Source organism: Mycolicibacterium sp. CBM1 (assembly GCF_054073305.1).
The window spans coordinates 264,537-321,385 of sequence record NZ_JBSXPP010000006.1; the positions used below are offsets into that span (position 1 = coordinate 264,537).

The window sequence follows — 56,849 nt, forward strand, 5'->3', positions numbered from 1 at the left end:
ATGACCGGGCGATTCCGTTGGTAGCCCCGATGGGATTCGAACCCACGCTACCGCCGTGAGAGGGCGGCGTCCTAGGCCGCTAGACGACGGGGCCAGAACCAAACTGTGGCGCGTCTCGCGACGCACCGGTTTGCCAGCATAGCTCAGAGCGCTGCACCGACGAAATTGCGCTCCGTACCGACAAAGTGCTGGGGTACCAGGACTCGAACCTAGAATGGCTGAACCAGAATCAGCTGTGTTGCCAATTACACCATACCCCATTGGCTGCCTATAACCGCTGGTCAGAGGCTTTCATCCCAGTGAAGCGAGGGACTCTGCGCGCTCTGGCCGTGGGTTGCGGGCCGACGAGCACACTACCAAAGATTTCCGGTGGTCTATTCCGCCACCCCGGCCTGCTCGCGCGCGGCACGCAGCCGGTGCAGGCTGCGCTCCCGTCCGAGCAGCTCCAGAGACTCGAACAACGGCGGGCTGATGGTGGCACCGGTCGCCGCGACCCGGATCGGGCCGAAGGCTTTGCGCGGCTTGAGCTCGAGACCCTCGAGCAACGCGGCCTTGAGCGCCTCCTCGATGCCGGACACTGTCCACTCGGCCCCCTCCAGGGCGGCGATCGCCGCCTCGAGTACCGGTGCGGAGTCCGGACCGAGTTCCTTGGCGGCCGCCTTGGGGTCCAGCTCGTAGGCGTCGTCGTCGAAGAACTTCAGCAGCCCCCAGGCGTCGGAGAGCACCACGATGCGCGTCTGCACCAGCTGGGCGGCGACGGCAAAGCCGGCGTCGTCGAGACCGGTGTCGTGGCCGTGGGCGCGGAAGTAGTCCGCGAGCCGCGTGGTGAATTCGGCCTCGTCGAGGCGGCGGATGTGTTCGGCGTTGATCGCGTCGGCCTTCTTCTGGTCGAATCGCGCCGGGTTGGAGTTGACGTCGACGACGTCGAAGGCGGCGACCATCTCATCGAGGTTGAAGATGTCGCGGTCCTCGGCAATCCCCCAGCCGAGCAGCGCCAGATAGTTCAGCAGGCCCTCGGGCAGGAAGCCGCGCTCGCGGTGCAGGAAAAGGTTGGATTCCGGGTCACGCTTGGACAACTTCTTGGTGCCTTCACCCAAAACGGGTGGCAGATGGGCGAATTCGGGCACCCGGTCGGCCACGCCAATACGCATCAGCGCCTGGTACAGCGCGATCTGACGCGGGGTCGACGGCAGCAGGTCCTCCCCGCGCAGCACGTGGGTGATCTTCATCAGCGCGTCGTCGACCGGATTGACCAAGGTGTACAACGGCTCTCCGGTGGCACGGGTCAGCGCGAAATCCGGCACCGTCCCGGCAGCGAACGTCGTCGTACCGCGAACCAGGTCGTGCCAGCTGATGTCCTCGTCGGGCATCCGCAGCCGCAGCACCGCTTTGCGGCCCTCGGCGGCGTAGGCAGCGCGCTGCTCGTCGGTCAGGTCGCGATCGTAATTGTCGTACCCCAATTTGGGATTGCGCCCCGCGGCGAGGTGACGCGCCTCGACCTCCTCCGGGGTGGAGTAGGCAGGGTAGGCCTCCCCCGCCGCCACCAGTCGGTCCACCACGTCGCGGTAGATGTCGGTGCGCTGAGACTGCCGGTAAGGCCCGTGCGGCCCACCGACTTCGGGGCCCTCGTCCCAGTCCAGCCCCAGCCAGCGCAGCGCCTCGAGCAGAGCGGCGTAGCTCTCCTCGGAATCACGCTGGGCATCGGTGTCCTCAATCCGGAAGACGAAGGTGCCGCCGGTGTGGCGCGCGTAGGCCCAGTTGAACAGCGCCGTGCGCACCATGCCGACATGCGGGATACCGGTCGGCGACGGGCAGAAGCGCACCCGCACCGAGTCGCTGGCCGCGGTCATCAGTTGCCCTTCCGGATGACGGGGTTGGTCAGCGTCCCGATGCCCTCGACGCTGACGCTGACGGTGTCACCGTGCTCGATGGGTCCGACGCCTTCGGGGGTGCCGGTGAGGATGAGATCGCCAGGCAGCAGCGTCATCACCGCCGAGATCCACTCGATGATGGCGCCGATGTCGTGGATCATCAACGAGGTTCGGCTGAGCTGGCGCACCTCGCCGTTGACCTCGGTGCGGATTTCCAGATCCGACGGGTCGAGGTCGGTGACGATCCAGGGGCCGACCGGACAGAAGGTGTCGTGACCCTTGGCGCGCATCCACTGCCCGTCGGCCTTCTGCTGATCACGCGCTGAGACGTCGTTGGCGATCGTGTAACCCAGGATGTTCTCGGCGGCCCGGGCGGCAGGCACGTCCTTGCACGGGCGGCCGATCACCACCGCCAGCTCCCCTTCGTGGTGGACCGGCGAGGCGTTGGCCGGCAACTGGATCGTCGCCCCCGGCCCGATGATCGCGGTGTTGGGCTTGAGGAAGATGACCGGGTCCTCGGGAGCTTCGCCGCCCATCTCATCGATGTGAGCCTGGTAATTCTTGCCCATGCAGACGACCTTGCTGGCCAGGATTGGGGCCAGCAGCCGGACGTCGGCCAGCGGCCAGCTGCGGCCGGTGAAGGTCGGGGAGCCGAAGGGGTGCTCGGCGATCTCGCGGACGATCTCGCTTCCGGAATCCCCCTCGATGCTGACAAAAGCGACCCCATCGGGGCTGGCGATTCGACCCAGGCGCATTCGTCACAGCCTAATATCCGCGGGCCGGTGGGCCGGCAGCGCCCGCCGCTCTCACAATGTGGGATCACAATTCAGCATCCTGGGATGGCGTGGAATCATCGGGGAATGGCCGTCGATACGCTGAGCACCGTGCGGCGCTGGTCGATGCTCGCCATCGGCTTGTTCGCGACGTTGTCCGCCAACGTCTTCATCAACGGTGCCGCCTTCCTCATCCCCACTCTGCACACCACGATGGGCCTGGATCTCGCCAAAGCCGCTCTGGTGTCGGCGATGCCGAGCTTCGGCATGGTGGTGACGTTGATCGCCTGGGGTTACGTGGTGGACCGCGTCGGCGAGCGCCTCGTACTGGCCCTCGGCTCGGCGTTGACCGCTGCGGCAGCGTTCGCCGCTGCGGCGATGCATTCACTGATCCTGGTCGGTGTTTTCCTCCTGATCGGCGGAATGGCCGCCGCCAGCAGCAATTCCGCCAGCGGGCGCTTGGTCGTCGGCTGGTTTCCCCCGCACCAGCGTGGGCTGGTGATGGGGATTCGCCAGACCGCCCAGCCGTTGGGCGTCGCCGTCGGCGCCCTGGTCATCCCCCGCCTGGCTCAGGCACACGGCGTGGGGTCCGCGCTGTTGTTCCCGGCGATCACGTGCGTGGTGGCCGCACTGGTGTGCGCCGTCGGGGTGATCGATCCGCCCCGGCCCCCGCGCGCCGACGCGCCGGCCGAACACCTGGCCAACCCCTACCGCGGCTCACCCGTGCTGTGGCGCATCCATGCGGTTTCGGTGCTGCTGGTGGTGCCCCAATGTGTGGTGTGGACCTTCACGCTGGTGTGGCTGATCGCCGACCGCGGCTGGTCGGCGCAGTCGGCCGGCGTGCTGGTCATGAGCGCCCAGGTACTCGGGGCGCTGGGCCGCATCGCGGCCGGGCGGTGGTCGGATTGGATGGGCTCGCGGTTGCGGCCGATCCGCCTGATCGCCGTCGCCGCCGCGGCGTCCATGGCGGCGCTGGCGGCACTGGATGCGTTGCACTCCCCGCTGTCCATCGCGGTGATCATCGCGGCGTCGGTGATCACCGTCAGCGACAACGGTCTGGCGTTCACCGCCATCGCCGAGATCGCCGGACCGTTTTGGAGCGGGCGCGCACTCGGCGCGCAGAACACCAGCCAGCTACTCACCGCGGGGCTGACCCCACCGCTGTTCGGAGCGCTGATCGGGGTGCTGGGCTACCCGGTGGCTTTCGCCGTGTGCGCGCTGTTCCCGCTCATCGCACTGCCACTGGTGCCGGTCGAGCCGTCGGCAGCCACCGAGCCGAGCCGAGGCTAGAGCGCGGCGCGGATCCGGTCGCCGACCTCGCGGGTCGACAGCGTCGCGTCGCCACGGGTGGCCAGGTGCTGGGCCACCGCCTTGTCGACCCTGCCGGCTGCGGCGTCCTCGCCCAGATGACCGAGCAGCAGCGCCACCGACATCACCGCCGCCGTCGGATCGGCGATCCCCTGCCCGGCGATATCGGGCGCGCTGCCGTGAACCGGTTCGAACATCGACGGATTGGTGCGCGTCGCGTCGATGTTCCCACTGGCAGCCAGGCCGATGCCACCGCAGACCGCGGCGGACAGGTCGGTGATGATGTCGCCGAACAGGTTGTCGGTGACGATGACGTCGAAACGTCCGGGATCGGTGACCATGTGGATGGTCGCGGCGTCGATGTGCTGATAGGCGACCTCGACATCGGGGAACTCCGTCCCGACCTCGGCCACCACCCGTGACCACAGGCTGCCCGCGAAGGTCAGCACGTTGGTTTTGTGCACCAGCGTCAGGTGTTTGCGCCGCGACTGCGCGCGGGTAAACGCATCGCGCACCACCCGCTCGACACCGAACGCGGTGTTGACGCTGACCTCGGTCGCCACCTCGTGGGGTGTGCCGACGCGCAGCGCGCCGCCGTTACCGGTGTAGGGGCCCTCGGTGCCTTCGCGCACGACGACGAAGTCGATGCCGGTGACCCCGGACAGCGGGCTGTCGACGCCCGGATAGAGCCGTCCCGGACGCAGGTTGACGTGGTGGTCGAGGGCAAATCGCAGCTTGAGCAGTAGGCCGCGTTCCAGGATGCCGCTGGGCACCGATGGATCGCCGATCGCACCGAGCAGGATCGCGTCGTAGCCCCGGAGTTCCTCGATGGTCTCCGCAGTGAGTAGCTCACCGGTGGCGTGGTAGCGGCGGGCGCCAAGGTCGTACTCGGTCTTGTCCACCCCGGGCAGCACCACGTCGAGCACCTGCAGCGCTTCGCCGATCACTTCCGGGCCGATGCCGTCGCCCGCGATCACCGCCAATTTCACGACAGGTCCACCACTTCCAGCGTCGTCGCCTCTACGGCCGCACCGATCGCGGCGCGGACGTCCTCGGGTACATCACGATCCAGCCGAAGCATGACCGTCGCGGCCTCTCCGCTGGTGTCCTGACTGAGCTGGGCGGCCAGGATGTTGACGCCGGCGTTGCCCAGCAGGGTACCGATCTTGCCCAGGGCGCCGGGCTGATCGGTGTAGTGCAGCACCAGATTCACGCCGCGGGCCCGCAGATCGAAGTTGCGGCCGTTGATCTGGACGATCTTCTCGACCTGCGCAGGCCCGGACAGGGTGCCCGAGACGTTGGTCGCCGAGCCGTCGGGCCCGACGACGCGGACGTCGACAAGGCTGCGGTGGTTGGGGCTTTCGGTGGCCGTGCTCAGTTCGCTGTTCAGCCCCCGCTCGGCGGCCAGGTTGGGTGCGTTGACGAACGTCACCTGCTGGTCGGTGACCGTGGAGAAGAAGCCGCGCAACGCCGAAAGTTTCAGCACCTCAACGTCTTCGGAGGCAAGCTCACCGCATACCCGCACCGAGAGACTGGTTGCCGCACCGGTCGAGAGCATCCCGACCAGCAGACCCAGCTTGCGGGCCAGGTCCAGCCACGGTGCCACCTCCTCGCTGACCGCACCGGCACCGACGTTGACCGCGTCCGGGACGAATTCGCCGGCCAGGGCCAGCTTGACGCTCGCCGCGACGTCGGTGCCCGCCCGGTCCTGCGCCTCGGTGGTGGAGGCGCCTAGGTGCGGGGTGACGACCACCTGCGGCAGTTCGAAGAGCGGGCTGTCGGTGCATGGTTCGGTCGAGAACACGTCGAGCCCGGCGCCGCGAACGTGCCCGCTGGTGATCGCGTCGGCTAGCGCCTGCTCGTCGATCAACCCGCCGCGTGCGGCGTTGACGATGATCACGCCGGGCTTGGTCTTGGCCAGCGCCTCCTTGCCCAGCAGGCCCGCGGTCTCCGGGGTCTTGGGCAGGTGCACCGAGATGAAGTCGGCGCGGGGCAGCAATTCGTCGAGCGGCAGCAGTTCGATCCCGAGCTGGGCGGCCCTGGCCGCCGGGACATAGGGGTCGTAGGCGATGACATGGGTGCCGAACGCGGCCAGCCGCTGGGCCACGAGCTGTCCGATGCGGCCGAGGCCGACGACGCCGACGGTCTTGCCGAAGATCTCGGTGCCGTTGAACGACGAGCGCTTCCAGGTATGTGCGCGCAGGGTGGCGTCGGCGGCCGGGATCTGCCGGGCCGCGGCCAGCATGAGGGCCAGCGCATGCTCGGCGGCGCTGTGGATGTTGGACGTGGGGGCGTTGACGACGAGCACCCCGGCGGCGGTGGCCGCGTCGACGTCGACGTTGTCCAGGCCGACACCGGCGCGGGCGACGATCTTCAGTTTCGGCGCGGCGGCGATCACCTCGGCGTCGACGGTGGTGGCCGAGCGCACCAGCAGGGCGTCGGCGCCGGCGACGGCGGCCAGCAGCTTGGGCCGGTCCGGTCCGTCGACCCAACGCACCTCGACCTGGTCGCCCAGCGCGGCGACGGTCGATTCGGCAAGTTTGTCTGCAATCAACACAACAGGCAGATTCACGCCGGTCAGCCTAATGTGTGCCGCCCGCCGCACGACCGGCGGCTGCTATGCGGTCTACTGGACGGGTGGACGTCACCGTCGTCGGCAGCGGTCCCAACGGCCTCGCGGCGGCCGTCATCTGCGCACGCGCGGGGCTGGCGGTCCAAGTGGTGGAGGGTCAGCCGACGTTCGGCGGCGGGGCCCGCACTGCCGCCGATCCCGAATACCCCGACATCCGCCACGACGTCTGCTCGGCCGTGCATCCACTGGCGTTGGCCTCGCCGTTCTTCGCCGAGTTCGACCTGCGGGCCCGCGGCGTGCAGTTCGCGATCCCGGAGATTTCCTACGCCAACCCGCTGCCCGGCCGGCCCGCCGCGATCGCCTACCGCTCGCTGGAGCGCACCTGCGCCGAACTGTCCCACGGCAGATCATGGCGGCGGCTGTTCGGCCCGCTGGCCGAACACCCCGACGGCGTCCTCGGGTTCTTCCTCGGCGACAAGCGATCCGTACCGCCGGATCTGCCGACCACCGTGCGCTCCGGCCTGCGGGTGCTGGCGCAGGGCAGCCCAGCGTGGGGAATGTTGCAAGGCGAGGATGCCCGCGCGTTGTTCACCGGCGTTGGGACGCATGCCATTTCGACGATGCCGTCCCCGGTGAACAGCGGGGCCGGAATCATGCTGGGCACCGTGGCGCACACCGCGGGCTGGCCGGTGCCGATCGGCGGCAGCCAGGTCATCGTCGACGCGCTGCTGGCCGACCTGCAGGCGCACGGCGGCGAACTCGTGGTCGGTGAGCCGGTCCAGGAACCGCCCGCAGGGGTGGTGCTCTACGACACCGCACCGACTGCGCTGTTGGACATCTACGGGCCTCGGGTGCCGGACCGGTACGCCGCGGCGCTGCGCCGCTACCGTTACGGCGCGGGAGTCTGCAAGGTCGACTTCGTGCTCTCCGGTGAGATCCCGTGGCGCGACGAACGGATGGCGAACTCGCCCACCCTGCACATGGGTGGCAGTAGGGCCCAGATGGCGCACTCGGAGAACGAGATCGCCGCCGGGCGGCACGCCGAGTGGCCGATGACGCTGGCGGCATTACCGCACCTGTGCGATCCGTCCCGCATCGACGAGGCGGGGCGCCGTCCGCTGTGGACCTACGCCCACGTTCCGGCGAATTCGACCGCAGACCTGACCGAGACGATCACCGCCGTCTTCGAGAAGGCCGCCCCGGGATTCCGCGATCTGGTTCTCGCCGCGCGCTGTGTGCCGGCGGCCGAGATGCCGGCACACAACGCCAACTACATCGGCGGGGACATCATCGTCGGCGGGGCCACCCTGTTCGCGGCGATGATCGGGCCCACCCTGCGGTGGAACCCCTGGACCACCCCGATTCCGCGGGCGTACCTGTGTTCGTCGGCCACTCCGCCGGGAACCGGCGTGCACGGGATGTGTGGCTACTACGCCGCACGAACCGTGCTGCGCCGCGAGTTCGGGCTGCCGCTGCCGGCGCTTCGGCCCTAGTCGCAGCGCCGCCCCGCTCAGGGTCTATGCGGTCGATTCGAGACCGAAGTACGTAGTGCCGCCATAAAAGTCATCGGGATTCGGCACGTAGGCGGGCGTGTACGAGAAGTAGATCGGTCCTTGCAGGAACGGGATGATGCCGGTGTTGAAGCCCAGGCTGGTCGGCCATAACTCGGGCGAGTCACCCTCTGCCACCTGGAGGGTGGTCACCGTCGTCTGGTACAGGAGGGTCGAGCCATCGGGGGTGAAGACTTCGATGACGGTTCCGGCGGGCAGAGAGTCATAATCGGCGAGGCCGGTAATGGTGGGCGGCAGCATGCTGGCCGAGACGCCGCCGCCGATACCGCCGCTGTCGATGGTGGCGGTGGCGTCATGGGTGGTCACCGACACCCCGTCATAGGTGACCACGACCGACAGCTTCGTATAGAACCAGCCGGGCACGCTGGTGGACTTCGGCAACGGGTTTGCACCGAAGGTGAGCTGGCTGGCGGGCATGTCGATCAGCAACCCCTGACCGAGTCCACCCGGAAGTGTCAGCACCGGGCTGGAGATGTCAGCTCCGGTGTAGGGGCCGACGCCCATCGTCGGGGCGAGGGCACTGGCGTATTTCGGTTGGTCCCACTCTGATCGCGGAACCGGCTCCCACGTGCCGTCGGTCTGCTTCTCCTCGATGTAGTCGACGACCGCGATCGGGGTGCCGGCAGTCACCATCCCGTCGCCGAAGTTGAGCGAGGCTGCATAGACGGTGTAGTAGAAGCGTCCCCACGTTGCGTACTGGATCATCCCTGTGACGCCGAGCGTCGGTCCCAGCGAGGCACTGTCCAACTTGGTGATCGGAACGACGAGACCTGCTGAGCCGGTATCGATTTCGACGTCCTTCAACTCTGTGCCGTTGACCTTGAAGTGAACTGTCGCGAAGTCGACGGTGTCATCGTAGGTCAACTTGATCGTCGGCGCGCCACCCGCGGCTCCCGCGGATCCGTCCCTCCCGAACAGACCTCCGCTTCCTCCAGGACCGCCGGGCGCGGACACTCCCCCGGCGCCACCGCTACCGCCGTTGCCGAGGAACACACCGGCGGCTCCGCCGGCGCCACCGGCTGCCCCGGCCCCACCGGTTCCGCCCGTGCCACCGTTGCCGATCACTGCGGCACTGCCACCGGCACCACCGGCCCCACCGGCCCCACCGGCTCCGCCGGCACCGCCGTCACCGAAGAACACGCCACCGGCACCGCCGGTCCCACCGGGCGCACCCCAGCCGCCGGCGCCCCCCGCACCGCCGGCACCGATCAGCCCGGCCGCGCCGCCACTACCGGCGCCACCACCCGCACGCGGCCCGGCACCGCCGGTGCCACCGGCGCCACCGTTCGCGATCGACAGCGCGCCCGCCTGGCCGCCGCTGCCGCCCGCGCCCCCGAACCCGTCGTAGCCCGTGGCCGCGCCGCCGTCACCGCCCGCACCGGCCCAGCCGAACACCGAGAACAGACCCGTGCTGCCGCCCGCGCCGCCGGCTCCGCCGAATCCGTAGTTGCCGGCCGCGGCGCCCCCCTCGCCGCCGTCTCCGGCGACGCCCAGAATCGAGAACAGGCCAGTGTCACCACCGGTACCGCCAGCGCCGCCGACCAGGCCGGTGCCGGTGACCGCCCCGCCGGCTCCTCCGGAGCCGCCGTTGCCCGCGAGCAGACCGCCGCGGCCGCCATTGCCGCCGGCACGACCGTCGACGCCCGCACCGCCGGCCCCTCCGGAGCCCAGCAGGCCCGCCGAGCCGCCGTTACCCCCGGCATAGCCGCTGCCGCCGTTGCCCCACAGCAGACCGGACCGTCCACCGGTGCACGGCCCACCTTGATTGCAGGTCTCCGCGGTCCAGCTGTAGCCGTTGCCGATCAGCAGGCCGGCATTCGGATGAGCGGCGGTACCGTTGCCGACCAAGGTGCCGACCAACTGCTGGACGGACTTCGCTGTCGGGGAAGCGGCCGAAACCCCGGTACCGGCGACGACCCCGGGACGAGCCGAACCCGCACGCGGCACCGGTGATGCGGTGAATACCGCTGCGCGCGTTGCGCGGTGGGCGGGAGCAGCGCGGTGCGCAGCAGAAGTTCGGGCCGACGACGCACCGGCAGACGCCTTGCCGCCCGTGGCTGTCGCGCCGGTGTCGGCGGCTGCCGGCGTGGACAGCGACACGACCGCGGCTCCCAGCGCGACCGTCAGCGCACCGGCCCACCCGAGGTAGCGCGCACATCCGATCCCGGCGCGGCTCGCGACCGCGCTCGGCTTACCCGGAACCAGCTCAACGGAATCTGCAACCCGCACAGTGACTCCCCCACACCCCGTCGGCGGCACCGACTCTGAGCGCAGAGACTACAACCAAGAGCGCCGGTACAGTCATGATTCGACGTCGTCGACTCGGCGTCACATTCGCGTTCCGCCAGCGTGGCGCCACGGCCATCGCTTGGAAACCGACGATCGGTCCAAAACCAAAGCCACGCAGGAGAGTTCCTGCGTGGCTTCGGCTCGTTGTTCCAGACGCGCCTGGTGTCAGGCGGTTTCGGTGATCGGCCGGTCGACCCAGCTCATCAGGTCGCGCAGCTTCTTGCCGGTGATCTCGATGGGGTGCTCGGCGTTCTGCTTGCGCAGCGACTCGAGTTCCTTGTTTCCGCCTTCGACATTGGCCACCAGCCGCTTGACGAAGGTGCCGTCCTGGATGTCGGAGAGGATGTCCTTCATCCGCTTCTTGGTATCGGCGTCGATGACCCGCGGGCCGGACAGGTAGCCGCCGAACTCCGCGGTGTCGGACACCGAGTAGTTCATCCGGGCGATGCCACCCTCGTACATCAGGTCGACGATCAACTTGAGCTCGTGCAGCACCTCGAAGTAGGCCAGCTCGGGGGCGTAGCCAGCTTCGACCATGACGTCGAAGCCAGTCTTGACCAATTCCTCGGTGCCGCCGCACAACACGGCCTGCTCGCCGAACAGGTCGGTCTCGGTCTCGTCCTTGAAAGTGGTCTTGATGACGCCGGCGCGGGTGCCGCCGATGCCCTTGGCGTAGGACAGCGCCAGCGCCTGACCTTCACCAGTGGGGTCCTGCTCGATGGCGATTAGGCAAGGCACACCCTTGCCGTCGACGAATTGCCGGCGCACCAGGTGGCCGGGCCCCTTGGGGGCGACCATGCCGATGGTCACGTCGGCCGGCGGCTTGATCAGCCCGAAGTGGATGTTCAATCCGTGACCGAAGAACAGCGCGTTGCCGGCTTCCAGGTTCGGCTCGATGTCGTTGCGGAAGATCTCGGCCTGGGCGGTGTCGGGCGCGAGCAGCATGATCACGTCGGCCCAGGCGACCACGTTCGCGGGGGTGTCGACCTCGAGGCCCTGTTCGGTGACCTTCTCGCGCGACTTGGAGCCTTCCTTGAGCCCGACCTTCACCTGGACGCCGGAATCGCGCAGGCTCAGCGAATGAGCGTGGCCCTGGCTGCCGTAACCGATCACGCCGACCTTGCGGCCCTGGATGATCGACAGGTCGGCGTCGTCGTCGTAGAACATCTCAACTGACACGATTGAACTTTCCTTCTGGTTGGTTATTACGGGGTTTTCTACTTGTTGTTCGTCATCCCGCGCGGCCCGCGCGACAGTGACACCACGCCGGATTGCACAATCTCGCGGATGCCGTAGGGCTCGAGAACCCGCAGCAGCGCTTCGAGCTTCTCCGGGGTGCCGGTGGCCTCTACGGTCAGCGACTCGGTGGAGACGTCGATGACCTTGGCGCGGAACAGGTTCACGGCCTCGATCACCTGACTACGGGTGCCGGCATCGGCGCGCACCTTGATCAGCGCCAGTTCGCGGGCCACCGAGTTCTCGCCGTCCTGCTCGACGATCTTGATCACGTTGATCAGCTTGTTGAGCTGCTTGGTGATCTGTTCGAGCGGGGTCTCCTCGGCGGTGACGACGATCGTCATCCGGGACATGTTCTTCTGCTCGGTGGCTCCGACCGCCAGCGACTCGATGTTGAAGCCGCGCCGGGAGAACAGTGCGGCCACCCGGGCCAGGACACCCGGTTTGTCCTCGACGAGCACCGAAAGCGTATGGGTGACAGGATTTCCCGCCATCAGGCCCGACCCTCCTCGTTCTCGTCGAACAGCGGCCGGATGTTGCGCGCTGCCATGATCTCGTCGTTGCCGCAGCCGGCGGCGACCATCGGCCACACCTGCGCGTCGGCGCCGACGATGAAGTCGATCACCACCGGCCGGTCGTTGATGGCCCGCGCCTGGTTGATGACGTCGATCACGTCTTCTTCACGCTCACAACGCAATCCGACGCATCCGAGCGCCTCGGCAAGCTTGACGAAGTCCGGGATGCGGTGGCTGTGGGTGGACAGGTCGGTCTGGCTGTAGCGCTCCTCGTAGAACAGCGTCTGCCATTGCCGCACCATGCCCAAGTTGCCGTTGTTGATCAGCGCAACCTTGATCGGCACCCCTTCGATGGCACAAGTGGCCAGCTCCTGGTTGGTCATCTGGAAACAGCCGTCGCCGTCGATGGCCCAGACCTCGGTCTCGGGACTGCCCATCTTGGCGCCCATCGCCGCGGGCACCGCAAATCCCATGGTGCCCAGGCCGCCCGAGTTGAGCCAGGTGCGCGGTTTCTCGTACGAGATGAACTGCGCGGCCCACATTTGGTGCTGACCCACTCCGGCGACGTAGATGGCGTCGGGCCCAGCGATCTTGCCCAGCTGGGAGATGACGTACTCCGGGCTCAGGCTGCCGTCACGCTGTGGGTTGTAGCTCAACGGATAGGTGGCCCGGATCCCGGAGAGGTACTCCCACCAGCTGTCCAGGTTGGCCTGGGAGTTGTTCCGCTCCTGCCCGCCGCCGAGCTTGCGCAGCGCCTCGATCAGCTCCACGATCGCCAGTTTCACGTCACCGACGATCGGGACGTCGGCATGGCGGTTCTTGCCGATCTCGGCGGGGTCGATGTCGACGTGGATGACCTTGGCCTCGGGGGCGAAGGAGTCCAGCTTGCCGGTCACCCGGTCGTCGAAGCGCGCGCCCAGGGCGATCAGCAGATCGCTGCGCTGCAGGGCCGCCACCGCCGCGACGGTGCCGTGCATGCCCGGCATGCCCAGGTTCTGCGGGTGGCTGTCTGGGAACGCGCCGCGGGCCATCAGCGTGGTGACCACCGGGATGCCGGTCAGCTCGGCCAGGTCCAGCAACTCCGCGTTGGCATCTCCGCGGATGACGCCGCCACCGACGTAGAGCACCGGCTTGCGCGCTTCGGCGATCAGCTTGGCGGCCTCGCGCACCTGCCGGCTGTGCGGCTTGGTGTTGGGCTTGTAGCCCGGCAGGTCGATCTGCGGCGGCCAGGCGAAGGTGCACTGCGCCTGCAGGATGTCCTTGGGGATATCGACGAGCACCGCGCCGGGGCGTCCGGTGGAGGCGATGTGGAACGCCTCGGCGATCACCCTGGCGATGTCATCACCGTTGCGGACCAGGAAGTTGTGTTTGGTGATCGGCATGGTGATGCCGGAGATGTCGGCCTCCTGGAAGGCGTCGGTGCCGATCAGGCTGCGTCCGACCTGCCCGGTGATGGCCACAACCGGGATGGAGTCCATCTGGGCGTCGGCCAGCGGGGTGACCAGGTTGGTGGCGCCGGGGCCGGAGGTGGCCATCATGACGCCGACTTTGCCGGTGGCATGGGCATAACCGCTGGCCGCGTGGCCGGCACCCTGCTCGTGGCGAACCAGGACGTGACGCAGTTTGGTGGAGTCGAACAGCGGGTCGTAGACCGGCAGCACGGCGCCGCCGGGGATGCCGAAGATGGTGTCGACGCCGAGTTCTTCGAGGGAGCGGACTACCGCCTGGGCGCCCGTGAGCTGCTGGGGGGCGACGCGCCTGGCGGCGCCGGTCGTGCCTGCGATCTGCGGTGCGGCTCCGCCGCCATTGGCCGGCGCGGTGGCCGCCGTTGGCTCGGGTGGTCGCGTGGTGGGTGCGCTCACGGTGTCGTCCTTTACGGTGCTGTTCGTTTCTTCGGGCAAGAAAAAACCCCCGTCAGCTTCGGCGGCTGTACGAGGGTTGCGCGCTGGTGCGTGTGGCTATACCCGGGTCGGGGCAAGCGCGGCACCAACGCGCTGGCCAATTACTACGAGCATTCCGCCGGTCTTCATAACCTGCGACGGTAGCCTCCGCACAGCTCAGGCGTCAAATCCCGGGTACCTGACCGGTGATGGGATGATGCAGGTATGTCATCGCGGCGCGCACCCGACTCCTCGGCCACCACTCGGAACCGGAAGCCGGTGGTGATCCGGATGTCGCCGATGGCCCATTTCGCGTCGGGATTCGTGGCGCTGTGCCTGCTGGCGCTGATCCCGGTTTTTCCGGTCTGGGCGGCGGTGGTCTTGGTGCTCCCGGTGCTGGCTTCGGTGGCGATCATGCGGCTGCGCACGGTGGCCGACCAGGACGGGCTGACCGCCCGGACGTTCCTCGGCAGCCGGACGGTGTCCTGGCAGGACATCGACGGATTGCGTTTCGACCGCAGTACCTGGGCGCATGCCCACCTGCTCGACGGCTCCGAGCTGCTGCTTCCCGCGGTGACCTTCGCGACGCTGCCCACGCTGGCCGCGGCCAGCGGCGGACGGGTGCCCAACCCGTATCAGTGAGCTGCCGATGAACGCCGGAGGACGCGCGGTCAGGACAGCGGGCTGTGTCCGTGCAGGAACACCCACGCCGCGACGCCGCCGCCGATGCCGACGAGCAGCGCGATGAACGAGCCGATGAAGGGCCGCCGCGCCCAGCCGCGCCCGCCGTCGAAGCCGTAGCGGCCAGGGCCGACCAGGATGACCGAGGCCACCGCGGCGATCAGCACCAGCAGGTACTCGAAACCGTCGGGCCCGAACACCGACAGGTAGCCGGCCTGGCGCTGCGCCGCGACGACCGTGATCACGCTGTTGACCAGGTAGGCCAGCGCCCCGGCGGCGGCCAGCGGCGTGAACAGGCCCAGTACCAGCAGCACTCCCACCAGGATCTGCGCGCCGGCCCCGGCGTAGGTCAGCACACTGGCGTGCTGGTAACCGGCGTCGGCCAGTGCGGTCCTGAAACCATCGAGGCCCTGGCCACCCCACCAACCGAAGGCCTTCTGCAGTCCATGGCCGATGAAGATGGCACCGATGACGACCCGCAACACCAGCAGACCCAGATCCTGGGTGCCGCGGCGGGCGGCGGCCTTCGCGCGTTCCTCGGCGTCGATCGGTTCGATCTCCATCGGCGTGGCCATCGACGGCGTGGGATCGACGTGGGGCTGGACGTAGGGCAGGGGCTCGGGATCGTGCAGCAGGCCGTAACCGGTCGAGCCGGTCGACGAGGAGCCTGGTAACCCGGAGCCGTAGTGCGGGATCGTCGTGGTCTCGAAGTCGCCACCGTAGGTGGCGGACGGGAGGTCGTCTTCGGGGTCGACCAGCTGGGCCGACGCCGGCCGAGCCGAGGAGTCGTCGGGTCGCTGCCAGCGCGGATCGGGGCCTTGACTCGTCACAAAAGTCAGAGTAAGTGCAGATCGGCGCAAATCGGGGATTTGAGCGGCGCTTCGAACAGGCAAGTCTTGCCTGGTGTCGCGCGGCGTGCGGGGCGGCCAACGGGGCGGCCAATAGGGCTTCGTGGCGAACATCGGCTCGGTGTCCGTAATCTGGCGGGCATGCAGCTACGCCGGCCGGTCCGTGGAGTGCTGGCCGTGCTGTGCGTGGCGACGGTCGTAGCCCAATCGTCGGCGGGTTGCGCGAAGTTCAACAACTCGATCTCGCAGCCGTTCACCACCGCACCGGAATTGGCACCCGGTTCGAGCACACCGCCACCGCCGCCGCCCCCACTGCCGCCGAAGCCTTTCCCCAAGGCGTGCCCGGCTCCCAACGTGATGCAGGGGTGCCTGGAGAGCACCAGCGGTCTGATCATGGGCGCCGACAGCAAGACGGCCTTGGTGGCCGAGCGGACCACCGGCGCGATCAAAGAGGTGTCGGTCAGCGCCGAGCCCAAGATCCACACCGTGATCCCGGTCGACCCGAGCGGCGATGGCGGGTTGATGGACATCGTGCTCTCGCCGACGTATTCGCAGGACCGGTTGATGTACGCCTACATCAGCACGCCCACCGACAACCGGGTGATTCGAGTGGCCGACGGCGACATGCCGAAGGACATCCTGACCGGGATCCCCAAGGGGGCCACCGGCAACATGGGGTCGCTGATCTTCACCAGCCCGACGACGTTGGTCGTGCAGACCGGCGACGCGGGCGATCCGGCACTTGCCGCGGATCCTAACTCGTTGGCGGGCAAGGTAATTCGCATCGAGCAACCCACGACGGTCAACCAGGCGGCACCGACCACAGCGCTCAGCGGAATGGGGTCGGGCGGCGGCATGTGCATCGACCCGACGGACAAGTCGCTCTACATCACCGATCGCACGCCGACCGGTGACCGGTTGCAGCGGATCGGCCCGGACTCCAAGACCTCGTTGGTGTGGACCTGGCCGGACCGGCCGGGCGTCGCCGGCTGCGCGGCCCTGGACGGCACGATCCTGGTGAACCTGGTCAACGCCAAGCAGACCGTCGCCGTGCGGCTGGCACAGGGCACCGGCGCGGTGACCGGGGAGCCGGAAGTGGTACGGCAGGACACCCACGGCCACGCCTGGGCGCTGCAGGTGGCGCCGGATGGAAACATCTGGGGCGCGACGATCAACCGCACCGCCGGCGATGCCGAGAAGCTGGACGACGTGGTGTTCCCGCTGTTCCCGCAGGGCGGCGGCTTCCCGCGCAGCAACGCCGACAACACCTAAGCGCCGACCGGCTTTACCCGGTCAGGCCCACCAGGCCGGGGTCGAAGGTGGCCCTGGCGGCCACGGATGCCGCGGCGGCGGACACCACGAGGGCGGCATCGTCCTCGTAACCCTTAGGGAAGACGATCTCCGCGCTGTCCGGGCCGTCGCGGTGGGCCATCAGCCAGTCGTAGAGCAGCCAGTCCACCGCACAGGTCAGCGCCAACGGATCGGCCTGCGGTGCGGCCGCGGCCCCCACCACCGAGCGCAGCGCGTCACGATGCTCCTTGCGGGCGGCGTCCTTGTTGACCCCCGAACTGTCGAAGAACAGCATCGACAGGGTCAGCGGAAATCGTTGGCCCGCTTCGGTGCGCACCACCCAGCGACCACCGGTCCACGGTTTCGCCGGATCAACGTGGTGGAATTCACCGAAGCCGCCGACCACCCCGATCGAGGGGTCGTCGAGTTCGCCGTCGAGGGGCGCCGGGCCGAGCAGGTCCAACGGCAACCGGGCCCGGATGGAGAACAGTGCCGCGGTGCCGACGATCTTGCCCGCGCGCAGGTCGGCCGTCAGGCCGGACTCCTCCAGTGCGGCAGCGTATTCGAAACACAGCCGGTCCAGCGTCCGATATAACTCGGCCAGGTCGTCGCGTTCGGAGGGTTCCACCGCCCGGCCGCCGCCGAGGATGTCGCCGAACCGGGCCGCGGCGATGATCAGCGCGTCGTCGAGGGCTTCCAGATGGGTGGCCACCAACCGATCCGGCTCGTCGTCGGAGTAGGCCGGGTCGGCCAGCAGCGCTTGCAGCGAGGTCCGCACCCCGTCGGCAGTGGCCCAGTAGAAGCCGATCTGGCCGTCGGCCTGGATGATGCGCGGCCTCATCGGGATCTCCGCCACACCATGACTCGGTTGTTGCCGGAGTCGGCGACGGCCAGCGTGTCCCCGCGCAGCGACAGCCCGTACGGCCAGCACAGGGTGTCGCGCTGTACCGAGGTCCAACGGTTCTCACCGTTGGCGGCAAAGTCCGGTTGAGCCAGTACATGGTCGGCACCGCGCCCATCGGCGGGGAGGCTGTCCCACAACAGGATTCGATTGTTGGCGGTGTCGGCCACCGCGAGCCGGTCGGCGTCCAGGCATGCCGAGTAGGGAAACCGGAAGCGGTCGGCGGTGTGCGGGCCGTAGGGCCATTCCACGGCACTGGTGAAATCGGGCTGGCCCAGCACCAGGTCGGCGTCCCGGTCGGCCACCGGCTGAGGCGACCACCCGAGCAGCCGGTGATCTCCGGCGTCGGCCACCACCAGCATGTCGCCGTGCCCGGTGATGGCGTGCGGCCAGCGGAAGCTGGCAGGTCCGACCGCGCCACCACGATTCTCTTCCCGGGCGGCGCCGTCCGGCTGTCCGAGCACGACGTCGGCAGGCTGGTCCGGCTCGGGAATGCCGCTGTGCCAGCCGAGGACCCGGCGGTTGCCGGTGTCGGCGACCCAGAAGGTGGAGCCGATTATCGCAATGCCGAACGGCCAGTACAGCGACGCGGCCGAGCACTCACCGCCGCGGTTCTCCTGCACCGAGACGGAATCGGGCTGCCCGAGGATCACGTCGGGTGCCACGTCACTGGTTTCGGGCACCGTGTCCCAGACCAGGATGCGGTGATGCCAGGCGTCGGCGACGACCAACCGGCCGTCGTGGATGAGCACCCCGGTTGGCAGGTTCATCCCCTGCTGCGGGCCTCGCCCGCCCGCCGCGTGGCCTTCGGTCTCGCCGTCGGGCTGGCCGAGTACCACGTCGGCGGGTTGCTCGTCACGGCACGGCGGCTCGTGCCAGATCAACACCCGGTGATTGCCCGAGTCGGCGACGACCAGGTGACGTTCGCCGACGAACACCCCGCGCGGTGAATACATCCACGCCATCGATGGTTGCGCGGGTGGCAGCGCCAGTCCACCGGGCGCCGGTGCCCCCAGCCACAACGCCGGTGCCCAGCCGTCGGTCAGATCGACCTGTGGGCTAGCGTCAGCGCGGACGCTGGGGCCGCCGATGTCGCGACCCTCGGCCGGGTTGTAGTGCCGAACGGTGTATCGGCTCATACACCCACACGCACGCTGACCACGCCGTCGTCGACTCGCAGCGGCAGTTGCTCCAGCTGGACGCCGGGCGCGCTGAGGCACTCCCCCGAGGTCGCGTCGTAACAGAAGCCGTGCCAAGGGCAGGTCAGCGTGTTGCTGCTCAGGTCGAGGACCGCGTTGTCCAGCGGCAGTGCTTCGTGCGCACATTCGTTGCGGTAAGCCGACAGTCGATTCCCGGCGTTCACCACGATCACGGCGACGTCCTCGCCGGTGGCCGTGGACAGCGTCAGTGCCGATAGGTCGTCGAGGGGCAGCTCGGCGGCCGGCCCGACCCGCACCCAGCCCTCGCCGGCGCGATCCCGCCCGACCAGCAGGGATTCCACCGGAATCAGCGTCGGTGAGGGCTCGTTCGGCAGCACCTCGACCGCCGAGACCGCCGGAACCTGCTGCACCAGAGCGTCTTCGACCAGGGTACGCAGCGTCACCGAGGACATCGAGCAGCCGTTGCAGGCCCCTTCCAGGCGGACGTAGGCGGTGCCGTCCTGCACCCGCACCAACGCGACGTCCCCGCCGTGGCTGTTCAACTGGGGACGGACGGCGGCCAGCACCTGCTCGGCGTGGGTGACGGGGTCGGGCCGCACGATGCCGTGCAACGACAACAACAGGTGCACGGTGGGGTCGTCCACCAAGTCGAACAGCACCGAGCGGGCGGCGTCGTCGGCCCGCATCCGGCGCACGATCGTGACGAGCGCGGCGCGGTGGATCTGCTCGACCGCCGACTTCAACTCCTCGGCTACCGCGCGGGCGGCCGGGTCCAGGTCCGCCAACGCCGCGACGGCCGCATCGACGCGGGCGGCGAGATCTTCGAAACCGGGCTCGGCCGAAACCCGCTCAGTGGTGGTCGACATCGTGGTCGTCCGTCCGGCTCAGTGTGGTCTGCCTGGCGACCTCGTCGAGCACCCCGCGCACGGCGCGCACCGAGTCGTCGTCGCCGAGTTCCTCGAACAGGAACCGCGCCTCGTAGAGTTTGGCCTTCGCCTGGTCGAAGGCGCCGAGATGGGCCAGCACGTTGCCTTGGTTGGCCAGCACCCGCGCCCGGCCGAGCGGATCGCTGTCGCGGTCGCGCGCTTCCAGGACGGCTTCGTAGAGTTCGACGGCTTCGACCAGGTTGTCGGCCTGGTGTTTCGAGGGGGTGTAGACCAGCGAGTTGGCCAGGTTGAGCTGGACGCTGGCCCACTGCTCGGGATAGTCCTCGCGGGTGTACACCTTCAGTGCCGATCGCAGTGACTGGGCGGCGATCCCCAGGCGCAGCTGGCCGGAGGCCTCGGTCATCGGCATCGTCAGGTAGGCGGTGGCCAGATTGGCGTGCGCCGAGGCCCACAGCAGGGGGGCCTCCTCGCGCAGCACCAACTGCAGCGCCGAATGATAGTGCGGCACAGCCGCTGTCAGCATCTCGGGCCGGTCCTGTGCCTGTTCGTGCAGCATGCCGGCGAGGTTCAGGTGCAGCTCGGCCCGCGCGACGCGCAGCCCGTCGGCGCCGTCCAGGGCGGTGAGTGCGGTCTCGTAGCGGCGGTAGGCATCCGGGTGGCCGCCGTGCGCGGCGATCGAGGCCGCCGCGCCGAGCAGCACGCCGGACAGCGGGCGGGAGACGGGTGCCGCCTCGTCGGCCGCCTGGTCGAGCAGCGCCGTGGCCGCTGCGCCGTCACCATCGTTGAAGGCCTTGCTCGCTTGGGTCGAGAGCACCAGGGCAGCCAGCTCGGCGGTGGCCGACCCGAGCTCCGGGGGCGCGTCGCAGCGACCGATCGCGAACAGCACGACATCCACCAGCACCGCGAACTCACCGAGCACCGAACGTAATTCGGCAGGGTCATCCCCGTCGGGGTCCATGACGAACCGGTTGTAACGACTCACCGGATCTGAACCGGTGAGCAGCGCCAGGGCACCGTCGCGGTCACCGACCAGCGCCCGTTCGTGGGCGCGCAATTCCGCCGGCCACTGTGGGATCTCACCGGCCAGCAGGGCCGCCCGCGCCGCTTCGGTGTCGGGTGAGGCCGGAATCAGGAGGTAACCCAACGGAAGCGGGAAGGCACCCAGGGGCTGGGGCCGATTCGCCAGGACGGCGGTGTCTACCACGTTCGCATTTGCCCCGTCCGCAGTTGCCTCGTCGGCAGTTGCCGCGTCGGTATTCGCCACTTCGGTGTTTGCCACTATGGTCACGACAGGCCTTCCTTCAGCCGTGCAGGGGTCCGCGGATGTCACGCTCGGCGGCGCGTTTGATCAGCCCGGCCGACAGCTCGGCACGAGCCCTGGTGTTGTGGGTGTCGATGCGTCTGCGCACCACGCCGTCGGCGAATACGACGATGATGTCGACGGCCCACCGGCCTCGCTCCTCGACCACCACAGTCTGGACGTCGAGCGCCTCGTCGATCGAACTGTCCCTGCGGACGGTGGTCTTCGGGCGCGGCTCGTCACACATCAGGATCACCGCGCCGGCTCCAACGGGATGCGCAACGCTTGTTGGGCATCGTCCCAGAATGCCCGATGCACCCCGATGACGGGGCGATCTCCGGGACGATCGTCGAGAACCTCGCGGACCAACAGCGATCGGTCACCGGCCGGGTTGCGCTGCTTGAGCAGCAACCCCCCGCTGCGCGGCCCACGCAACGGGATCAGCCACAGCGCGTCGTCACGAAGCACGGCGGCCACCGCGTCCGAGGGAAATCGGCTGGCCGCCAGCACCGCATCGACGCGCAGGTAGCCGTCGGCGGTGAACTGCACCGACACCTCCTCGGCGGGCGGTGGGCGCAGCGGACCCAGGTAGTCGCGCTCGACGAGGTCGATCACGTGTTCCATCGCCGCCGCGACCGGCTCGGAGAGTTCGGCACCCAGGTCGACGGCGGCTGCCTCGATGAGGAACACGGTGATGTCGGTCGGGCAGGCCTCTCCCAACGCCCAGCGGGCGAACGCGATCGCGTGGTCCCACCGAAACGAATGGGTGTGCAGGCCCTGCAGTGGCGGCAATTCGGCCAACTCTTCGCCAGGGACCCGGTACACGGTGCCGGGCGCCGCCCCGGTCGCCGCGGCGTCGATGATCACCACCCGCCCCGCGCCGCGCATCTGGAAGGCGACGTCCATGCCGGCGGTGCCGCCGTCGACCAGCCGGGCGCCTGCCGGCACCCCACGATCCCAGAGGTGGCGAACCAGCACGGGCCCGACCCCGTCGTCACCGCGCAGCAGGTTGCCGCAGCCCACCACCAACACCTCGCACCCGGGCGGTTCGATATCCAGCTCAGCGGGCTGGACATCCGAACCGTCTGGGCCGCTGCGGGACTCCGGTGGCCCAGGTTCGAGCGCCGCGGTCACACCATTCCGTTGATGACGAACTTCGACAGTTCCTTGCCGGTCTTCCCGTCGTAGGCGTGCACGGTACAGACCAGGCACGAGTCGAAGCTGCGCGCCACATGCCCCAGTTCGACGGGATCGTCGGCATCGACGATCGGCGAGCCCACCAGAGCCTTCTCGATCGGGCCGAGAACGTCGTTGCCGTCGCGCGGGCCGATGTTCCACGCTGTGGGCGTGACGACCTGATAGTTCTTGATCTTGTTGTCCTCGATGACGATCCAGTCGCTCAAGGATCCCCGGGCGGCCTCGGTGGAGCCGAAGCCCTTGCCCTCGGCGTACTCGGTGGGCTTGGTGTAGAAGCTTTCCTTGAGGTCGAGCTGGTCCAGCCAGCCTTTGACCCACTTGTAGTACTTCGGCGCCTCGTGCATGCGCGCGAGCTGACGGGTCAGCACGCTCGGGCCGATCTTGTTCAGGATGTCGACGAACAGCGGGTCGTTGTCCTGGTGCGGCGCCGCGTTCGGGCCACCCGCGGCGATCCGACGGGCCAGCGGCCCGGCCTCCAGCGGGATCGTCCCCAGGTCACCGACGGCGTAGCGCGGGGACTTGGCCCAGCTGTACTTGCCTTGTTTGCGACCTTCTTCGGGATCGATCGGGATGGTCTCACCGTCGAACGGGTGCAGCGGCTTGCTGCCCTGATAGAACGAATGACTGGTGTCTTCACGGACGTTGGCCTGGTCGAACTCGTGCCATTGGCCCTGCGCGTAGATCCCGCCGCGGCCGATCAGCGCGGCGTTGCGGCCCTCGATCGTCGGGTTCTCATACAGCGTCGGATCGAAGTAGGTGCCAGTGGAGATGTAGTTACCCACCCCCTGCCCATACTTGTCCAGCCCGATGTCGAGGGCGTAGCGGATGAAGAATCCGCAGTCGCTGTTGTACTGCGACTCGTTCTCGTCGACCCAGGCCAGTACGTCCTCCCAGGTCTTGTTCTCCAGCCAGCGGTCGATGCTGCAACCCAGCCACTCCGCCTCGAGCCAGTTGTCCTTCCAGTGCTCCAGGATCGCGATCGAACGGGTCACGTCGGACAGCGTCGGGGCGCACATCACGCCGCCGGGCACCATGAAACTCGAGTGCGGCCACTGGCCGCCGAAGATGGCGTAGACCTCGACGGGCTTATTCGACAGCACCACACCCTTCTGGTAGCTGGTGCCGACGTAGGGGGCGAAGCGACGTACTGCCTCGTCATACATCGTCGACTTGGCGTAGTTCTTGTTCGTCATGTCGATGGCGAACAGCGCGTAGAAGTAGCGCGGAATCGACTGCAGTGTTTCGCAGGCCTGCGCGATGTTGCGGATCAGCGTGGCATTCGGTGGCATGTGTGTACGCCAGGCGGTGTCCAGGGCATAGGCCGACTTGTACAGATGGCTGCCGCCGCAGATGCCGCAGATACGGGGGCAGACGACGAGCCCGGCCTGCGGGTCCTTGCCCCGCAGGATGATCTCGAAGCCGCGGAACATCGCGGCTTCGGTCCAGGCCGAGGTGACGACACCGTCATCGATGGTGACCCGGACATCGAGGTCACCCTCGACGCGGCCCAGTGGGCTGACGAACAGGTCGAGCGCGGTCATGTGAAGTCCTCCATAGGAATTGGGCTGTAGCAGTGCTGGCGGATTCGGCTAGACCACGAACATGTCTTCCTTGGACCACTGCGGAGCCGCGATCCGGGCCGCCGCGGCGTGCGCCATGTAGGTGAGGTGATCGGATCCCTCGGGCACTTCCTTGGGGATGACGCCGCCGACCTTCTGGGTCTTGAACAGCGTTCCGGGGGCGAGGTCGAAGTGCGGGAACTCGGGCTCGGTGCAGCCCAGGCACGGCATGCCGGCGCGGGTCTTCGACGATTGGCGGTTCCACAGGATGCGGTTGCACGGCGAGTGCGTCATCGGCCCGCGGCAACCGAACTCGTAGAACAGGCAGCCGGTGCGGGTGCCTTCGCCGAACGACATCGTCGACTGCTTGTACTCGAAGAATTGCACCCGGGTGCAACCGGTTTGGGTGAACGTCTTGAAGAACGTCTCGGGCCGGTGCAGCTCGTCGAGGGCGATGTCGCCGGCGCGGCCGGTGGCCAGCGCGACGATGATCTGGGTGATCCAGTCCGGGTGCGCGGGGCAGCCCGGGATGTTGATGACAGGCAGGCCCATCTTGGAGCGGAAGTCCGGCCCCAGGAAGCCACCCTTGTCCCGTTTGTGGAACTGCAAGCCGGTCGAGGCCGACGGGTTGGGCTCCATCGCGGGAATTCCGCCCCAGCAGGCGCAGTCGCCGATCGCGACCACGATCTGGGCGGCTCCGGCGAGGTCGGTGACCCAGTCCTTCATCGGACGGTCGGCGAACATGTCCATCCGGCCGGTGCCGTTGGGCGCCTCGATGACGCTGCCCTCGAAGACGAAGATGTCCAGCGGCCGGTCACCTTTGGCGCAGTCCCAGAACACTTTCTGGGCGTTGGCGCCGAGTTCCAGACCCAGCGACGGGTGCCAGATCAGGTCGAGACCGAAGTCGACGATCAGGTCGACGACGTTGGGCTCCTCGGCGTTGAGGAACGACATGGTGTTGCCACTACATGCGCCTCCCTGAAACCACAGAACCGAAGCCATGGGCGAACTCCTCTCAGATCACGACCCGGGGCGAGGCCGAAAATGTGCGGGCTGAAGCGACAATTCGACGAGGCGGCGGCAGACAGGCGGAGGCCACTACTGGCCCACTTGGCGGCCGAAGGCCCGGGCAACCTGAATCATGAATCCGAGGCCGCGCAGTACGTCAGGGTCTTTGGTCACCTTCCACAAGCCGAAGAGACCTTTCGGCCCGCCGGGCTCCGCGGCCGCCGCGGCCTTGCCCTCCACCAGCGCCTGGCCCACCTGCGCCAGCACGTCGGCGGCCTGCGGGTCGGTCAGCCGGGAGGACAGCAGGGTGTTCAGCGCCGGGGTTGCTCCGACAAGCGAATTCGCCAGTGTTGCAAGGCTTTGCGCCAATCCTTGCAGGTCGACACCCTTGAGGGCGTCGGCACCCGGAACCACGCCCGCCGCCGAAGCACCCTTGAGGTCGTTGACGGCCGACGACAGCGAATCGGTGATGGTGTCGCCGCGGCGCACCAGGCCGTCCAGACCGGTGACCAGCACGGCCAACAGATCGGCGTGGTCGAGCAGGTTCGTCAGGGACGCGGCGACCTGCGGGTCGTCGAGCTTGTCGCGAATCCGATCGGCCGGTGACACCGCGACCGCCTGGCCGTTAGCCGTCATGCGAACCTCCCGCTCGGCAAATGTGGCTTCGGTCACAAGCTAGCCCTACGCCGGAGATATGCCTATCGCTTTCGCGCAGCAGCTGTCAGGATTACGAAGAGTTGAGCGCGCTGGCGCGCGCCCCGGCGTGCGGAGGGTTGCGTGGAGACCGCCGATACCTGCACCATTTCGTCGCTTTTCGGCCGCGACGGGGACACCGGGCTGTGAGTCACCGGCTCACCCGGCTCGGCTACATCGACGTCCGTCGGACCAGCAATCCGGTCCGCCGCAAGGTGCGCTCCCGCGGGGTCCCGCCGGCACTGGCCAACAGCGAGATCTTCTACACCGAGGACGTGCCGGAGGCCTCGCGGCTGATCGCCAAGACCCTGGGCCCGCTCAAGCTCACCGTCGGCGCCGAGGAGGCGACCGGTTTCGCGGCCACCATGCACGGGGTGCGGTTGCGCAACGTCAGCATGCTCTACCTCGACGTGCATGTGGCCGCAGCGATCGACATCCCCATGCTCGGCCCCTTCTACGGCGTGCACATGCCGATGAACGGGCGTGCTGTCGTCGAGCATCGCGGCCACACCTTCGAAGCCAACACCATCCGGTCGGCGGTGACCAGCCCCGGCGTTTCGCTGCGGATGGCCGTCGACCACGATTCCCCCCAGCTGATCATCCGCGTCGAAGAGCGCGCCATGGCCGCACACCTGACCCGGCTGCTCGGCCGAAGCCTCGAGCGCCCATTGGTGTTCGAGCCCGAGTTCGACATCTCCAGCGAGGCTGCGATGCGCTGGCACGCCGCCGTGCAACTGATCCACACCGAGGTCTTTCACGAGGGCTCGCTGGTCCAGCGCGGCCAGGGCATCGGCGCGGTGGAGGAGCTCGTGATGAGCAGCCTGCTGCATCTACAGCCGTCGAACTATCACGAAGAGTTCCTCGCGCCACCGCCCCCGGATCAGCGCCGCGCCGTCGTGCAGGACGCGATGAACTACATCGACGACCATCTGGCCGAGCGCATCACGATGGATGCGCTGGCCAAGGCCGTGCACATGAGCGTGCGGTCGATCCAGCAGGGCTTCCGCGAGGAGCTGGGCATGAGCCCCATGAGCTTCGTGCGGGAACGCAGGCTCGAACGGGTGCACGAGGAGCTGACTGATGCCCTGCCGTCCGACGGTGTGACCGTGACCCAGGTCGCCGAGCGCTGGGGTTTCAACCATCTTGGCAGCTTCGCTGTCGAGTACCGCAAGCGCTGGGGCGAGGCCCCCTCGGAGACGCTGCGGCGCTAAGGCCGCCCGGGGCGCCGAGACCCGGTTCAGTCGGCCACGTCGAGCGGAATCGCCACCGTCACGGTGGTTCCCGAGCCGGGGCGCGAGCGCACCGTCAGCCGGCCCCCGACGAGGTCGGCTCGTTCGGCCATCGACAACATGCCATAGCCGCCGACGTTCGCGGTACCCGGCACCCGGTCGGCGGCGGGATCGAAGCCAACTCCGTTATCCGACACCTCGAGTCGCGCAGCCCCGTTGGCGAGCGTGAACCGGACCGTCGCGGTTAGCGCCCGAGAATGCTTGACCACGTTCTGCAGGCTCTCCTGGGCGATCCGGTACAGCGCGACCTCGATGTGCTCGGGTAGCCGCTCATCGGCCAGCTCGAGTTCGAGGTCGACCTCCATGATCGACAACGCCAGGCTGGCCAGACCGCCCGCCAATCCGAGGTCGTCGAGTACCGGTGGGCGCAGGCCGCCGATCGCCGAGCGTGCCTCGGCAAGCGTGAGATCGGCCAAGTCCCGGGCCTTTTCGATCTGCTCGACCGCCGCAGCGGTCTCCGCGTCATCGACGGCGCGCGCCGCGGCGTCCAACCGGTAGGTGAGGCTGACCAGCCGCTGGGAGATTCCGTCGTGGATGTCGGCCGCCAGCCGGCGTCGCTCACTTTCCTGGGCGGCGATCACCTGCTCGGCGAAGTTCTCGTGCGCGCGTTCGCGGGCGGACAGCTGGCGGTGCAGCCGCGCTTGGTGCAACGCACCGGCGATGAGCCGGCCGATCACCAGCAGCAGCTGGATATCACGCGGGGTGAAATCACGCCGAGAGATGGTGTGCACGTTGAGCACTCCGACCAGACCGCCCGGCTCGGTCTCCATCGGAACCGATGCCATCGACGTGAAGTCCGATCCGCGCAACGACCCGATCGGCACATATCGCGGGTCGGCTTCCTTGTTGCTGACGATCACCACCGGCTCGCGGTGGGTGGCCACCCAGCCCGACACTCCCGACCCCAGCGGCAGCCGCACCCGGCCCACCTGCTCATCGAACGGCGGGGTCGCACCAGCCAGTGTCAACGAGCGGTCGGTGTCGTCGAGCACGTGCACGAAGCAGACGTCGGATGCGGTGGCCGCGGTGATCATCCGCGCGACCGCGGCGGCCATCGGCTCCACGCCGGGGCCACTGGAGGTCGCCGCGATGATGTCGAGCAGCAACGCCACCTCCCGGTCGGCGTCGACCAGGCCGTGGACATCGTGCGCGCCAAGTCCGCCGGCCGGCGTCACTGGAAGATGCCCTCCCGCAGGGCGGTGGCCGCCGCGCTGGTGCGGTCGTTGACCCCGAGCTTGCGGTAGATCGAGCGCAGGTGGCTCTTCACGGTCTCGTCGCCGATCACCAGCTTGCTGGCGATGCCGCGGTTGGACAGCCCCGTCACCACGAACGAGAGGATCTCGCTCTCCCGCTGGGTCAGCCCGTGGCGGGCTCCCGGCCAGAACTCGTCGCGCTGCAGCCGGGCCGCGGTATCCACGGCCCGCGCCGCCAGCCCCGGATCGATCGCGGTGGCACCGTTGTGCACCAACTCCAGCTGACGCACCAGTTCGTCACTGCTGATCCCCTTCAGCAGGTACCCCGATGCCCCCACCCGCAACGCCTGGAACAGGTACTGCTCGTCGTCGTAGACCGACAGCAGGATCACCTTGCGGCCGGGGTCGCGCTCGCGCACCGCGCGACACAGGTCCAGTCCGCTGGCGCCCTGCATCCGTACATCGCAGAGCACGATGTCGGGTTCCAGCTGGGCGATGACGTCGAGCGCCTTGTCGACACCGACGGCCTCGCCCACCACCTGCACGCGGTTGCGGAAGGGACCGAGCATCGCCTTGAGGCCCTCGATCACCATCTCGTGGTCGTCGACGAGAACGATCCGCAGGGGTTCATTCGCCGCCGACGCCGTCATGCGACCACGATAAAGCACCGGGTTCGTGTTCCCAGGTGATTAAACCGACCGATCCCCCGCTTTGTGCGCAAACCCGGCCCGCGCGCGGCCGCCCGCCGCAAGGACCACGCCGACCGCCGCGAAACTCGCTGTGCGGCTGCGGGTGTCGGGCCGTAGGTTGCCGCATCGGGCGACGCCGCCACCCCAGATCGCCGCCGGCGAGGGCGGCGCCTCCGCAGCGCACGGGGGAGATTCCGCCCCGCGGATCCCCTGATCGGGGGATGCCCGCGCGCGTCCGCCGGGGCCATACTGCCCGCGTGGCCGCAACGTCAGTGGACACCCTCGTCCGGAGCCGCTCGTTCTGGTGGGATCGGGCGCGCTGCGCCCATGCCGGCATGCCGGCACTCGAGGCGGTCATCTTCGACTTCGACGCTCCGCTGGCCGCCACCGAACACGACGCCCGCATGCTGCGCGAGCTGGTCTGGAGCCTGCACTGCGGCGGCATCCGAATCGCCGTGACGGCCGTGGGCCCGCGGGCACGGATCCAGCCGCTGGTGCGCGAGCTGATCGGCGACGGGGTGGTCGAGGTGCTGATCACCGCCGAAGACGTGGTCAGGCCCAAACCCGACCCTGAGGTCTATCAACGGGCCCTGCACGAACTCGGCGTCGACCCGGCCGGCGCGATGGCGGTCGAGCACTCCCCCGTGGGTTTTCACACCGCGCGGGCCGCGGGCCTGGCGACGATCGTGGTCACCACACTGTCGACCCGCGGTCAAGACTTCGCCGGCGCGGCCGCCGTCCAGGCCCGCTACGACTGCGCCGAACCGCTCTCCGTGCACCGATGTCGGCGGATACACGAGCAGTGGTGGATCCACCGCAGCCGGCTCAGCGCCTGACTAGCTCTGGCCGCACGCGGCCATGCTGGGTTCAACCGGCCTGGCCGCAAGCGGCCATGACCAGTTCACGCACGCGCGCCGCGTCGGCCTGACCCTTGGTCGCCTTCATCACCGCGCCGACGATCGCACCGGCGGCCTGCACCTTGCCGCCGCGGATCTTCTCGGCCACGTCGGGATGAGCCTCGAGCGCTTCATTGACGGCGGTCTGGATCAGTGAGTCGTCGCGGACCAGCAGCAGGCCGCGATCGGCCATCACCTGCTCGGGCTCACCCTCGCCGGCCAGCACGCCCTCGACGACCTGACGGGCCAGCTTGTTCGACAGCTTGCCCTCGTCGACCAGCTCCACCACCTTGGCGACCTGGGTCGGGGTGATCCCCAGCGCGTCGAGTTCCAGTCCAGCCTCGTTCGCCTTCTGCACCAGGAAGTTTCCCCACCATGCTCGGGCGGACTCACTGGATGCGCCGGCAGCGACGGTGGCGGTCACCAAGTCGACGGCGCCCGCGTTCACCAGATCGCGCATCACCTCGTCCGAGACACCCCATTCCTGCTGAATTCGCTTGCGGGACAGCCACGGAAGCTCTGGGATCGTCCCGCGCAGCCGCTGCACCAGCTCATCGCTCGGCGCCACCGGGTCCAGGTCGGGCTCCGGGAAGTAGCGGTAGTCCTCGGCGGTCTCCTTGTCGCGGCCCGGCGAGGTGTAGCCGTCCTCGTGGAAGTGCCGGGTCTCCTGGTGAATGCGCCCGCCGGCGGCGAGAATGGCTGCCTGGCGGCGCATTTCGTAGCGAACCGCGACCTCGACGCTCTTCAGCGAGTTGACGTTCTTGGTTTCGGTACGCGTGCCGAACTCGGCCTGCCCGATCGGGCGCAGCGAGACGTTGGCGTCGCAACGCAGCGAACCCTGGTCCATCCGGACATCGGACACATCCAGGGCGCGCAGCAGGTCGCGCAGCGCGGTCACGTAGGCGCGGGCCACCTCCGGCGCGCGCTCCCCGGCGCCCTCGATCGGCTTGGTGACGATCTCGATCAGCGGCACCCCGGCACGGTTGACGTCCAGCAACGAGGTGGTCGCACCGTGGATACGGCCGGTGTCGCTGCCGACGTGGGTCAGCTTGCCGGTGTCCTCTTCCATGTGGGCGCGCTCGATGGCAACCCGGAAGGTGCTGCCGTCGTCCAGCGGGACGTCGAGATAGCCGTCGAAGGCGATCGGCTCGTCGTACTGGGAGATCTGGTAGTTCTTCGGCTGGTCAGGATAGAAGTAGTTCTTCCGCGCGAAACGGCACCACGGGGCGATCTGGCAGTTCAGCGCCAGCCCGATGCGGATGGCCGACTCGACGGCCGCGGAGTTGAGCACCGGCAGCGCGCCCGGCAGCCCCAAGCACACCGGGCAGACCTGGGTGTTGGGCTCGGCACCGAACGTCGTCGAGCAGGCGCAGAACATTTTGGTGGCCGTCGACAGCTCGACGTGCACCTCCAGTCCGAGCACGGGGTCGAAGCGGGCCACGACATCGTCATAATCGAGCAGATCAACGGCACGGGCGACGGTCATGGAGTCAATCTTAGGGGCGGGCGTGACGCTGGCCCGCCGGCCGGTCCTCGCCGCGAACGATGCGGTTACGCCCCTGCCGCTTGGCCCGGTAGAGGTACTCGTCGACCGTGGCCAGGATAGACACCGCGTCGAAGTGGTCCCGGGCAGTCAGAACGCCGATGCTGAGCGTCACCACGCCGCGCGAACCCGACGCCGCGTGCGGGATGGCCAAGTCGGCCACCGACTGCTGGATGCGCACGGCGACCGCATGCGCCGCCGCCTCATCGGTCGCCGGCAGCAGACACAGGAACTCCTCGCCGCCGTAGCGGGCAGCCAGCCCACCGACCTCGGTGACGACCCCGTCTACCGCGTGGGCGACCCGGCGCAGGCAGTCGTCGCCGGCGGCGTGGCCGTAGTGGTCATTGAAAGCCTTGAAGTGGTCGACGTCAATCATGATCACCGACAGCGGATCACCGGAGACGACGTGCGCGGTGATCTGCTCCGCCAGCGCCGCGTTGGCGCGGCGGCGATTCGCGATGCTTGTGAGCTCGTCGGTGATCGTGAGCTGCGTGATCTTCTGGTTCAGCTCCAGCAGCTGGGCTTCGAATCGCTTGCGTTCGGTGATATCACGCACGATCGAGCAGTTGTATTGCGCGCCATGGTGTTCGACATAGTTGACCGTCACCTCGATCGGTACGTTCACGCCGGACTTGGTGGTGTTGATCGTCTCGATGGTGAAGGACTTGCGTTCGACGATCTCCAGCCAGTGCTCCCGCCAGCGCTGCTCGTCGAACATCGGATCGACGTCGATCACCCGCAGCGTGGAGAGCTCCTGCGCGGAGTAACCAAGCAGCGCGGTGGCGGCCGGGTTGACGTAGACGTACCGCCCGTCCGGGTCGAGCCAGATGATCATGTCCGCCACCCGGTCGATGGTGGCTTGGGTGAGCTGGAAACGATGCCAGGCGGCCTGCCTGGCGCCGACATCCTCAACCGCGATCCTGGCGCGGTTCGGATCGGACGTAAACCGCACGATGAGCTGCAGACCGCCGGCGTCGAAGACCGCACCGTGTTGTCCGCCGCGGCGCAGGTGCGCCCGAATCTGCGCCACCACGTCGCGTTCCAGCAGCGCATCAAGCGGTGAACCGACCAGGGGAACGGCCCCGTCTACACCCAGGACCTCCGCGACATTCGCATCGGCATCGACGAGCACGCAGTCGCGATCGATCGTCAGCGCACCGGTGAATGGGGGGAAGGCGGAGTGGTCCATCGGCAATAAGTGTGCCCTCTATCCGCGCCCGGACAGGGCGTGATCAGCCGAAGAAGGCAGCCGCGTCGTCGTAGCGGGACTGTGGCACCAGCTTGAGCTGGCGCACCGCCTCCGCCAGCGGAACCCGGCCGATGTCTTGGCCCCGCAGCGACACCATCATCCCGTACTCGCCGGCATGCGCGGCGTCGGCGGCGTTGACACCGAACCGGGTGGCCAGCACCCGGTCGTAGGCCGTCGGGGTGCCACCGCGCTGAACGTGGCCGAGGACGGTGACCCGGACTTCTTTCTTGATGCGTTTCTCGACCTCGACCGCCAGCTGCTGGGCCACCCCGGTGAACCGTTCGTGACCGAATTCGTCGGTACCGCCCGAGCGCAACGCCATGGTTCCCTCGGCGGGTTTGGCGCCCTCGGCGACGACGATGATGAAACTCGACTCACCGCGCTGGAACCGCTTCTTGACCAGCCGGCACACCTCTTCGACGTCGAAGGGCTGCTCGGGGATCAGCGTCATGTGCGCACCGGAGGCCAGCCCCGCGCTCAGCGCGATCCAGCCGGCGTGGCGTCCCATCACCTCGACGAGCATCACCCGCTGATGCGACTCCGCGGTGCTGTGCAGCCGGTCGATGGCCTCGGTCGCGATCTGCAGCGCGGTGTCGTGGCCGAACGTGACATCGGTGCAGTCGATGTCGTTGTCGATCGTCTTGGGCACTCCGACCACCGGCACGCCCTCCTCGGACAGCCAGTGCGCGGCGGTCAGCGTGCCCTCGCCGCCGATCGGGATCAGCACGTCGATCCCGTTGTCCTCCAACGTCTGCTTGATGTCGTCGAGGCCGGCGCGCAGCTTGTCGGGGTTGGTGCGGGCGGTGCCGAGCATGGTGCCGCCCTTGGCCAGCAGCCGGTTGTTGCGGTCGTCGTTGTGCAGCTGGATGCGGCGGTCCTCCAGCAGGCCGCGCCAGCCGTCGAGGAACCCAACCACCGACGAGCCGTAGCGGGCGTCGCAGGTCCGCACGACCGCCCTGATCACGGCATTCAGGCCGGGACAGTCACCACCGCCGGTGAGCACTCCGATACGCATGCGCCCTATCCTGCCCCGTCAGATCGCTGTTGGCAGCGGACTGCGGGCAGCTTCATAGGCCGCGCCCACCCGGTAGAGCCGGTCGTCGGCCAGCGCGGGCGCCATGATCTGCAGCCCCACCGGCAGGTTGTCGTCGGACGAAAGACCCGAGGGCACCGACATTCCGCAATGCCCGGCCAGGTTCAGCGGCAGCGTGCACAGGTCGAACAGGTACATCGCCAGCGGGTCGTCGACCTTCTCGCCGAGCTTGAACGCCGTGGTCGGGGTCGCCGGGGACACCAGCACGTCGACCTTTTGGTAGGCGTTGTCCAGGTCGCCCGCGATCAGCGTGCGAACCTTCTGCGCCTGGTTGTAGTAGGCGTCGTAATAGCCCGCCGACAGCGCGTAGGTGCCGATCATGATGCGGCGCTTGACTTCTGGGCCGAAGCCGGCGGCACGCGTGAGCGCCATCACCTCTTCGGCGCTGTGGGTGCCGTCGTCGCCGACCCGCAGGCCGTAGCGCATGGCGTCGAAGCGGGCCAGGTTGCTCGAGACCTCCGACGGCAGGATCAGGTAGTACGCCGACAGCGAGTAGTCCAGGTGCGGGCAGTCCACCTCGGTGATCTCGGCGCCCAGGGCGGCCAGCTGCTCGACCGCAGCGTTGAACGAGGCGAGCACACCCGGCTGATATCCCTCACCGCTGCGCAGCTGCTTGACCACGCCGATCCGCACGCCCGTGAGGTCACCGGCGGCACCCGCCCGAGCCGCACCGACGACGTCGGGAATCTCGGCGTCCACCGAGGTGGAGTCGCGTGGGTCGTGACCGGCGATCACCGCGTGCAGCAGGGCGGTGTCGAGCACGGTGCGGGCACACGGACCGCCCTGATCCAGCGACGACGCGCAGGCCACCAGCCCGTAGCGCGACACCGTGCCGTAGGTGGGCTTGACGCCGACGGTCGCGGTCAGCGCGGCGGGCTGGCGGATCGACCCGCCGGTATCGGAGCCCAGCGCCAGTGGGGCTTGGAAGGCCGCCAGCGCGGCGGCACTGCCGCCACCGGAGCCGCCGGGGACGCGCTCGACGTCCCACGGGTTGCGGGTCGGGCCGTAGGCAGAGTTCTCGGTCGAGCTGCCCATCGCGAACTCGTCCATGTTGGTCTTACCCAGGATCGGGATTCCGGCGGCCCGGACCCGGGCGGTCACGGTCGCGTCGTACGGCGACACCCAGCCTTCGAGGATCTTCGACCCGCAGGTGGTGGGCATGTCGGTGGTGGTGAACACGTCCTTGAGTGCCAACGGAACACCGGCCAGCGGCGACGGCAGCGTCTCACCGGCGGCCACCGCCGCGTCGATACGGGCGGCTGTGGCCAGCGCCTCGTCAGCCGCGACGTGCAGGAACGCGTGATAGCGCTCGTCGGTGGCAGCGATCTGGTCCAGGCAGGCCTGGGTCACCTCGACCGAGGACAATTCCTTGGCGGCGATCTTCTCGCCGAGGGTGGCGGCGTCGAGCCGGATCACGTCAGTCATTACTCGGCCTCCCCCAGGATCTGCGGCACGGCGAAGCGGCCCTCGGCGGCGGCCGGCGCCTCGGCCAGCGCCTCGGACTGGGTCAGGCACTGCTCGACCACGTCGGGGCGGGTCACGTTGACCGACTTCAGCGGGTTTCCGGTCGGTGAGACGTCGGTGACGTCGACGGCCTGGATCTGGCTCACGTACCCCAGGATCGCGTCGAGCTGGCCTGCGAAATTGTCGACTTCATGGTCGGTCAGGGCCAGCCGGGCCAGCTTGGCCAGCCGGGCTACCTCGTCGCGGGAGATCTGGGACACGGTGCACAAGCCTAGAGGGCGCCGCCCCCACACCGAGACCGCAGGTGTTGCGAACCGAAGCTGCCGGCGCCGCCGCCGGGGGCAGAAAGCCGGAGTGCCGCCGCCGGACGACTGTGAAACAGTGTGCGCGTGCCTTCCTATCTACTGCGGGTTCAACTCGAGGACCGCCCCGGCAGCCTCGGGTCGCTCGCGGTCGCCCTGGGCTCGGTCGGCGCGGACATCCTGTCGTTGGATGTCGTCGAGCGTGTCACCGGCTACGCCATCGACGACCTGGTGGTCGAACTGCCGCCGGGGACGATGCCCGACATGGTCATCACGGCCGCCGAGCGCCTCGAAGGTGTTCGGGTGGACACCATCCGCCCGCACACCGGCCTGCTCGAGGCTCATCGCGAATTGGAACTCATCGATCACATCGCCGCCGCCGACGGCCGCGACGCCAAGTTGCAGGTGCTAGCCAACGAGGCGCCGCGGGTCCTGCGGGTGGGCTGGTGCACGGTGGTCCGGCTGACCGAGTCCGGACTCGAACGGGTGGTGGGCAGCCCCGGATCACCCGAGACCCAGGCGACGAGCGCGCCGTGGCTGCCGCTGACCCACGCCGAAGCCCTCGACGGGGCCGCCGACTGGGTGCCGCAGGTGTGGCGCGACATGGACACCACGCTGGCCGCCGCCCCATTGGGCGATCCGCACACCGCAGTGGTGCTCGGCCGCGCCGGCGGCCCGGTGTTCCGGCCCTCGGAAGTGGCCCGGTTGGGCTACCTGGCCGGCATCGTCGCCACGATCGTGCGCTGAGCTACTCCGCGTCCGGCGGGGTTTCGTCGTTCAGGCCTGCCTCCGGCGGGCCGTTCTCGAGCAGTGCCCGAAACCCGTCCTCGTCGAGGATGGGGACGCCGAGTTCGACCGCCTTGTCGTACTTCGAGCCGGGGGCATCGCCGGCCACCACGAACGAGGTCTTCTTCGACACCGACCCAGCGGCCTTGCCGCCGCGGGTGATGATCGCCTCCTTGGCCTCGTCGCGGGAGAATCCCGGCAGCGACCCGGTGACCACGATCGTCAGGCCCTGCAGGGTCGGTGTGACCGACGCGTCGCGTTCGTCGGCCATCCGCACACCCGCTGCCCGCCACTTGTCGACGATGGCCCGGTGCCAGTCGACGTCGAACCACTCGGTGAGCGCGGCGGCGATGGTCGGCCCGACACCCTCGACATCGGCCAATTGCGCCTCGTCGGCGGCCATGACCGCATCGATGCTGCCGAATGCGGTGGCCAGTGCGCGCGCCGCGGTTGGCCCGACGTGCCGGATCGACAGCGCCACCAGGATGCGCCACAGCGGACGGTTCTTGGCCTGCTCGAGGTTGGCCAGTAGCCGGGCGCCGTTGGCCGAGAGCACACCCTTGTTGGTGCGGAAGAACTCTGCGGTCAGCAGGTCCTCGGCGGTCAGGGTGAACAGGTCGCCTTCATCGCCGATGACCTTGGCATCCAGCAGTGCCGCGGCCGCCTCGTAGCCGAGGCCCTCGATGTCCAGCCCGCCGCGCCCGGCGAGATGGAACACCCGCTCGCGCAACTGAGCCGGGCACGATCGCGCGTTGGGGCAGCGGATGTCGACATCGCCCTCCTTCGCCGGGGCCAGCGGCGTCCCGCACTCCGGGCAGTGGGTAGGCATCTCGAACTCGCGCTCGCTGCCGTCGCGCAGATCGACGACCGGACCGAGAACCTCGGGGATCACGTCGCCGGCCTTGCGGATCATCACGGTGTCGCCGATCAGCACGCCCTTGCGCTTGACCTCCGAACCGTTGTGCAGGGTGGCCATCCCAACCGTCGAACCCGCGATCTTCACCGGGGTCATGACCGCGAACGGGGTCACCCGGCCGGTGCGGCCGACGTTGACTTGAATGTCGATCAGCTTGGTCTGGGCCTCTTCGGGCGGGTACTTGTAGGCCACCGCCCACCGCGGGGTCCGCGAGGTGGCACCAAGGCGGCGCTGCAACGCGAAATCGTCGACTTTGACCACGATGCCGTCGATTTCGTGCTCGATCTCGTGGCGCCGCTCACCCCAGTAGGTGATTCGCTCCTCGACGGCGGCCAGCCCCGCGACCCGCGTGGTGTGCTCGGAGACCGGCAAGCCCCAGGCCTTCAGGGCGAAGTAGGTGTCGTGCAGCGTGGCCGGGGTGAAGCCTTCGGTGTAGCCCAGTCCGTGGCAGATCATCCGCAGCTTGCGCTTGGCGGTGACGGCCGGATTCTTCTGCCGCAGTGAGCCGGCCGCGCTGTTGCGCGGATTCGCGAACGGATCTTTGCCCTCGGCAACCAGGCTGGCGTTGAGGTTCTCGAAATCGGCGACCATGAAGAACACCTCGCCGCGCACCTCGAGAACCGAGGGAATCGGGTAGTCCTCTGCGGCAGTCAGGGTTTCGGGGATGTCGTCGATGGTGCGCGCGTTATTGGTGACGTCCTCGCCGACCCGGCCGTCACCGCGGGTGGCCGCCCGGTCCAGGCGCCCGTCGCGGTACACCAGGGCCAGGGCCACCCCGTCGACCTTGAGCTCGCACAGGTATTGCGGGTCGCGCCCGATCTCGGTTTCCACCCGGTTGGACCACGCCGCCAGTTCCTCGGTGTTGAACACGTCCTCCAGCGACAGCATCCGTTCCAGGTGGGTGGCCGCGGTGAAGTCGGTCGCGAACCCCGCGCCGCCGACCAGCTGGGTCGGCGAGTCCGCCACGCGCAGCTCGGGGTAGCGCTCCTCCAGAGCCAGGAGTTCGTTGAAGAGCTTGTCGAAGTCGGCGTCGGAGACGATCGGCGCGTCCTTGATGTAGTACCGGAACTGATGCTCACGCACCTCGTCGGCGAGTTCCTGCCAGCGCCGGCGCACATCCGGATCGATCGGATCGACCTCGGGATCGGACGTCTCTGGGGTCACCCTCGCAGGTTATCGGAGGCCACCGACGCCTCCTGCCGTGGCAGTGTTGAGCCATGGGGGCACCCGATCATGTTCGACGACGCCGACCCGGCCCTGGCCCGGGTCTACGAAGATCGACATGCGGCCGACCTGACCCACGAGCATGCAACCCGTGCCGAGGCTGGTCGACGCCGCATTCCTGTTGCCGGCCTCGGCCCGGCTGGTTCGTGTCTCGACAGCTGCCCCCCGCGACTGTGGGCCCTATGCACCGAAATCGCCCAAGAACGTTGCATAGGGCCCACAGTTGGCACAGATTGTGACTAGATCGCGGCCGGGTCCTGCGCCAACGCGTCCGCGGCGCGTTGCGCCAGCCCGATCGCGACGCGGGCCCATCCGGCGTCCGCCCCGGCCAGGCCGCACGCCGGACTGACGCCGAGCCGGTCACGCAGACCCGCACGGGCGAAGCCGATCCGGTCGGTGATCGCCACCGCGGCCGTAGCCACCTCGTCGGCCGACGGACGGCGCGGCGGCGTGGCGGCCGGCAGCAGCCCGAGGACCACCGCCCGCCCGGTGTCCAGGAACTCCCCCATCCCGTCCAGGTCTCGGTCGGTAAAGGTGCCCGGGTCCACCGCGAGCGCATGGATCGCGCTACGCCGCAACACGTCCCACGGCAGCTCGGTGGCACAACTGTGCAGCAGGACCTCGGCGTCCACCGCCCTCACGCACTCGTCGATCAGGGCGATGGCAACGGCCTCGTCGACCGGATGCACCGGGCTGAGCGCCGTCACCCCGGTCAGCCGGCCAGCCAGCGCGGCGGGCAACACCGGTTCGTCGTACTGGACCACCACCGTCACGCCCAGCCGCCGGGCCAGCTCGACGCGGTGCCGTGCGACCCCCTCGGCCAACGACGACGTCAGGTCCCGGACCGCGCCGGCGTCGGTGAGCGCCCGGTGCCCGTTGGGGAGTTCGAGTTGGGCGGCCAGCGTGATGGGCCCCGGCGCCTGCACCTTGACGCAGCGCTGCGAACCGGGTCCGCCGGCCTTCTCCCAGGCCTCCTCGAGCGCGTCGATGTCCTCGTCGAGCAGGCTGATCGCCCGTCGGGTCACCGATCCCGGGTGGGCCGCGATGCGGTAGCCACGGGGCACGGTGTCGATGGCGATGTCGACCAGTAGTGCACCGGCACGCCCGATCAGGTCGGCGCCGACTCCGCGCTCCGGCAACTCGACCAGATGCGGCAGCTGGTGCAGTTCGCCGACGACGATCTCGGCGGCCTGCCGCGGTGTCGAACCCGGCCAGGATCCGAGCCCGGTGGCGGCAGCGAAAACACTCACCGGGCAACCGTATTGGACGCCCCCGCCGGACCCACCACCCGGGGGCTTAACGTGGTGCCATGACGGTGCGCCTCGGGCTGGTGTGTGCCGCTGCCGCCGCCCTGTTGACCGGCTGCACCGTGCGGGTCGAGGGGGCGCCACTGCGTGCCGCGACCGAACCGCCGTACCAGCCGCCGGGCGTCGTCGATGCCGACCAGGTGCTGCTGACGCAGGCCCAGATGCGCGCGATCACCGGCGGCGGCGAGGACCTGTCGATCATCCCCGGCATGGACGGCAGGGCGCCGGTGGACGTCGATGCGCTGGCCGAGGCGGTGCCGGCGGACTGTCGATTCATCTTCGCCGAGACCGCCACCTTCGGCCCCGATGTCGCGGACTTCCACAAAACCAGCTTCCAACACCCGCGACGGCGGGCCCTGATCTCCGAGGCGGCGGCCGCCTACGGCGACAAGGCAACGGCGCGAACGGCTTTCGAGACCCTGGCCGCGGCGGGACGGCGCTGCGCCGACGGCTCGCACGGGCCGCTACTGGTCGGCCAGGTAGACGCCGGCGCCGATTCGCTGTCTACGCGTGTGGGCGCATGCGGGCGCGACTACCGGGTCGAATCCTCGGTGATGGTGGAAGTGACGTTCTGCGGATATCCCGAATCGGTGCCCGCGATCGTCATGACCAACATCGTCAACAAGATTCCCCACGGCTGAAGATCGTCGCGCTGCCCAGCACCTCGTCACCGGCCGGATCGGGCCGGTAGAGCACCATCGTCTGGCCGGCGGCCACACCGCGCAGTGGGGCCCGCAGCGCCACCCTGAGTTCGTCGCCGACCAGTTCGGCCACCGCGGGCACGACGCCGCCGTGCGCACGCACCTGCACCTCGCACTCGATCGGTCCGCGCGCCGCCACACCGGAGGTGAACACCGGCCGCACCCCGGTCAACGACCGCACCTCGAGATCCGCCGCAGCGCCGACACGCACCGTCTGCGAGTCGGCGTCGATTGCAGTGACGTAGCGCGGAGTGCCATCCGGACCCGGGCCGGCGATGCCGAGGCCCTTGCGCTGTCCGATGGTGAACCCGTGCACCCCGTCGTGCTCGGCGAGCACGGTGCCGGTCGCGTCGTCGACGACGGTGCCGCGCCGCACGCCGATGCGTGCCCCGAGGAAAGCCCGGGTGTCCCCGGAGGGGATAAAGCAGATGTCGTGACTGTCGGGCTTGTCGGCCACCGACAGGCCGCGGCGGGCGGCTTCCTCGCGGATCGCCGGCTTGGGGGTGTCGCCGATCGGGAACGCGGCGTGCCGCAACTGCTCAGCGGTCAGCACACCCAGCACATAGGACTGGTCCTTGTCGACGTCGACGGCGCGGCGGAGCCTGCCGTCGGCGAGCCTGGCGTAGTGGCCGGTGGCCACCGTGTCGAACCCCAGCGCGAGCGCCCTGGCCGCCAGCGCGGAGAACTTGATCTTCTCGTTGCACCGCACGCAGGGGTTGGGGGTTTCACCGCGCTCGTAGGACGAGACAAAGTCGTCGATGACGTCCTCGGCGAATTTGTCGGCGAAATCCCAGACGTAGAACGGGATTCCAAGCACATCGGCGACGCGGCGGGCGTCGCCGGCGTCTTCCTTGGAGCAGCAGCCGCGCGACCCGGTGCGCAGCGTGCCCGGCGCCCTGGACAGCGCCAGGTGCACACCGACGACGTCGTGGCCGGCGTCGACCATCCGGGCGGCGGCCACCGACGAGTCCACGCCACCGCTCATCGCGGCGAGCACCCTCATCGCAGCACCCCCGGTGAGGAGCTGGCCAGTGCGGCCTGCCGCGCCCGCTCCACGGCGGCGGGCAGCACCCGCAGCGCGGCGTCGACATCGGCTTCGGTGCTGGTGTGGCCCAGCGACAGCCGCAGCGAACCGCGGGCGGCGTCGGCGTCGGCCCCCATCGCCAGCAGCACGTGCGAGGGCTGGGCGACACCGGCCGTGCATGCCGAGCCGGTAGAGCATTCGATCCCGTTGGCGTCCAACAACATCAGCAGCGAATCGCCCTCACAGCCGCGGAAGGTGAAGTGGGTGTTGCCGGGCAGCCGCTGTACACCGACGGCCCCGTTGAGGTGTGCGTCGGCGACCGAGTCCAGCACCCCGGCGATCAGCCGGTCGCGCAGGCTGCGCAGCCGCACCGCGGTCGCATCGAGAGAGCCGACGGCGATATCGGCTGCCACCGCCATCGACACCGCGCCGGCGACATGTGAGGTGCCGGAACGCACGTCGCGTTCCTGACCGCCGCCGTGCAGCAGCGGCACGCACGCGGTGGCGCGGCGCAGCAACAGCGCGCCCATACCCGTGGGGCCGCCGAACTTGTGCGCGGCGATACTCATCGCCGACAGGTTGGAGGCGGCGAAGTCAACCGGGATCTGCCCGACGGTCTGCACGGCGTCGCTGTGGATCGGGACGTCGTACTCGGCGGCGACCGCGGCGAGTTCGACGATCGGCATGATGGTGCCGACCTCGTTGTTGGCCCACATCACCGTGACCAGTGCCACGTCGTCGTGGTCGTGCATCGCCTCGCGCAGCGCGGAAGGCGTGACCGAGCCGTCGGCCTCGGTGGGCAGGAAGGTGATGTCGGCACCCTCGTGCTCGGCCAGCCAGGTGACGGCGTCGAGGACAGCATGGTGTTCGACGGCGGTGGTGATGATGCGCCGCCTGCGGGGGTCGGCGTCGCGGCGGGCCCAGAAGATGCCCTTGACCGCGATGTTGTCGCTCTCGGTACCGCCCGCGGTGAAGATGATCTCCGACGGTCGCGCGCCCAGCCGGGCCGCGATGCTCTCCCTGGCCTCCTCGGTCCGGCGGCGTGCGTCGCGGCCGGCGGTGTGCAGCGAGGACGCGTTGCCGACGGTGCCCAGCGCAGCCGCCATCGCCTCGATGGCAGCGGGATACATCGGGGTCGTGGCAGCGTGGTCGAGATACACCTGGTCGGTGGGCGGGCTCATGGCCTGTCCAGGATACCGGCAGGATGCCGGCGCGCCGGACTCGCCGAACGTCACCCCAGGGTGACCGCCGACGCCGAACGTCACTCCGGTGTGACGTTCGGTGGGTCGGGGCGGCGGGCGGTCAGCCCGCCAGCGCGTGGGTGTGCTCGAAGTGGGGGTTGACCTGCCCACGGACCGCCACCTCGCAGCGTGCCGCCAGTTCCCGCCGGTTGTCACCGGGCAGTTCCAGCGACGCGACCTCGATGTCGACGACGGTCAGTCGAGCCCGCACGGTGCGGCTCAGCGACTGCCACAGGGTGTCCTCGCCGATGAACGCAGCCACGGTCGAGGGCCGCCCGTCGCGGTGGTGATAGGTCAGCCGCAGCGGCTGTACCGGTCGGCCGGCGTCGACGGCGGCCTGGAACATCGCCGGGCGGAAGCGCCCGTAGGCCAGGCCGCACCACGTCGTGCCCTCCGGGAAGGCGACGACGGTCTGCCCGGTGCGCAGCCGGTCGGCCACTGCGGCGACCACCTGCGGCAGCCGGCGCAGACTGTTGCGGTCGATCGGGATGACCTTCATGATGCGGGCGGCCAGCCCGACAGCCGGCCAGTCGACCAGGTCGGCACGCGCGACGAACGCACCCGGCAGCACCGAACCGATGACGAAGATGTCGATCCACGACACGTGGCCGCTGACGACGAGGACCCCCCGCAGGTTACGGATCGGCCCGCCGGACACGGTGATTCGCACACCGAGGCAGCGCAGGAACGTCCGGCAGTAGAACCGTTGCACCCGTCCCCGCCCGGGCACCGGCACGGCCAGCAGCGGAACGAGCAGCAGCAGCACCACCACCATGGTGACGCGCAGCGTGGCACGCAGCGCGGCGGGCAGCGGGCGGCCGGGTGGGGCGCCGCCGGCCCGCACGCAGCTGTCGTCGCACAGCGCCCGCGGCAGCCAGGCGTGCTCGGGGGCCGTCACTGGCCCGCCCCCATCTCGCTGGCCATCTGGCCTGCCGACGACACCGACCGCAGCCGGGTCAGGTACCGGGTGTCGGCATGACGCTTGTCCAGCAGGGCCGGAAAGTCGCCGACCCCGAAGTCCGGGTCGTAGGCCGGTTCACCGCAAACCCGCGCGCCCAGCCGCAGGTAGCCGCGCATCAGCGGCGGGATCGTCGGGCGGGCCGGCGGCGCGATGTCGTCCAGACTCCGGCCGTCGAGGACCACCGGACGGTACGGGTGCACGGTGTGTTCGGGGGCGGCGGCGTGGCGGCGCAGTACGAAGTCCCGCACGCCGCGCACCTGACTGCCGGGGGCCTCCGCCGGATCCTGCGGGTGGGTGGGCACCGAAACGCAGCCGGTGACGTAGTCGTAGCCGCAGCGGTCCAGGTAGGCCAGGATGCCGGCCCACATCAAGAGCACCACCGCGCCGTTGCGGTGGTCGTCGCGCACCACGGCACGTCCCATCTCCACCAGCGAGGGCCGCAGTACGTCCAGCGCGCTGACGTCGAATTCGGTTGCGGTGTAAAGACCCCCGGCCGCGATGGCACCGGGCGGAGGCAGCATCCGGTAGCACCCGACGAGCTCGCCGGAGGTGTCCTCGCGAACCAGCAGGTGGTCGCAGAACTCGTCGAACCGGTCGGCGTCACGACCGTGTGCGTCGTCGGCGGCCAGGGCGAATCCGGGTTCAGTGGTGAACACCCGGTAACGCAGCCGTTGGGCGGCGTCGATCAGGTCAGGATCGGTGGACAGCAGCAGCGAGTAGCGAGGGCCGTGGAGTGCGGCGGTGTCGGTGCGGTCAGGCGCTATGAGTACAGAGGCAGTGCTCATAGCTGCACGCTCGCCGAGGCGTTCGGCGGGATGTCAACGGCCGCGTGACGTGTCAGTGCACGCTGCGTGACGAATAGAAGCAGAAAGCCCCGGATACCGCCGATGAGGCGGTATCCGGGGCTTTCCGTCGAGCGTGGTTATCCCTTGCGGGCCTTGACCGCGTCCGTCAGCTGCGGAGTGACGTTGAAGAGGTCACCCACGATGCCGTAGTCGGCGATCTCGAAGATCGGTGCCTCTTCGTCCTTGTTCACCGCGACGATCGTCTTGGAGGTCTGCATGCCGGCGCGGTGCTGGATCGCCCCGGAGATGCCCAGCGCAATGTACAGCTGCGGCGAGACGGTCTTGCCGGTCTGGCCCACCTGGAACTGGCCCGGGTAGTAGCCGGAGTCGACCGCGGCGCGGGAGGCGCCCACGGCGCCACCGAGCGAATCGGCGAGGTCTTCGACCACCGTGAACTTCTCGGCGCTGCCGACACCGCGGCCGCCGGCGACCACGACAGTTGCCTCGGTCAGTTCCGGGCGATCGCCGGCGACAGCGGGCTGCCGCGAGGTGATCTTGGTGGCACCCTCGCCCTGCGCGGGGACCTCGACGGTGACCTGCTCACCGGCACCGGCGGCCGGTGCGGCCTCGACCGCACCGGGGCGCACGGTGATCACCGGGACGTCGCCGTTGGACCGAGCCTCGACAGTGAACGCCCCACCGAAGATGCTGTGGACGCCCACCCCGCCTTCTTTGACCTCGACGACGTCGGAGAGCACGCCCGAGCCGATTCGCGCGGCCAACCGGCCGGCGATCTCCTTGCCGTCGGCGTTGGCGGCCAGCAGTACGCCGGCCGGGCTGGCCGACTCCACCAGCGACGCCAGCACGTCGACGTAAGGGGTGATCAGGTAGCTCTCCGCCTCGTCGGACTCGGCGACGTAGACCTTGGCCGCACCGGCGGCCTTGAGGTCGTCCACCAGCGGCGCGGCGGTGCCGGGGGCACCGACCACGACGGCTGACGGCTCGCCCAGGGTGCGGGCGGCAGTGATGAGCTCGGCGGTGACTTTCTTCACCGCACCTTCGGAGTGCTCGACGAGCACCAGTACTTCAGCCATGGTTCTTCAGCCTCTTCGTTGTCAGGGTCCGGTGGGAGCTAGATGATCTTTTGAGCGACCAGGTACTCGGCGATCTTGGTGCCGCCGTCGCCTTCGTCGGTGATCTTCTCGCCTGCGGTCTTCGGCGGCTTGGGGGTCGAGGCCAGCACGGAGGTACCGGCGTTGGCCAAGCCGACCTCGTCGGCCTCGACACCGATCTCAGCCAGCGTCAGGGTGGTGACTTCCTTCTTCTTCGCGGCCATGATGCCCTTGAAGGAGGGGAAGCGGGGTTCGTTGATCTTCTCGGTGACGCTGATGACCGCCGGCAGCGACGCCTCGACGGTGAAGACACCGTCGTCGGTCTCGCGCTCGCCGGTGATCTTGCCGCCCTCGACGCTGACCTTGCGCAGGTGGGTCAGCTGGGGAAGGCCGAGGTACTCGGCGATGATGGCCGGGACCGCACCGCCGGTGCCGTCAGTGGCTTCGTTGCCGGCGATGACCAACTCGGTGCCCTCGATGGCGCCCAGTGCGCGGGCCAGCGCCCAGCCGGTCTGCACCATGTCCGAGCCGTGCAGGCCCGCATCGAGCAAATGCACGGCCTTGTCGGCACCCATCGACAGTGCCTTGCGGATGGCCTCGGTGGCGCGCTCGGGACCGGCGGTCAGCACGGTCACGGTGCCTTCGCCGCCTTCCCGCTCCTTGATCAGCAGCGCTTCCTCGACGGCACGCTCGTTGATCTCGTCGAGCACGGCGTCGGCAGCGTCGCGATCAAGAGTGAAGTCTCCGTCGGACAGCTTGCGCTCGGACCAGGTGTCTGGAACCTGTTTGATCAGGACCACGATGTTCGTCATGAGTCTTCCTACGTCCTCCTGGCAGGCGTCCCGCGGCCATCGAAGGACGCAAGACGTTGGGTCACTTTTCGCAACTCACACCATGTTACCGACGGGTAACTTTGAGTGGTTCGCAGGATCACCATAGCTGAGCGAAGTTTGTGTTCTAGCAGCCCATCGGCACCGACGCAGTTCGCGAACCGTCCACTTCGGGTTAGCCTGCCTTCCAATGAGCGCACACGTGACTGACGCCGGTGACAGCGGTCTGCCGCTAACCGGCGAACGGACCGTCCCCGGGCTGGCGCAGGAGAACTACTGGTTCCGCCGCCACGAGGTGGTCTATCGCCGCCTGTCGAGCCTTTGTGCAGGTCGTGACGTCCTCGAAGCGGGCTGCGGAGAGGGCTACGGCGCGGATCTGCTCGCGTCGGTGGCCACTCGGGTGATCGCGGTGGACTACGACGCCGCGACCGTTGCCCATGTCCGGGCGCGCTACCCGCGCGTCCAGGTGGTGGCCGGTAATCTGGCATCTCTGCCGCTGCCCGACGCTTCAGTTGATGTTGTGGTGAACTTCCAGGTCATCGAGCATCTGTGGGATCAGCCACAGTTCGTGACCGAATGCTTTCGGGTGTTGCGTCCGGGCGGTCTGCTGCTGATGTCGACACCCAATCGCATCACCTTCTCCCCCGGCCTGGACACCCCGGTCAACCCGTTCCACACCCGTGAACTCAACGCCGCCGAACTCGCGGAGTTGCTCACCGACGGCGGATTCCGGGTCGACCAGATGTATGGGGTCTTCCACGGCCCTGAGCTGGAAGCGATGGACGCCCGCCACGGCGGCTCGATCATCGACGCCCAGATCACCCTGGCACTGGCCGATACCCCGTGGCCGGCCGAGCTGCTCGCCGACGTCGCCGCCGTGCGGTGTGAGGACTTCGACATCGCGGCCTCCGGACCAACCCCCGCGTCGCTTCGCTCCTGCCCGCCGCCACCAATCCCCGCGTCGCTTCCGGCCGAGCGCGACATCGACGACAGTCTGGATCTGGTGGCCATCGCGGTGCGCCCGTGACGGAATCCATCCCTGGGTCGCTGCGCTCCCACCCGCCGCAACCTGTTCCCGGGCAGTTCACCCTGGTGCTGCACACCCACCTGCCGTGGCTGGCCCATCACGGTCGCTGGCCGGTGGGCGAGGAATGGCTCTACCAGTCATGGTCGGCGGCCTATCTGCCGCTGATGCGGGTGCTGCGCACGCTGGCCGCCGAGGGCCGCCGCGGCGTACTGACGCTGGGCATGACCCCGGTGGTTACCGCCCAACTCGACGACCCGTATTGCCTCGACGGCATGCACCGCTGGCTGGCCAACTGGCAGCTGCGCGCACTGGAGGCGACCACCCTTCCGGAACCGTTGCGCCAGTTCGGCATTCGCGAGTACGCCGAGGCCGGCCGCGCGATCGAGGATTTCGCCACCGACTGGCGCCACGGTGCCAGCCCGCTGCTGCGGCAGCTGATCGACGCCGGCACCATCGAACTGCTGGGCGGCCCACTGGCCCATCCGTTCCAGCCGCTGCTCAACCCCCGGCTGCGGGAATTCGCGCTGCGGGAGGGGCTCGCCGACGCCGGGCAGCGCTTCGCGCACACCCCGACCGGCATCTGGGCACCCGAATGCGCCTACGCACCCGGAATGGAGCACGGTTACGCCGATGCTGGGGTCGGCCACTTCATGGTCGACGGACCCTCGCTGCACGGCGATACCGCTCTGGGCCGTCCGGTCGGTGAGACCGACGTCGTCGCTTTCGGCCGGGATCTTCAGGTCAGCTACCGAGTGTGGTCACCGAAATCGGGCTACCCGGGCCACGCCGCCTACCGGGACTTCCACACCTACGACCACGTGACCGGGCTGAAGCCGGCGCGGGTGACCGGTCGCAACGTGGACTCCGACGCCAAGGCGCCCTACGACCCGCAGCGGGCCGACCGTGCGATCGACGCGCACGTGGCCGACTTCGTCGAGGTGGTGCGCCAGCGCCTGATCGCCGAGTCCGAGCGGATCGGGCGCCCCGCACACGTGGTGGCCGCCTTCGACACCGAACTGTTCGGTCACTGGTGGTACGAGGGCCCGGTCTGGCTGGACCGACTGCTGCGTGCTCTCCCGGAGGCCGGTGTCCGGGTCGGCACGCTCTCCGACGCGCTGGCCGGCGGCTATGTCGGAGCGCCGGTCGATCTTCCGCCGAGTTCCTGGGGCTCGGGCAAGGACTGGCAGGTGTGGGCCGGCGAGCAGGTCGCCGACCTGGTGCAGCTCAATACCGAGGTGGTCGACGCCGCGCTGACCTGTGTCGACAAGGCACTGGCCCAGACCGACACCGCGCCGACTCGCGACGTCGTTGCCGACCAGATCCTGCGCGAGACCCTGCTGACGGTGTCCAGCGACTGGCCGTTCATGGTCAGCAAGGACTCGGCGGCCGATTACGCCCGCTACCGGGCGCACCTGCACGCGCACGCCACCCGCGAGATCGCCGACGCACTGGCGTCCGGGCGCCGGGATGCCGCCGAGCGGCTGGCCGCCGGCTGGAACCGCGCCGACGGCTTGTTCGGCGCGCTCGACGCCCGAAGGCTGCCCCGGTGAAGATCCTGATGGTGTCGTGGGAATACCCGCCGGTGATCATCGGCGGCCTCGGCCGGCACGTCTATCAGCTGGCGACCGCACTGGCCGCCGACGGCCACGACGTGGTCGTGCTCTCCCGCCGCCCGTCGGGTACCGACCCCAGTACCCATCCCACCACCGATGAGGTGCATGAGGGCGTGCGCATCATCGCCGCGGCCCAGGACCCGCACGAGTTCGACTTCGGCCGTGACCTGATGGCCTGGACGCTGGCAATGGGGCATGCCATGACCCGCGCCGGGCTGACCCTGCAGGCGAAGGGCTGGCAGCCCGACGTGGTGCACGCCCACGACTGGCTGGTCGCCCACCCGGCCATCGCACTGGCCGAATTCTTCGATGTCCCCATGGTTTCCACCGTGCACGCCACCGAGGCAGGGCGACACTCCGGCTGGGTGTCCGGCCACATCAGCCGACAGGTGCATGCCGTCGAGTCGTGGTTCGTGCGCGACTCCGATTCCCTGATCACCTGTTCGGCATCGATGTCGGAGGAGATCGGCGAGCTGTTCGGCCCGGGGTTGGCCGAGATCGCGGTGATCCGCAATGGAATCGACTCCACCCGTTGGCCGTTCGCCCAACGCCGAGCACGCACCGGCCCCGCAGAGCTGCTGTTCTTCGGTCGGCTCGAATACGAGAAGGGTGTTCACGAGGCGATCGCGGCGCTGCCCCGGATCCGGCGTACCCATCCCGGCTCGACGCTGACCATCGCCGGTGACGGCACGCAGCAGGACTGGCTAGTCGAGGTCGCCCGTAAGCACAAGGTGCTCAAGGCCGTTCATTTCACCGGCCGGGTGGACCACGACCAGCTGCTGGAGCTGCTGCACCGAGCCGACGTCGCGGTGCTGCCCAGCCACTACGAACCGTTCGGCATCGTCGCACTAGAGGCGGCCGCGGCGGGCATTCCGCTCGTCACGTCGAACGTCGGCGGTCTCGGCGAGGCGGTGATCGACGGCCAGACCGGCATCTCCTGCCCGCCGCGCGATGTCGGCGCGCTGACTGCGGCGGTACGCCGTGTGCTCGACGATCCCGCCGGCGCACAACAGCGCGCGATCGCGGCGCGGGAACGGCTGACCGCCGACTTCGACTGGCACACCGTGGCCGCCGAGACTGCACAGATATACCTGGCTGCCAAACGCCGTGAACGCGAACCGCATTCGCGCCGCCCGATCATCGAGCAGGCGCTGCCGGGCCGTTGAGGCCGCACAACAGGTGCTGTTCTTCCCGATGCGGTATCACCCGTGATATCGCGCTCTGGAGAAGCAGAGCACTCCAGCGGCTGGGTGGTGTCACCCGAGCGCTAGCGGGCCGCCTTCTTGCGTTCGATGTCGGCCAGCGCCGCGGCCAACTCGGCCCGCTGGGCAGCCGACGTCTCCCACGACAGTTTGCGGTTCTTGACCACCTTCGCCGGTGAGCCGACCGCGATCGAATAGTCCGGGATATCGCCCTTGACCACGGCATGGGCACCGAGCACGCAGCCGCGACCGACGGTGGTCCCGCGCAGCACGGTCACTTTGGCCGCGATCCAGGTGTCGGGACCGATGCGCACCGGGCTCTTGATGATGCCCTGGTCCTTGATCGGCATTTCGATGTTGTCCATCTTGTGGTCGAAGTCGCAGACGTAGCACCAGTCCGCCATCAGCGCCGAATCGCCGAGCTCGATGTCGAGGTAGCAGTTGATGACGTTGTCGCGGCCGAGCACCACCTTGTCGCCGATGCGCAGCGACCCTTCGTGGGCGCGGATGGTGTTCTTGTCGCCGATGTGGACCCATCGGCCGATCTCCAGCTGCGCCAGTTCCGGGGTGGCGTGGATCTCGACGTTCTTACCGAGGAACACCATGCCGCGGGTGATGATGTGCGGGTTGGCCAGCTTGAACTTCAGCAGCCGCCAGTAGCGGACCAGATACCACGGTGTGTAGGCGCGGTTGGCGACGACCCACTTCAACGAATCCCTGGTCAGAAACTTGGCCTGACGGGGGTCACGCAGCCGCGAACCCCTCCAGCGCTTGTGGATCGGCGAACCCCACATGGTCGTCATGGCCCCAGAGCCTAACGGCAGTCGAACCCGGCGCCTACCGCACTCGGGTTACCCTCGCCTGTACTGTCCCGTTGCGGGACGGGCCGGACAGAGAGGACTCGGGTGCTGCGGCGATTGGTGGCCTGGACGTCGGCCGCGTTGGTCCTCAGCGCATCGGCCGGCTGCGGCACCACCGATTCCTGGGTGGACTCCACCGCCGCCCCGGGCTGGGCCGCCCAGTACAGCGACGCCGCCAACACCAGCTACACCAACACCGGCGGCGCGTCCGCGCTGACGCTGCGCTGGAGCCGCTCGGTCAAGGGTGCGCTCGGGGCCGGCGCTGCCCTGGCCTCCGGCAGCCCCTACCTGGCGGTCAACGGGCAGACCGCCGCCGGCTGCTCGCTGATGGTCTGGGAGATCGCCAACAACGGCCGCCAGCGCTGGTGCACCCGCATGGTGCTCGGCGGCGGATTCACCAGCCCGCTGTTCGACCAGTTCGACAACCTTTACATCGGCCAGCCCGGGATGATGCTGTCCTACCCGCCGACGCAGTGGGTTCGGTGGCGGCAGAACGTCATCGGAATGCCCACCACGGCCCGTTTTCTCGGAGGCGGTCAGCTGCTGGTGGTCACCCACCTCGGCCAGGTGCTGATCTTCGACTCCCATCGCGGCACGGTGACGGGGACCCCGATGGATCTCGTGGAGGGGCTGGACCCGACCGACTCGACACGCGGACTGGACGGCTGCGCCCAGGGGCTGCCCGAATGCCCGGTGTCGGCGCCACCGGCGTTCTCAGCGGCGACCGGCACGATCGTGGTGAACCTGTGGCAACCCGGCGCCAAGGCCTCGACGCTGATCGGCTTGCAGTACCACCCCGGCCAAAGCCCGTTGCTCAGCCGGGAGTGGACTTCGGCGGCCGTCACAGCCGGGATCATCGGCGCGCCGGTGTTCTCCGCGGACGGCCAGACGGTGTACGTCAACGGCCGCGACCGACGGCTGTGGGCAGTCCGTGCAGCCGACGGCAAAGCGAAATGGTCTGTGCCGCTGGACTACCAGCCCCAGACCCCGCCGTCGCGGAGCCCCGATGGTTTGATCGTCGCCGGCGGCGGGCCCGACGCTCATCTAGTGGGGATCAAAGACGGCGGCGATCACGCCGAGGTGGCGTGGCGCCGTGACGACGTCACGCCGCTGACCACGTCCAGCCAGGCAAACGATGTCGCCTACACGGTGACCGCCAGCACCCGGGATGGGTTGGCGCTGGTGGCGTTTCGTCCCGCCGACGGGCGCACCCTCGACAGCTATCCGCTGCCGCAGGCCGAGGGTGTCCCGGTCGGGGTGTCGGTGGGCCAGGATCGCCGGGTGGTCGTCGCCACCAGCGCGGGCCAGGTATACAGCTTCGACCCGAAGTGACGGGTAGTCGGTGGGGAACCGCACGTCCATCGTGAAGGTCGCCGTGCTGCCGGGCACGTGGTCCATGCCTCCCCCACCGGAAGCGCCCTCGGCGACTCCGCCCAGCGCGGCGCCGTCGCCGTCGGCCTACCCGCGCTGCGCGGCGAGTCCGGCCCGGCAGACGAAGACCACCGTACGTTCGCCCGCGCCCGCGCCGATGCGGGTGATCACCAACGACAGCGGGGTGTGCCCGGTCGGGCGCAGCCGGCGCCGCAATGCGTCGGGGTCGACATCGACGCCGCGTACCAGAATCTCCAGAGATCCACAGTCGAGGCGCGAAAGAGATTGGCGCAGAACCTTCTCCCGCAGTGGTATCTCCTCGATCACCTCGAATCCACGCACCCCGGCCGGCACCCGGTCACCGCTGAGGTAGGCGATCTCCGGATCGAGCTGCCACAGACCGTGCCGCGCGGCATAGTGCCGGACCAGACCGGCCCGCACGATCGCGCCGTCGGGATCGACGATCCAGCGCCCAACCGGGCCGGCCGGACAGTCGTCGGGATCGGCGTCGGTGACCACCTCGCCGCGGTCCAGGACACTGGCCCGCCGGCGAACGCCGGGCTGGGTGAACGACCGCGGCCACAGGCAGGCTTCGCGGACCGATCCGCCCGACGAGGTCACCTCGATCTCGCCGTCGAAGCCGAGCTGCCGCACGCCGTCGAAGTCGATGCCGGGCGCGCATTTGACCACCACCGCGCGATCGGAATAGACCTCGGCCAGGGCATCCAGCGGCGGGGTGTAGGCGCGTGGGTCGAAACGGCGGCGACCACCCGACCGGCGGGCCGGATCCAGCAGCACCACGGCATCGCGGCTCACCGGGCGCAGCGCATCGGCCCGGCACACAGCGACGTCGGCGACGTTGTGATGGGCCATCGCCAACCGGAGCTCATCGATGTCGCTGCCCATGACGAAGCCCGCCGTGGCTCGCAGCGCGGCCAGTTCGGTGCCGATCGAACACGTCGCGTCGTGCACCACCGCACCGCGTAACCGGTCGGCCCGGTGCCGGGCAACAGGGGCAGCGGTGGCCTGTTGCAGGGCGTCATCGGTGAACAACCACCCGGATACCTCAGCCAACTCCCCCAACTTGGCGACCGCCTTGCGGCGCAGCAGCGTGGTCTCGATCAGCGCGGTGGTGCGATCGCCGTAGCGCTGGCGGATCTTGGCGACGTCGGCCAGCCGGCTGGCCTCGGTCAGCGGGTAGCCGGCGACCTCGGCAAGCGCGGCCGAACCGGCGTCACCGCTCAGGTAGCTGACGTCCTCGCGCCGGAAGCTCAGGACGGCTTGACCCCGGTGATCATCACGTTGTAGTACCAGCCCTTGGGCACCACGCGCCGCCACAGGTTGTCGTCGACCCAGCTCAGCCCGATCCAGCTGCCGAACGCGAACTTCGCCCAGCCCCAGCCGAGCCGGCCCGGGGGCACCATCGCCTCGATGGTGCGCAGCGGCCAGCCCAGCATCGCTGCGGTGAATTCCGTCGTCGTCGTGGACACCTCGACCGCGCCGGCGTTACCGGCCATTCGCTCGAGGTCGGCGGGATCGAAGGTGTGCAGGTCGACGACCGCCTCCAGCGCCGCGGCCCGCGACGACTCGTCGAGTTCGGCCTGGGGGCGACGCCAGCCCTGCAGACCGGGCAGGCGCGTGGCATTGGTGGCCACCCGCCAGGTCAGCGTCGACAGCGAGCGGGCGTAGGTGTTGCCCACGGTGGTGGGCTCACCGGCGAACACGAACCGGCCGCCGGGTTTGAGCACCCGCACCACTTCCCGCAGGCTCTGCTCGACGTCGGGGATGTGGTGCAGCACGGCGTGGCCGACCACCAGGTCGAAGGTGTCGTCGTCGTAGGGGATGCCCTCGGCGTCGGCGACGCGGCCGTCGATCTCCAGGCCCAGGTTCTGCCCGTTGCGGGTGGCGACCCTGACCATGCCCGGCGATAAGTCGGTCACCGAACCACGGCGGGCCACCCCGGCCTGGATGAGGTTCAGCAGGAAGAAGCCGCTGCCACAGCCCAGCTCCAGCGCGCGGTCATACGGCAGCTGCCGCAATTCCTCGGGCGGGACGGTGGCATCGAAGAGGTCGCGTGCGTAGTCCACGCAGCGTTTGTCGTACGAGATCGACCATTTGTCGTCGTAGGTCTCGGCTTCCCAGTCGTGGTAGAGGATCTGGGCCAGCTTGCTGTCCTTGAGCGCAGCCTCGACCTGTTCCGCGGTGGCGTGCGGATTGGGCGCCGGAGCGGGGTCGCCCGCGACATCGGGCGCCGGAGCGGGGTCGCCCGCGACATCGGGCGCCGGAGCGGGGTCGCCCGCGACATCGGGCGCCGGAGCGGGGTCGCCCGCGACATCGGGCAGGGCGCCGGGGTCAGTCGTCGTCATGGAGGGCAGCCTAACTGTCCGCACCCGCGGAGAAGACCTCGCCGTAGCGCTGTGCCTGCTCACCGGCGTTCAGGCCGCCGCCGACGAGCGCCTTGACGCCCGCAAGTGCCGTCGGCGGCGTGTCGACGAACCGGCCCGCCCAGGCTGCTGCGGCGTCGAACACGTCGTCGGGGGCCACGAGTTCGCCTACCAGTCCCAGCGTGAGGGCTTCCTTGGCGTCGACGAACCGCCCGCTGAACGCCAGCTCCTTGGCCCTGCCCTCACCTACCGCACGAGCCAGCCGTTCACAGCCGCCACCGCCGGGCACCAACCCGGCGAGGATCTCGGTGGCGCCGAACTTGACGTTGTCGCCGCTGATCCGCCAGTCCGCGGCCAACGCCAGGCTCAGTCCGCTGCCCAGCGCGTAGCCAGTGATCGCGGCCGCCGTCGGCTTCGGGATCGCCGCGACGGCGTCGATCGCCTCACGGCGCACCCGGTCGGCAGCCTCGGCCTCCGCGCGATCGAGGCTGCGCAACTCCGGGATGTCGTCGCCGGCGGAGAAGATCTCGTGGCCACCGAACAGGACTACGGTCGCGATGTCGTCGCGGCCGGCCACTTCGTCGGCCGCCGACACGAGTTCCCGGTAGGTCTGCCGGGTCAGCGCATTGGTGGGCGGCCGGGACACCAGCAGCACGCCCACGCCGGGATGCTGCTCACCGACGTGAATGCTGACGAATTCCCGCATCTCAGTCTGCCCCGTACCCCTGGGGCGCGCGCCGGTTTCGAGCCTCGTTGTAGCGGTCGCTGTTGAAGAACTCGATCTCCCAATTGCCGTCCTGCACAGCAAGATTGGGCTGCACGACGACGATCTGGCGCTCCAGGGCCAGTACCGCGTCGACGCTACGGCCGGCCAGCGAGTCCAGTTGGGTCCAGGTGGGCGGGAGCAGGAACGACCGGCCTTCGGCGAAATCCTCGATCGCGGCCTCGGGGCTGAACCAGCCGGCATGGTCGGATTCGGTGTTCTGCCCGTCGGCGCGCTGACCGTCGGGCAGCGCGCCGACGAAGAAGTAGGTGTCGTAGCGGCGAGTGCGCTCTTCTTCGGGGGTGACCCAGTTGGCCCAGGGCCGCAGCAGGTCGGCCCGCAGCACCAGGTTCTCCCGGCGCAGGAAGTCGGAGAACGACACAGTCCGATCCACCAGTGCCGCGCGCACCTCGTGGTAGACCGAGGCGTCGGCGACGATGCCGTCGGGGTCGTCGGCCGGCCCGGCGAACAACACGCCGGACTCCTCGAACGTCTCGCGCGCCGCCGCGCACACCAGCGCCTCGGCAAGGTCGGCGTCGATCCCGAACCGATCCGCCCACCATTGCGGCTCCGGGCCGTACCACGCGATGTCGGAGTTGCGGTCGCGGTCGTCGACCCCGCCGCCGGGGAACACCATCACCCCGCCCGCGAACTCCATCGCCCGGTGGCGGCGCATGAGAAAGACCTCGACACCGTCCTGCGGGGTGTCACGGATCAGCATCACCGTCGCAGCAGGACGCACCGGCAGCGGTTCGGGCCGATCGGTCACGAACGCCTCCTGTGCGCGGCCCGGCTGCGAACCCGCCGGGCGAAGTAGCGGCCGTCGATGGTGTCCAGGGCGATCGATTGCCCGAACGCGTTGGACAGGTTCTCGGCCGTCAGCGTGTCCTGCAGCAGACCGGCGGCCACCACCTGACCCTCGGACAGGATCAGGCAGTGGCTGAATCCCGGCGGGATCTCCTCGACATGGTGCGTGACCAGCACCAGGGCCGGCGCGTCCGGGTCGGCGGCCAGATCGGCCAGCCTGGCCACGAGTTCCTCACGCCCGCCGAGGTCCAGTCCGGCGGCGGGCTCGTCGAGCAGCAGCAGTTCGGGATCGGTCATCAATGACCGGGCGATGAGCACCCGCTTGCGCTCCCCCTCCGACAGGGTGCCGAACGTGCGCTCGGCCAGGTGCTCGGCGCCGACGCTTTCCAGCGTGTCGACCGCGCGGGAGTAGTCGACATCGTCGTAGGCCTCGCGCCACCGGCCCAGCACGGCATAGCCGGCGGACACCACGACGTCACGGACCACTTCGTCGTCGGGCACCCGTTGCGAGAGCGCCGAGCTGCTCAAGCCCACCCGCTGGCGCAGCTCTGACATGTCCACCCGGCCGAGCCGCTCGCCCAGCACGAAGGCGGTGCCCGACGACGGGTACTCCATCGCAGCGGCGATCCGCAGCAGCGAGGTCTTGCCTGCGCCGTTGGGCCCGATCACCACCCAGCG

General features: G+C 69.0%; 51 protein-coding genes and 2 tRNA genes (1 of these 53 only partly in view). 12 read left to right on the top strand and 41 right to left on the bottom strand.

Annotated features, from left to right (window positions below):
• Positions 1-18: 18 nt before the first annotated feature.
• From ACXDF8_RS11130 to ACXDF8_RS11145, 4 genes are all read right to left on the bottom strand, one after another.
• Positions 19-94, bottom strand: a tRNA-Glu gene (locus ACXDF8_RS11130).
• Between the two features lie 94 nt (positions 95-188).
• Positions 189-260: transfer RNA gene (locus tag ACXDF8_RS11135), tRNA-Gln, on the bottom strand.
• Positions 261-374: 114 nt separating this feature from the next.
• Positions 375-1,850, bottom strand: coding sequence for a glutamate--tRNA ligase (gene gltX, locus ACXDF8_RS11140; RefSeq protein WP_457223293.1), 1,476 nt, complete (start codon positions 1,848-1,850; stop codon positions 375-377).
• Positions 1,850-2,626 carry a fumarylacetoacetate hydrolase family protein gene (locus tag ACXDF8_RS11145; RefSeq protein WP_457223294.1) on the bottom strand — a complete coding sequence of 259 codons (777 nt, stop codon included), beginning with the start codon at positions 2,624-2,626 and terminating at the stop codon, positions 1,850-1,852. Before ACXDF8_RS11145 ends, gltX begins: the two co-directional genes overlap by 1 nt.
• Before the next feature lie 105 nt (positions 2,627-2,731).
• Here ACXDF8_RS11145 and ACXDF8_RS11150 point away from each other — a divergent pair, with 105 nt between their 5' ends.
• Complete coding sequence (locus ACXDF8_RS11150) at positions 2,732-3,934, top strand: MFS transporter (protein WP_457223295.1); 1,203 nt, start codon at positions 2,732-2,734, stop codon at positions 3,932-3,934.
• Here the strand turns inward: ACXDF8_RS11150 and ACXDF8_RS11155 are convergent.
• Both ACXDF8_RS11155 and serA read right to left on the bottom strand, forming a co-directional pair.
• Complete coding sequence (locus ACXDF8_RS11155; RefSeq protein WP_457223296.1) at positions 3,931-4,941, bottom strand: 3-isopropylmalate dehydrogenase; 1,011 nt, start codon at positions 4,939-4,941, stop codon at positions 3,931-3,933. The two genes, ACXDF8_RS11150 and ACXDF8_RS11155, sit on opposite strands and share 4 nt — an antisense overlap.
• Positions 4,938-6,524, bottom strand: a complete 1,587-nt coding sequence (gene serA, locus ACXDF8_RS11160) for a phosphoglycerate dehydrogenase (RefSeq protein ID WP_457223297.1) — start codon at positions 6,522-6,524, stop codon at positions 4,938-4,940. Before serA ends, ACXDF8_RS11155 begins: the two co-directional genes overlap by 4 nt.
• Before the next feature lie 65 nt (positions 6,525-6,589).
• Between serA and ACXDF8_RS11165 the strand changes: the two genes are divergently transcribed.
• Complete coding sequence (locus ACXDF8_RS11165) at positions 6,590-8,017, top strand: phytoene desaturase family protein (RefSeq protein ID WP_457223298.1); 1,428 nt, start codon at positions 6,590-6,592, stop codon at positions 8,015-8,017.
• A 24-nt stretch (positions 8,018-8,041) separates the two neighbouring features.
• Here ACXDF8_RS11165 and ACXDF8_RS11170 read toward each other — a convergent pair whose 3' ends face one another.
• From ACXDF8_RS11170 to ACXDF8_RS11185, 4 genes are all read right to left on the bottom strand, one after another.
• A complete protein-coding gene (locus tag ACXDF8_RS11170; protein WP_457223299.1) occupies positions 8,042-10,324 on the bottom strand; it encodes a PecA family PE domain-processing aspartic protease in 2,283 nt (760 codons plus the stop codon).
• 225 nt (positions 10,325-10,549) lie between these two features.
• A complete protein-coding gene (gene ilvC / locus ACXDF8_RS11175) occupies positions 10,550-11,551 on the bottom strand; it encodes a ketol-acid reductoisomerase (protein WP_457223380.1) in 1,002 nt (333 codons plus the stop codon).
• Positions 11,552-11,601: 50 nt separating this feature from the next.
• Positions 11,602-12,114, bottom strand: a complete 513-nt coding sequence (gene ilvN / locus ACXDF8_RS11180; RefSeq protein WP_457223300.1) for an acetolactate synthase small subunit — start codon at positions 12,112-12,114, stop codon at positions 11,602-11,604.
• Entirely contained in the window at positions 12,114-13,997 is a 1,884-nt protein-coding gene (locus ACXDF8_RS11185; RefSeq protein ID WP_457223301.1) for an acetolactate synthase large subunit, read from the bottom strand. Before ACXDF8_RS11185 ends, ilvN begins: the two co-directional genes overlap by 1 nt.
• Before the next feature lie 243 nt (positions 13,998-14,240).
• On the opposite strand from ACXDF8_RS11185, the gene ACXDF8_RS11190 reads away from it, so the two are divergent.
• Complete coding sequence (locus tag ACXDF8_RS11190) at positions 14,241-14,657, top strand: PH domain-containing protein (protein ID WP_457223302.1); 417 nt, start codon at positions 14,241-14,243, stop codon at positions 14,655-14,657.
• 29 nt (positions 14,658-14,686) lie between these two features.
• Here the strand turns inward: ACXDF8_RS11190 and ACXDF8_RS11195 are convergent, their stop codons facing one another.
• Positions 14,687-15,526, bottom strand: a complete 840-nt coding sequence (locus ACXDF8_RS11195) for a DoxX family protein (protein ID WP_457223303.1) — start codon at positions 15,524-15,526, stop codon at positions 14,687-14,689.
• A gap of 159 nt (positions 15,527-15,685) precedes the next feature.
• Between ACXDF8_RS11195 and ACXDF8_RS11200 the strand changes: the two genes are divergently transcribed.
• Positions 15,686-16,816, top strand: a complete 1,131-nt coding sequence (locus ACXDF8_RS11200) for a PQQ-dependent sugar dehydrogenase (RefSeq protein WP_457223304.1) — start codon at positions 15,686-15,688, stop codon at positions 16,814-16,816.
• A 13-nt stretch (positions 16,817-16,829) separates the two neighbouring features.
• Here ACXDF8_RS11200 and ACXDF8_RS11205 read toward each other — a convergent pair whose 3' ends face one another.
• From ACXDF8_RS11205 to ACXDF8_RS11245, 9 genes are all read right to left on the bottom strand, one after another.
• A complete protein-coding gene (locus ACXDF8_RS11205) occupies positions 16,830-17,675 on the bottom strand; it encodes a hypothetical protein (protein WP_457223305.1) in 846 nt (281 codons plus the stop codon).
• A complete protein-coding gene (locus ACXDF8_RS11210; protein WP_457223306.1) occupies positions 17,672-18,874 on the bottom strand; it encodes an NHL repeat-containing protein in 1,203 nt (400 codons plus the stop codon). Before ACXDF8_RS11210 ends, ACXDF8_RS11205 begins: the two co-directional genes overlap by 4 nt.
• Positions 18,871-19,761, bottom strand: coding sequence for a NifU family protein (locus tag ACXDF8_RS11215; protein ID WP_457223307.1), 891 nt, complete (start codon positions 19,759-19,761; stop codon positions 18,871-18,873). Before ACXDF8_RS11215 ends, ACXDF8_RS11210 begins: the two co-directional genes overlap by 4 nt.
• Positions 19,745-20,986 (bottom strand): tetratricopeptide repeat protein, encoded by a 1,242-nt coding sequence (locus tag ACXDF8_RS11220; protein ID WP_457223381.1) that lies wholly within the window; start codon positions 20,984-20,986, stop codon positions 19,745-19,747. Before ACXDF8_RS11220 ends, ACXDF8_RS11215 begins: the two co-directional genes overlap by 17 nt.
• A gap of 97 nt (positions 20,987-21,083) precedes the next feature.
• Positions 21,084-21,329 carry a hypothetical protein gene (locus ACXDF8_RS11225; protein WP_457223308.1) on the bottom strand — a complete coding sequence of 82 codons (246 nt, stop codon included), beginning with the start codon at positions 21,327-21,329 and terminating at the stop codon, positions 21,084-21,086.
• A gap of 5 nt (positions 21,330-21,334) precedes the next feature.
• Complete coding sequence (locus tag ACXDF8_RS11230; protein ID WP_457223382.1) at positions 21,335-22,108, bottom strand: hydrogenase maturation protease; 774 nt, start codon at positions 22,106-22,108, stop codon at positions 21,335-21,337.
• Positions 22,109-22,212: 104 nt separating this feature from the next.
• Complete coding sequence (locus ACXDF8_RS11235) at positions 22,213-23,820, bottom strand: nickel-dependent hydrogenase large subunit (RefSeq protein ID WP_457223309.1); 1,608 nt, start codon at positions 23,818-23,820, stop codon at positions 22,213-22,215.
• Between the two features lie 48 nt (positions 23,821-23,868).
• The gene (locus ACXDF8_RS11240; protein WP_179475078.1) at positions 23,869-24,840 is read right to left on the bottom strand and encodes an NADH-quinone oxidoreductase subunit B family protein; all 972 of its coding nucleotides are present in this window, start codon (positions 24,838-24,840) and stop codon (positions 23,869-23,871) included.
• Between the two features lie 96 nt (positions 24,841-24,936).
• Positions 24,937-25,482, bottom strand: coding sequence for a helical membrane plugin domain-containing protein (locus tag ACXDF8_RS11245; RefSeq protein ID WP_457223310.1), 546 nt, complete (start codon positions 25,480-25,482; stop codon positions 24,937-24,939).
• Between the two features lie 203 nt (positions 25,483-25,685).
• On the opposite strand from ACXDF8_RS11245, the gene ACXDF8_RS11250 reads away from it, so the two are divergent.
• Positions 25,686-26,750, top strand: a complete 1,065-nt coding sequence (locus ACXDF8_RS11250; RefSeq protein ID WP_457223311.1) for an AraC family transcriptional regulator — start codon at positions 25,686-25,688, stop codon at positions 26,748-26,750.
• A 26-nt stretch (positions 26,751-26,776) separates the two neighbouring features.
• Here ACXDF8_RS11250 and ACXDF8_RS11255 read toward each other — a convergent pair whose 3' ends face one another.
• Together ACXDF8_RS11255 and ACXDF8_RS11260 are read right to left on the bottom strand one after the other, a co-directional pair.
• Positions 26,777-28,003, bottom strand: a complete 1,227-nt coding sequence (locus ACXDF8_RS11255) for a GAF domain-containing sensor histidine kinase (RefSeq protein ID WP_457223312.1) — start codon at positions 28,001-28,003, stop codon at positions 26,777-26,779.
• Positions 28,000-28,671 carry a response regulator gene (locus ACXDF8_RS11260; protein ID WP_457223313.1) on the bottom strand — a complete coding sequence of 224 codons (672 nt, stop codon included), beginning with the start codon at positions 28,669-28,671 and terminating at the stop codon, positions 28,000-28,002. The genes ACXDF8_RS11255 and ACXDF8_RS11260 overlap by 4 nt, the downstream gene beginning before the upstream one ends.
• 296 nt (positions 28,672-28,967) lie before the next feature.
• Here ACXDF8_RS11260 and ACXDF8_RS11265 point away from each other — a divergent pair, with 296 nt between their 5' ends.
• Positions 28,968-29,546 (top strand): HAD family hydrolase, encoded by a 579-nt coding sequence (locus ACXDF8_RS11265; protein ID WP_457223314.1) that lies wholly within the window; start codon positions 28,968-28,970, stop codon positions 29,544-29,546.
• Between the two features lie 31 nt (positions 29,547-29,577).
• Here the strand turns inward: ACXDF8_RS11265 and gatB are convergent, their stop codons facing one another.
• The 5 genes from gatB to gatC are packed head-to-tail and all read right to left on the bottom strand — an operon-like array spanning position 29,578 to position 35,215.
• Positions 29,578-31,092, bottom strand: coding sequence for an Asp-tRNA(Asn)/Glu-tRNA(Gln) amidotransferase subunit GatB (gatB, locus tag ACXDF8_RS11270; RefSeq protein WP_457223315.1), 1,515 nt, complete (start codon positions 31,090-31,092; stop codon positions 29,578-29,580).
• A gap of 10 nt (positions 31,093-31,102) precedes the next feature.
• On the bottom strand, positions 31,103-32,338 hold the full coding sequence (locus ACXDF8_RS11275) for a GGDEF domain-containing protein (RefSeq protein WP_457223316.1): 1,236 nt from the start codon (positions 32,336-32,338) through the stop codon (positions 31,103-31,105).
• 43 nt (positions 32,339-32,381) lie between these two features.
• The gene (locus ACXDF8_RS11280; protein WP_457223317.1) at positions 32,382-33,413 is read right to left on the bottom strand and encodes an ATP-dependent 6-phosphofructokinase; all 1,032 of its coding nucleotides are present in this window, start codon (positions 33,411-33,413) and stop codon (positions 32,382-32,384) included.
• Between the two features lie 18 nt (positions 33,414-33,431).
• Positions 33,432-34,916, bottom strand: a complete 1,485-nt coding sequence (gene gatA / locus ACXDF8_RS11285; protein ID WP_457223318.1) for an Asp-tRNA(Asn)/Glu-tRNA(Gln) amidotransferase subunit GatA — start codon at positions 34,914-34,916, stop codon at positions 33,432-33,434.
• Complete coding sequence (gene gatC, locus ACXDF8_RS11290) at positions 34,916-35,215, bottom strand: Asp-tRNA(Asn)/Glu-tRNA(Gln) amidotransferase subunit GatC (RefSeq protein WP_457223319.1); 300 nt, start codon at positions 35,213-35,215, stop codon at positions 34,916-34,918. Before gatC ends, gatA begins: the two co-directional genes overlap by 1 nt.
• Positions 35,216-35,344: 129 nt before the next feature.
• Here gatC and ACXDF8_RS11295 point away from each other — a divergent pair, with 129 nt between their 5' ends.
• Positions 35,345-36,004, top strand: coding sequence for an ACT domain-containing protein (locus ACXDF8_RS11295; RefSeq protein WP_457223320.1), 660 nt, complete (start codon positions 35,345-35,347; stop codon positions 36,002-36,004).
• A 1-nt stretch (position 36,005) separates the two neighbouring features.
• On the opposite strand, the gene ligA is transcribed toward ACXDF8_RS11295, so the two are convergent.
• The gene (gene ligA / locus ACXDF8_RS11300) at positions 36,006-38,123 is read right to left on the bottom strand and encodes an NAD-dependent DNA ligase LigA (RefSeq protein ID WP_457223321.1); all 2,118 of its coding nucleotides are present in this window, start codon (positions 38,121-38,123) and stop codon (positions 36,006-36,008) included.
• A gap of 299 nt (positions 38,124-38,422) precedes the next feature.
• Positions 38,423-39,433 carry a uroporphyrinogen decarboxylase/cobalamine-independent methonine synthase family protein gene (locus tag ACXDF8_RS11305; protein ID WP_457223322.1) on the bottom strand — a complete coding sequence of 337 codons (1,011 nt, stop codon included), beginning with the start codon at positions 39,431-39,433 and terminating at the stop codon, positions 38,423-38,425.
• A gap of 59 nt (positions 39,434-39,492) precedes the next feature.
• Here ACXDF8_RS11305 and ACXDF8_RS11310 point away from each other — a divergent pair, with 59 nt between their 5' ends.
• Positions 39,493-40,131: a sensor domain-containing protein gene (locus ACXDF8_RS11310; protein ID WP_457223323.1), complete on the top strand. Its 639-nt coding sequence runs from the start codon at positions 39,493-39,495 to the stop codon at positions 40,129-40,131.
• On the opposite strand, the gene mnmA is transcribed toward ACXDF8_RS11310, so the two are convergent.
• The 6 genes from mnmA to ACXDF8_RS11340 form a co-directional block, all read right to left on the bottom strand.
• Positions 40,109-41,194 (bottom strand): tRNA 2-thiouridine(34) synthase MnmA, encoded by a 1,086-nt coding sequence (gene mnmA / locus ACXDF8_RS11315; RefSeq protein WP_457223324.1) that lies wholly within the window; start codon positions 41,192-41,194, stop codon positions 40,109-40,111. The two genes, ACXDF8_RS11310 and mnmA, sit on opposite strands and share 23 nt — an antisense overlap.
• Complete coding sequence (locus ACXDF8_RS11320; protein ID WP_457223325.1) at positions 41,191-42,396, bottom strand: cysteine desulfurase family protein; 1,206 nt, start codon at positions 42,394-42,396, stop codon at positions 41,191-41,193. Before ACXDF8_RS11320 ends, mnmA begins: the two co-directional genes overlap by 4 nt.
• Before the next feature lie 121 nt (positions 42,397-42,517).
• Positions 42,518-43,354, bottom strand: a complete 837-nt coding sequence (locus ACXDF8_RS11325) for a lysophospholipid acyltransferase family protein (RefSeq protein ID WP_457223326.1) — start codon at positions 43,352-43,354, stop codon at positions 42,518-42,520.
• Positions 43,351-44,202: a GNAT family N-acetyltransferase gene (locus tag ACXDF8_RS11330; protein WP_457223327.1), complete on the bottom strand. Its 852-nt coding sequence runs from the start codon at positions 44,200-44,202 to the stop codon at positions 43,351-43,353. The genes ACXDF8_RS11325 and ACXDF8_RS11330 overlap by 4 nt, the downstream gene beginning before the upstream one ends.
• Positions 44,203-44,339: 137 nt before the next feature.
• On the bottom strand, positions 44,340-45,296 hold the full coding sequence (locus ACXDF8_RS11335; protein WP_457223328.1) for an electron transfer flavoprotein subunit alpha/FixB family protein: 957 nt from the start codon (positions 45,294-45,296) through the stop codon (positions 44,340-44,342).
• Between the two features lie 38 nt (positions 45,297-45,334).
• A complete protein-coding gene (locus ACXDF8_RS11340) occupies positions 45,335-46,126 on the bottom strand; it encodes an electron transfer flavoprotein subunit beta/FixA family protein (protein WP_457223329.1) in 792 nt (263 codons plus the stop codon).
• Between the two features lie 208 nt (positions 46,127-46,334).
• On the opposite strand from ACXDF8_RS11340, the gene ACXDF8_RS11345 reads away from it, so the two are divergent.
• The 3 genes from ACXDF8_RS11345 to ACXDF8_RS11355 are packed head-to-tail and all read left to right on the top strand — an operon-like array spanning position 46,335 to position 49,950.
• On the top strand, positions 46,335-47,171 hold the full coding sequence (locus tag ACXDF8_RS11345) for a class I SAM-dependent methyltransferase (RefSeq protein WP_457223330.1): 837 nt from the start codon (positions 46,335-46,337) through the stop codon (positions 47,169-47,171).
• Positions 47,168-48,721: a 1,4-alpha-glucan branching protein domain-containing protein gene (locus ACXDF8_RS11350; protein WP_457223331.1), complete on the top strand. Its 1,554-nt coding sequence runs from the start codon at positions 47,168-47,170 to the stop codon at positions 48,719-48,721. Before ACXDF8_RS11345 ends, ACXDF8_RS11350 begins: the two co-directional genes overlap by 4 nt.
• Entirely contained in the window at positions 48,718-49,950 is a 1,233-nt protein-coding gene (locus ACXDF8_RS11355) for a glycosyltransferase family 4 protein (protein ID WP_457223332.1), read from the top strand. The genes ACXDF8_RS11350 and ACXDF8_RS11355 overlap by 4 nt, the downstream gene beginning before the upstream one ends.
• 101 nt (positions 49,951-50,051) lie before the next feature.
• Here the strand turns inward: ACXDF8_RS11355 and ACXDF8_RS11360 are convergent, their stop codons facing one another.
• Positions 50,052-50,789: an acyltransferase gene (locus ACXDF8_RS11360; protein ID WP_457223333.1), complete on the bottom strand. Its 738-nt coding sequence runs from the start codon at positions 50,787-50,789 to the stop codon at positions 50,052-50,054.
• A gap of 102 nt (positions 50,790-50,891) precedes the next feature.
• On the opposite strand from ACXDF8_RS11360, the gene ACXDF8_RS11365 reads away from it, so the two are divergent.
• On the top strand, positions 50,892-52,178 hold the full coding sequence (locus ACXDF8_RS11365; RefSeq protein ID WP_457223334.1) for a BamB-related PQQ repeat family beta-propellar protein: 1,287 nt from the start codon (positions 50,892-50,894) through the stop codon (positions 52,176-52,178).
• A 126-nt stretch (positions 52,179-52,304) separates the two neighbouring features.
• Here ACXDF8_RS11365 and ACXDF8_RS11370 read toward each other — a convergent pair whose 3' ends face one another.
• The 5 genes in view from ACXDF8_RS11370 to ACXDF8_RS11390 are tightly spaced (at most 44 nt apart) and all read right to left on the bottom strand, a layout consistent with a single transcriptional unit that may run on beyond the window.
• The gene (locus tag ACXDF8_RS11370) at positions 52,305-53,492 is read right to left on the bottom strand and encodes a THUMP-like domain-containing protein (protein WP_457223383.1); all 1,188 of its coding nucleotides are present in this window, start codon (positions 53,490-53,492) and stop codon (positions 52,305-52,307) included.
• Positions 53,489-54,583, bottom strand: a complete 1,095-nt coding sequence (locus tag ACXDF8_RS11375; RefSeq protein WP_457223335.1) for a class I SAM-dependent methyltransferase — start codon at positions 54,581-54,583, stop codon at positions 53,489-53,491. The genes ACXDF8_RS11370 and ACXDF8_RS11375 overlap by 4 nt, the downstream gene beginning before the upstream one ends.
• 10 nt (positions 54,584-54,593) lie before the next feature.
• The gene (locus tag ACXDF8_RS11380; protein WP_457223336.1) at positions 54,594-55,307 is read right to left on the bottom strand and encodes an enoyl-CoA hydratase; all 714 of its coding nucleotides are present in this window, start codon (positions 55,305-55,307) and stop codon (positions 54,594-54,596) included.
• 1 nt (position 55,308) lies between these two features.
• Positions 55,309-56,085, bottom strand: coding sequence for an NUDIX hydrolase (locus ACXDF8_RS11385; RefSeq protein WP_457223384.1), 777 nt, complete (start codon positions 56,083-56,085; stop codon positions 55,309-55,311).
• 44 nt (positions 56,086-56,129) lie between these two features.
• Positions 56,130-56,849, bottom strand: partial view of an ABC transporter ATP-binding protein gene (locus ACXDF8_RS11390; RefSeq protein ID WP_457223337.1) — the 3' portion only. It continues 138 nt past the right edge of the window; 720 of the gene's 858 nt are visible here — the last part of the coding sequence; its start codon lies off the right edge, out of view; its stop codon occupies positions 56,130-56,132.

Excerpts from the sequence above, each read along its gene's own strand:
- ACXDF8_RS11320 (WP_457223325.1), bottom strand. The coding sequence starts at position 42,396 with ATGAGCCCGCCCACCGACCAGGTGTATCTCGACCACGCTGCCACGACC.
- ACXDF8_RS11310 (WP_457223323.1), top strand. The coding sequence starts at position 39,493 with ATGACGGTGCGCCTCGGGCTGGTGTGTGCCGCTGCCGCCGCCCTGTTG.
- ACXDF8_RS11275 (WP_457223316.1), bottom strand. The coding sequence starts at position 32,338 with ATGGACCACTCCGCCTTCCCCCCATTCACCGGTGCGCTGACGATCGAT.
- ACXDF8_RS11385 (WP_457223384.1), bottom strand. The coding sequence starts at position 56,085 with ATGCTGATCCGTGACACCCCGCAGGACGGTGTCGAGGTCTTTCTCATG.
- ACXDF8_RS11210 (WP_457223306.1), bottom strand. The coding sequence starts at position 18,874 with ATGAGCCGATACACCGTTCGGCACTACAACCCGGCCGAGGGTCGCGAC.
- ACXDF8_RS11345 (WP_457223330.1), top strand. The coding sequence starts at position 46,335 with ATGAGCGCACACGTGACTGACGCCGGTGACAGCGGTCTGCCGCTAACC.
- ACXDF8_RS11150 (WP_457223295.1), top strand. The coding sequence starts at position 2,732 with ATGGCCGTCGATACGCTGAGCACCGTGCGGCGCTGGTCGATGCTCGCC.
- ACXDF8_RS11360 (WP_457223333.1), bottom strand. The coding sequence starts at position 50,789 with ATGACGACCATGTGGGGTTCGCCGATCCACAAGCGCTGGAGGGGTTCG.
- gatB (WP_457223315.1), bottom strand. The coding sequence starts at position 31,092 with ATGACCGTCGCCCGTGCCGTTGATCTGCTCGATTATGACGATGTCGTG.
- ACXDF8_RS11200 (WP_457223304.1), top strand. The coding sequence starts at position 15,686 with ATGCAGCTACGCCGGCCGGTCCGTGGAGTGCTGGCCGTGCTGTGCGTG.
- gatA (WP_457223318.1), bottom strand. The coding sequence starts at position 34,916 with ATGACTGACGTGATCCGGCTCGACGCCGCCACCCTCGGCGAGAAGATC.
- ACXDF8_RS11145 (WP_457223294.1), bottom strand. The coding sequence starts at position 2,626 with ATGCGCCTGGGTCGAATCGCCAGCCCCGATGGGGTCGCTTTTGTCAGC.
- ACXDF8_RS11240 (WP_179475078.1), bottom strand. The coding sequence starts at position 24,840 with ATGGCTTCGGTTCTGTGGTTTCAGGGAGGCGCATGTAGTGGCAACACC.
- ACXDF8_RS11260 (WP_457223313.1), bottom strand. The coding sequence starts at position 28,671 with ATGACGGCGTCGGCGGCGAATGAACCCCTGCGGATCGTTCTCGTCGAC.
- ilvC (WP_457223380.1), bottom strand. The coding sequence starts at position 11,551 with ATGTTCTACGACGACGACGCCGACCTGTCGATCATCCAGGGCCGCAAG.
- ACXDF8_RS11235 (WP_457223309.1), bottom strand. The coding sequence starts at position 23,820 with ATGACCGCGCTCGACCTGTTCGTCAGCCCACTGGGCCGCGTCGAGGGT.
- mnmA (WP_457223324.1), bottom strand. The coding sequence starts at position 41,194 with ATGAGGGTGCTCGCCGCGATGAGCGGTGGCGTGGACTCGTCGGTGGCC.
- ACXDF8_RS11190 (WP_457223302.1), top strand. The coding sequence starts at position 14,241 with ATGTCATCGCGGCGCGCACCCGACTCCTCGGCCACCACTCGGAACCGG.
- ACXDF8_RS11225 (WP_457223308.1), bottom strand. The coding sequence starts at position 21,329 with ATGTGTGACGAGCCGCGCCCGAAGACCACCGTCCGCAGGGACAGTTCG.
- ACXDF8_RS11330 (WP_457223327.1), bottom strand. The coding sequence starts at position 44,202 with ATGAGCACTGCCTCTGTACTCATAGCGCCTGACCGCACCGACACCGCC.
- ACXDF8_RS11340 (WP_457223329.1), bottom strand. The coding sequence starts at position 46,126 with ATGACGAACATCGTGGTCCTGATCAAACAGGTTCCAGACACCTGGTCC.
- ACXDF8_RS11380 (WP_457223336.1), bottom strand. The coding sequence starts at position 55,307 with ATGCGGGAATTCGTCAGCATTCACGTCGGTGAGCAGCATCCCGGCGTG.
- ACXDF8_RS11205 (WP_457223305.1), bottom strand. The coding sequence starts at position 17,675 with ATGAGGCCGCGCATCATCCAGGCCGACGGCCAGATCGGCTTCTACTGG.
- gltX (WP_457223293.1), bottom strand. The coding sequence starts at position 1,850 with ATGACCGCGGCCAGCGACTCGGTGCGGGTGCGCTTCTGCCCGTCGCCG.
- ACXDF8_RS11215 (WP_457223307.1), bottom strand. The coding sequence starts at position 19,761 with ATGTCGACCACCACTGAGCGGGTTTCGGCCGAGCCCGGTTTCGAAGAT.
- ACXDF8_RS11335 (WP_457223328.1), bottom strand. The coding sequence starts at position 45,296 with ATGGCTGAAGTACTGGTGCTCGTCGAGCACTCCGAAGGTGCGGTGAAG.
- ACXDF8_RS11375 (WP_457223335.1), bottom strand. The coding sequence starts at position 54,583 with ATGACGACGACTGACCCCGGCGCCCTGCCCGATGTCGCGGGCGACCCC.
- ilvN (WP_457223300.1), bottom strand. The coding sequence starts at position 12,114 with ATGGCGGGAAATCCTGTCACCCATACGCTTTCGGTGCTCGTCGAGGAC.
- ACXDF8_RS11280 (WP_457223317.1), bottom strand. The coding sequence starts at position 33,413 with ATGCGTATCGGAGTGCTCACCGGCGGTGGTGACTGTCCCGGCCTGAAT.
- ACXDF8_RS11245 (WP_457223310.1), bottom strand. The coding sequence starts at position 25,482 with ATGACGGCTAACGGCCAGGCGGTCGCGGTGTCACCGGCCGATCGGATT.